The following is a 44,464-nucleotide window of genomic DNA, read 5'->3' as shown; positions in this document are numbered from 1 at the left end:
CGCGTGGGGCGGGCGCTGTCCGGGGCGGCGGTGGCCATCGGCTGCGTGATGCTGCTGGGCGGATTCGTGCTGGCCGCCGTTCTGTACCAGCCTTATACGGTGCCGACCGACTCGATGGCACCGTCCGTCACCTCGGGTGACCGGGTGCTGGCGCAGCGGATCCAGGGTGGCGAGGTGCGTCGGGGGGACGTCGTCGTCTTCGAGGACGCGGCGTGGGGCGAGTCGCTGATGATCAAGCGGGTCGTCGGGATCGGCGGCGACACCGTGGCCTGCTGCGATGCGGACGGACAGCTCACCGTGAACGGCCGGCCCGTGGTGGAGCCGTATCTGCTGGACCGGGAGCACCCGGCCTCGCTCACCGGGTTCGAGGCGGAGGTGCCGGAGGGGGAGCTGTTCCTGCTGGGGGACGACCGGGCGGACTCGCTCGACTCCCGCTCCCTGCTGACCGACGCGAGCGCCGGGAGCGTCCCGACGGACGCCGTCTCGGGGCGGGTCGAGGCGGTGGTGTGGCCATTGGGCCGGTTCGGGCAGCTCACCCAGGCCATGGGCTTCTCCGACCTTCCCGGCGGCATCTCGGGGGCCGGGCCGCTGAGGCCCCTGTTCTCCGTCATCACGGGGGGAGCCGTGCTGATCCTCGTGGGGGCGGTCTACCCGCCGCTCGCCCGCCGGATGTCCGGGTCCGGTCCGCCACGGCGTGCGGATGTCTCCGGTGACGCACAATGAGGGGACGCACGGCTGAAGGGGATCACGCCATGAGTGCCGAAGACCTCGAAAAGTACGAGACCGAGATGGAGCTCAAGCTCTACCGGGAGTACCGGGATGTGGTCGGCCTCTTCACGTATGTGATCGAGACCGAGCGGCGCTTCTACCTCACCAATGACTATGAGATGCAGGTGCACTCGGTGCAGGGGGAGGTGTTCTTCGAGGTCTCCATGGCTGATGCCTGGGTGTGGGACATGTACAGGCCGGCGCGGTTCGTCAAGCAGGTGCGGGTGCTGACGTTCAAGGACGTGAACATCGAGGAGCTGAACCGCAGCGAACTCGACCTCCCCGAGGACTCCGGCTTCGGCGGCGGACAGAACGGTTGATCGACTTCTTTCACCCGATCGGGGGGCGAGTCTGTCCACAGATCGGAAGTTGTCCACAGATTCGGGCGCGGCCCGCCAGGGGGCCTCTCGATGGGCCACCCTGCCGGTATGACGGTTGTGTCTGCCTTGCTCTCCGTGATCTTGATCACCGTTCCCCTCGGCCTCTCCGGTTCCCCGGACTCCGCTCGGGACTCCTCTCGTCCCGCTGACCGCTCCGGCCCGGACGGGCCGCCCGCGGTGGCCGTCCCCGCTCCGGCCGACGTGGGCGCCGCCTGGCCCGTGCCGGGGGCGGGCGGGGCCTCCCGGCCGCTGGTGGCCCGCGCGTTCGAGCCGCCGCCCGAGCCCTGGGCGGCGGGGCACCGGGGCGTGGACCTGGCCACGGACGCGGGGGCGCCGGTGCGCTCGGCGGTCACGGGCCGGGTGACCTTCGCGGGCCAGGTGGCCGGGCGCGAGGTGGTCACCATCGAACTCGCCGGCCCGGGGGACGGCTCCCCGCCGCCGCGCGTCACCTATGAGCCGGTGCTGCCGTCGGTCGCGGTGGGGGACCGGGTGGCGGCGGGCGCGGTCGTCGGCGAGCTGGCCGCGGGGCCCTTCCACTGCCCCGGGCCCTGCCTGCACTGGGGACTGCTGCGCGGCGAGACCTATCTCGACCCGCTCTCGCTGCTCCCCGCGCGGCTGCTACGCGGCGGACCCTCCCGGCTGCTGCCGACCACCGGCGTGCCCGTCCCCGGGGACGGCGAGCCCGTTCCCGGGGAGACAGGCGACGCCGTCCAGGGCGGTGTGGACCGCGAGGTCGGCGATCACGTCGGCGGACCAGGGCAGGGGGGAGGCGGCGCAGCGGACGGCCGCGTCCACGACGCCCTGAAGCAGCGCGGCCACGACCCGCGGCTCCGCATGGCCGAGCTCCGCGAGCACGTCGACCACCATGTCCATCAGCCCGCCGTGCGCGGCGCGCACCCGTTCGCGGGCGGCCTCGTCCAGCTCCCCCGCGGAGAAGGCCATGACCGCCCGGTGGCGCTCGTCCGACGCCAGGGCGAGCTGGGTCCGTACATACGCCTCGACCTTCGCCCGAGGGGTCTCGGCCGCGTCCATGGCGCCCGCCACCTCGGCCGCCCACAGCGGCAGGTCGACGGCGCACAGCTCCTCGACCAGGGCGGCGCGGGATCTGAAGTACTCGTAGACCGAGGAACGGGCGAGCCCGGTGCGCTCGGCCAGCGCGGGGAAGGTGAGCGCCTGCACGCCGCCCTCCGTCAGCAGCGACCTCGCGGCGTCCAGCAGTGCGCCGCGCTGCATTCTGCGGTGCTCGGCCACGGTGGCCGCTCGAATCCTGGGCACGCCTTCACTGTAGAGCGTGGCACGCGGGCCGCCAGCGGGTTCACCCGCGAGGGGCGCGCACACCCTAGCCCGTGACGTCGGCGAGCTTGGCGCGCAGCTGGAGCACGGACTTGGTGTGGATCTGGCTGACCCGGCTCTCGGTCACGCCGAGCACCTCGCCGATCTCGGCCAGCGTCAGCCCTTCGTAGTAGTACAGCGTCACTACGGTCTTCTCCCGCTCGGGCAGCGTGTTGACGGCGCGGGCCAGCAGGCGGCGCAGCTCGCGGTCCTCGGCCACCTCCACGGGGTTGTCCGCGGCGGTGTCCTCCAGGGTGTCCATCAGGCTCAGCCGGTCGCCGCCCTCCCCGCCGGCGTGCAGCAGCTCCTCCAGGGCCACCACGTTCGCCAGGGACAACTGGCTGAAGACCGCGTGCAGTTCGTCGAGGGTGACGCCCATCTCCGAGGCGACCTCGGACTCCGAGGGGGTGCGCCGCAACGACGCCTCCAGGGTGGCGTAGGCGCGCTCGATCGCCCGCGCCTTCTGCCGCACGGACCGGGGGATCCAGTCCAGCGCCCGCAGCTCGTCGATCATGGCGCCGCGGATGCGGGTGATGGCGTACGTCTCGAACTTGATGGAGCGGTCGGGGTCGAACTTCTCGATGGCGTCGATGAGTCCGAACACCCCGGAGGAGACGAAGTCGGCCTGCTCCACATTGGGAGGAAGCCCCACGCTGACCCGGCCGGCCACGTATTTCACCAGTGGGGAGTAGTGGAGGATCAGCTGCTCCCGCAGTCGCTCGTCGCCGGTGGACTTGTAGGCGCGCCACAGCTCGTCGAGCGCGGTGGCCGGGGCGGAAGGAGCGTTGCCCTCCGCCGCGGCCGGCGCTGCCGGAGCCGCGTGCTGAGGCCCCAAGGAGTGCTGTGCCATGCGGTGTCTCGAGCCGATCTGCAAGGGGTACGGGTGGGGGGTCTGAGAAGTACCGGCGGAACTCTGTGAGCGTAGCGTGACTACGGGGTCGCTTTGCGCATGTGCCGGTCGCCGGGCATGCGCAGATACGTTCCGCTGCGTGCACCGTGGGGTTACGCGCCGATGCGGGGCCGGTCCTCGGTCCGCCGCCCGGGCGCGGGACCGGCCCGGGTCAACTGCCAACGGTCACCGATGCGTTCGACGAAGCCGAGGGTGTTCAGCTCCCGGAGCCTGGCCTCGGCCGTCGCCACGGCGGTGCACGCGCCCTCGGCCACCTCGGCCACGGGGACGGCGCGGGCCGGGGGCAGCGCGTCGAGCACCCGGGCCGTCTGCGGCGCCAGCAGGTCGCGCGGCACCGCCGGGCCCGACTCGTCGGCGGCCAGCTCTCCTATGTCGCCGACGAGCTCGACGATTTCGCCCGCGTCGCCGACCAGCGTCGCCTCCTCGCGGATCAGCCGGTGCGCCCCGGTGGACAGACCCGAGGTGACCGGGCCGGGCACGGCCATCAGATGGCGGCCGAGCCGGCTCGCGTGCCGGGCGGTGATCAGCGAGCCGCTGCGCCCGGCCGCCTCGACCACCACCGTGCCGCGGGTCAGTGCGGCGATCACCCGGTTCCGCTGGATGAAGCGGCCGCGCGTGGGGTGGTCGCCGGGCGGCAGCTCGCCGACCAGCAGGCCGCGCTCGGCGATGCACCGCAGCAACTCCCGGTGGGCCGCCGGATAGCTGACATCCACCCCGCACGCCAGCACCCCCACCGTGGGCCCCCCGCCCGCCAGCGCGCCGCGGTGCGCGGCGCCGTCGATCCCGTAGGCCGCGCCCGAGACCACCGTCCAGCCGCGCCCGGCGAGCGTGGTGGCCAGCTCCGCCGCCACATGGGCCCCGTAGTCCGTGCAGGCCCGCGCCCCGACCAGCGCGACGGACCGCAGCGCGAGCAGCCGCAGGGAGGAGGTGCCGCGCACCCACAGGCCGATCGGCCGCGCGAGGCCCAGGTCGTTCAGCTGGGTGGGCCACTCGCGGTCCGCCGGGCAGACGAAGCGCCCGCCGGAGCGGGCCATCTGTTCCAGGTCGCGCGCCGGTGCCGCCCGGCCGGCGCGCGAGCGCAGCCCCGCCCAGCGGTCGGCCGAGGCGCCGGGCAGCCGCCCCGAGCCCTCGCGGATCGCCCGCCAGGTCTCCTCGGGCCCCAGATCCGTCAGCCACCTCCCGGTCAGCGGGTCCCCCGGCTCGGCGATCCTGGCCAGCGCCGCCCGCGCCATCCGGCTCCCCTCCGGCTCCCCGGCGCCGCGGGGCCCCGTCACGGCAGGCTGCCCGCGACGCCGGCGCCGCGCCGCACACCGGTGCGCAGCTCAAGGGCCGCGTCGACGTCCTCCGCGGTGGGACGGTCGTGCCCGGCCAGGTCGGCCACCGTCCAGGCCACCCGCAGCACCCGGTCCAGACCACGGGCGGTGAGCAGCCCGCGGTCCATGTCGAGCTCCGCCCGGGCCAGCGCGCAGGGCAGCGGCGCCCAGCGGCTGCGCAGTTCGTGTCCCGGCACCTCGGCGTTGGTCCGCCAGGGCGTGCCGGCGAGGCGGGCCGCGGCCCGCTCCCGCGCGGCCAGCACGCGCCGCGCGACCACGGCCGTCGACTCGCCGCCCCCCGTGGCCACCAGCTCGGCGCGGCTCACCGGCTCCACCGGCACCCGCAGGTCGATCCGGTCGAGCAGCGGGCCCGAGAGCCGGGCCCGGTACCGCCTGACGGTGCTGGGCAGGCAGTCGCAGTCCCCGTTCGGCGAGCCGTGGCGGCCGCAGGGACAGGGGTTGGTGGCCAGGACCAGGAGCACCCGCGCGGGCATCCTGACCACCCCGGCGGACCGGGCCACCACCACGTGCCCCGACTCCAGCGGCTGCCGCAGCGCGTCGAGCACCTGGCTGCTCATCTCCGCCGCCTCGTCCAGGAAGAGGACGCCGTGGTGGGCCAGCGAGATCGCGCCGGGGCGCGGCACCCCGCTGCCGCCACCGACCAGGGAGGCCATGGAGGCGGAGTGGTGCGGCGCGCAGTACGGGGGGCGGTCGATCAGCGGGCGGCCGGTGGGCAGCGAGCCGCCCACCGAGTGCACCGCGGTCACCTCCAGGGCCTCCTGCCGCGTGAGCGGCGGCAGAAGCCCCGGCAGCCGCTCGGCGAGCATGGTCTTCCCCGCGCCCGGGGCCCCCTTGAGCAGCAGGTGGTGGCGGCCCGCCGCCGCCACTTCGAGGGCGCGCCGGGCGACGCGCTGGCCCGAGACCTCACCGAGGTCGGGCGGCGGCTCCCCGCCGGACGGCAGGAACAGCCCGCCGGGCGGTGGATATCCCCAGCCGGGGCCGAGGACCGGGGCGGGGCCGCCCGCCTCGTCCGGCGAGGGCTCCTCCGGCACCGGCTCGTCGGCCAGCACCGCGATCAGCTGGCGCAGGCTGCGCACCCCGAGCACGGCGACATCGGGGACGAGCGCCGCCTCGGCCGCCGCCTGCTCGGGGACCACCACCTGCCGGTACCCGGCGTCGGCCGCCGTGAGCACCGCGGGCAGCACCCCGCGGACCGGGCGGACCCGCCCGTCCAGGCCCAGCTCGCCGACCATCATCACGTCCTCGATCACGCGCGGGTCGATCCGCTCCGCCGCGGCGAGCACGCTGCACGCCACGGCGAGGTCGAAGCCGCTGCCGCACTTGGGCACCGCCGCGGGGCTCAGCCCCACGGTCAGCTTCTTCTGCGGCCACTGGGCACCGGAGTTGATCACGGCGGCCCTGACCCGGTCCCGGCTCTCGTTCAGCGACTTGTCCGCGAGGCCGACCAGCGAGAACGCGGCGACCCCCGGCTCCAGATCGGCCTGGACCTCGACCACCAGGCCCTCGACGCCGATCAGCGCCACCGCGCAGGTGCGGGCGAACGCCATCACGCCACCCCCTTCACATGCTCGACCTCGGGCCTTCCGCGTCCGGGCAGCAGCACCCCGACCATGTCGATGCGCACGCCGCCCGGCGGCGGAACGCCGTGCACCGCGAGCCATCGCTCGCTCATCCACCGGTGCGCCAGCCACCGGAGCCGCGCCATCTTCCGTGGCGTGACCGCCTCCATCGGATGCTGGAACGCGCCGCCCCTGCGGGTCTTCACCTCGCACACCACCAGCGCGCCACCCGCGCGCGGCGGATCCTGCGCCACGATGTCGATCTCCCCGTCCCGGCAGCGCCAGTTGCGCTCGAGGACCGTCATTCCCGTCTCGCGAAGCCTTCGGACCGCCAGGTCCTCCCCGTAGCGGCCGAGCCATCCACGTCTGTTCACCACGCGTCACCTCCGATCACCCACTGTGGCGGCAACCGCCGGACGGATGTGGATCTTGGTGGACAACCAAGGCGTTGTGGATAACTCCGTCACCCCCCCGGGAGGCGGACGATGACCTGTCGCCCGGGGATGTTCCGGTCCCGTACACTTCTGGTGGCGATCCGGGGTCCCGGATCGACCTCGCATGCCCCGCCACTTCGGCGCTTCCGGTCCGGCCGTGGCGTTTCGGTGGCCGCGTCTCTCGGTCTGCGGAGCGGCCTGATCCCAGGCGGTTCCTCAGCGGGCGCGCAGGGGTGTCAGGGGCGCCGGCCAGCCGGGCGGCGCCGACAACCGAGCGTCACAAGGAGAACGGCCATGGCCGTCGTCACGATGCGGGAGCTGCTGGAGAGCGGTGTCCACTTCGGGCACCAGACCCGCCGCTGGAACCCGAAGATGAAGCGGTTCATCTTCACCGAGCGCAATGGCATCTACATCATCGACCTGCTCCAGTCGCTGTCGTACATCGACCGCGCCTACGAGTTCGTCAGGGAGACCGTCGCGCACGGCGGGACCGTCATGTTCGTCGGCACCAAGAAGCAGGCTCAGCAGGCCATCGCCGAGCAGGCGGCCCGGGTCGGCATGCCCTATGTCAACCAGCGCTGGCTCGGCGGCATGCTCACCAACTTCTCGACGGTGCACAAGAGGCTCCAGCGTCTCAAGGAGCTGGAGCAGATCGACTTCGACGACGTGGCGGCCTCGGGCCTCACGAAGAAGGAGCTGCTCGTCCTCTCCCGCGAGAAGGCCAAGCTGGAGAAGACCCTGGGCGGTATCCGCGACATGCAGAAGGTGCCGAGCGCCGTCTGGATCGTGGACACCAAGAAGGAGCACATCGCCGTCGGCGAGGCCCGCAAGCTCAACATCCCGGTCGTCGCGATCCTCGACACCAACTGCGACCCGGACGAGGTCGACTACAAGATCCCGGGCAACGACGACGCGATCCGCTCGGTCACGCTGCTCACCCGCGTGATCGCCGACGGCGTCGCCGAGGGCCTCATCGCCCGCTCCGGTGCCGCCGAGGCCAAGGGCGGCGAGAAGCCGGCCGGCGAGCCGCTGCCGGAGTGGGAGCGCGAGCTGCTCCAGGGCGCGGAGGCCAAGGCCGAGGAGAAGCCCGCCGAGGAGCAGGAGCCCCAGGCCCCCGCCGCCGAGGCGCCCGCCGCCGAAGCCCCCGCCGAGGCGCCTGCTGCCGAGACCCCCGCCGCCGAAGCTCCCGCCGAGGCGCCCGCCGAAGCTCCCGCTGCCGAGGCCCCCGCCGCCGAGGTCCCGGCCGCGCCTGCCGCCGAGACGCCCGCCGAGCAGAGCTGAGCCAGCCGTCCCCGAACGACGACATCCGGAAGAGAATCACGTAACCATGGCGAACTTCACCGCCGCCGACGTCAAGAAGCTCAGGGAGCTGACCGGCGCCGGCATGATGGACTGCAAGAAGGCGCTCGACGAGTCCGAGGGGGACGTGGGCAAGGCCGTCGAGCTTCTCCGCGTCAAGGGCCAGAAGGGCGTGGCCAAGCGGGAGAGCCGCACCGCGGAGAACGGCGCCGTCATCTCGCTGATCGCCGACGACCGTGCCTCGGGCGCGCTGGTCGAGCTGAAGTGCGAGACGGACTTCGTGGCCAAGGGCGACACGTTCCAGGCGGTCGCCCAGACCATCGCCGACCACGTCTTCGCGACCGCGCCCGGCGACCTCGCCGCGTTGCTGGCCTCGGAGATCCAGCCCGGCAAGTCCGTGAAGGACTACGTGGACGAGGCCAACGCGAGCCTGGGCGAGAAGATCGTCCTGGACCGCTACGCCCACTACTCCGGTGCCTTCGTGGCCTCCTACCTGCACCGCACGAGCCCCGACCTGCCTCCGCAGGTCGGCGTTCTGGTGGAGCTGGCCGAGGAGAACGCGACGGTGGCCAAGGACGTGGCGCAGCACATCGCGGCGTTCGCGCCGAAGTTCCTCACCCGTGAGGACGTCCCGGCCGACGTGGTGGAGAGCGAGCGCCGTATCGCCGAGGCGACCGCGCGCGAGGAGGGCAAGCCGGAGGCCGCGCTCTCCAGGATCGTGGAGGGCCGGGTCACCGGCTTCTACAAGGAGAACGTCCTTCTCGACCAGCCCTTCGCCAAGGACAACAAGAAGACCGTGCAGAAGGTGCTCACCGAGGCCGGCGTCACGCTGAAGCGCTTCGCCCGCTTCCGCGTGGGAGCCTGACCACGGCGGGTGCACCGCGCCGTCGCGCCTTCGGCGGCGGAACGGACGTTACCCGGCTATTGTCGGGCGGAAGGCCGTCCGGCCTGAGCAGCACACGGCCGGAGCGACCGCAGTTGTGACGAGGAGGCCATTGCCCAGCAGGGGAACCGCATGGATCCACTGGCAGTGGCCTCCTTGGTGTGTGTGCACGAGGAGAGTTCCATGAACCAGGACGACAAACCCCGGCGTTTCCTGCTGAAGCTGTCGGGAGAAGCCTTCGCGGGCGGCGGCGGGCTCGGTGTCGATCCCGATGTCGTGCACAAGATGGCGCGCGAGATCGCCGCGGTGGTGCGGGACGGCGCCCAGATCGCCGTGGTGATCGGCGGAGGGAACTTCTTCCGCGGCGCCGAACTGCAGCAGCGCGGCATGGACCGGGCCCGCTCCGACTACATGGGCATGCTGGGCACCGTCATGAACTGCCTTGCCCTTCAGGACTTCATGGAGAAGGAGGGCATCGACTCCCGGGTCCAGACCGCCATCACCATGGGCCAGGTCGCCGAGCCCTACATTCCGCTGCGGGCGGTGCGCCACTTGGAGAAGGGCCGCGTCGTCATCTTCGGCGCGGGCATGGGCATGCCCTACTTCTCCACCGACACCACCGCCGCGCAGCGGGCCCTGGAGATCGACGCGGAGGCGTTGCTGATGGGCAAGAACGGGGTCGACGGCGTCTACGACTCCGACCCCAAGAAGAACGCCGACGCGGTGAAGTTCGATGCGCTGGACTACGGCGAGGTCATCACGCGCGACCTCAAGGTGGCCGATTCCACCGCGATCACCCTGTGCCGGGACAACAAACTGCCGATCCTCGTCTTCGAACTGCTCGCGGAGGGCAATATCGCCCGCGCGGTAAAGGGTGAGAAGATCGGCACACTCGTCAACAGCCAGGGACGGCGGGCCTGAAGCCGCGGGCGCCCCGCACCATTCCCCTCACCCCTATCCGACCAGGAGCACATGGTGATCGAAGAAGCCCTCCTCGAAGCTGAGGAGAAGATGGAGAAGGCGGTCGTGGTCGCCAAGGACGATCTGGCGGCGATCAGGACCGGCCGTGCGCACCCGGCGATGTTCAACAAGATCGTCGCCGAGTACTACGGCACCATGACCCCGATCAACCAGCTGGCCTCGTTCTCCGTGCCCGAGGCCCGCATGGCCGTGGTGACCCCCTTCGACAAGAGTTCGCTGCGCAACATCGAGCAGGCCATCCGCGACTCCGACCTCGGGGTCAACCCGACCAACGACGGCCACATCATCCGCGTGGTCTTCCCGGAGCTCACCGAGGAGCGCCGCCGCGAGTTCATCAAGGTGGCCAAGACCAAGGGCGAGGACGCCAAGATCTCGATCCGCGGCGTCCGCAGGAAGGCCAAGGAGATCATGGACAAGGCCATCAAGGACGGCGATGTCGGCGAGGACGAGGGCCGGCGCGGCGAGAAGGAGCTCGACGACACCACCTCCAAGTACGTTGCCCAGGTGGACGAGCTGCTGAAGCACAAGGAAGCCGAGCTGCTCGAAGTCTGATGCGGAGAGACCGGAAAGACGCCTTCACCTGTGAATGACTCATCCTGGGGGCTGCCCCCGGTCGCCGGGTATGTCGGGTCGTCCGAGCGGCCACCCGCCGGCCCGGCGGGTCCCGTACGCGATTCCGGGCCGGCGGCGCAGACTCGCCCTATGTCGATCGTGCCCGCCCCCGGCGGCGGGGAGCCGGAGCGCCGCCAGGAGAGCGCGGGGCGGCAGCCCAGGAAGCGTGCCGGCCGGAACCTGCGCGCCGCCGTGGGGGTCGGCCTCGGCCTCGGGGCCGTGGTCCTGGCCTCGTTGTTCGTCTACAAGCCGGCGTTCCTCGGCGTCATAATGGTGGCCGTCGTCGTGGGGGTGTGGGAGCTCTCCGCGCGGCTGGCGGAGCGCAAGCGGATCCGGGTGCCGCTGCCGCCGCTCGTGGTGGGCGGCGTCGCCACGGTGCTGGCCGGCTATCTGGACGGGCCCGAGGGCGTGTGGGTGGCCATGGCGTTCACCGCCCTGGCCGTGCTGGTCTGGCGCATGGCCCGCCCTCCGGAGAACTACCTGCGGGACATCACGGCCGGCGTCTTCGCCGCCTTCTACGTCCCCTTCCTCGCGACCTTCGTGGCGCTGATGCTCGCCGCCGACGACGGCCACTGGCGGGTGCTCACCTTCCTGGTGCTGACCGTGGTCAGCGACACCGGCGCCTACGCGGTCGGCTGGCGGCTCGGCCGCCGCAAGCTGGCCCCCCGCATCAGCCCTGGCAAGACCCGCGAAGGGCTCGCGGGGGCCGTGCTGTTCGCCATGGTCGCGGGCGCGCTGTGCATGCAGTTCCTCATCGACGGCGGCACCTGGTGGGAGGGGCTCGTGCTGGGCCTCGGCGTGGCCGTCAGCGCGACCCTGGGCGACCTGGGCGAGTCCATGATCAAACGGGACCTGGGCATCAAGGACATGGGCACGCTGCTGCCGGGACACGGCGGGGTCATGGACCGGCTGGACTCGCTGCTGCCCACCGCCCCCGTCGTGTGGCTGCTGCTGCTCGCCTTCGTGGGCGCGGGCTAGCCACGGGATCTGCGACACTGGCTGCACCATGCCTGCACCAGGAGAGCTGACCTTCGTCGCGCCGCGCGGGGCCGTCAAGCCCCCGCGGCACCTTGCCGACCTCACCCCCGCCGAGCGCCGCGACGCGGTGGCCGAGCTCGGCGAGAAGCCGTTCCGCGCCCGGCAGCTGTCGCGCCACTACTTCACCCGCCTGACGGACGACCCGGCCGACTGGACGGACGTCCCCGCCGCCGCCCGCGAGCGGCTGGCGGGCGCGCTGCTGCCCCGGCTGATGACGGTCGTCCGGCATCTGAGCTGTGACGACGGCGCGACGCGCAAGACGCTGTGGCGCCTCGGCGACGGGACGCTGGTCGAGTCGGTGCTGATGCGGTACCCGGACCGGGTGACGATGTGCGTCTCCTCACAGGCCGGCTGCGGGATGAACTGCCCGTTCTGCGCCACGGGGCAGGCCGGGCTCGACCGCAATCTCTCCACCGCCGAGATCGTGCACCAGATCGTGGACGGCATGCGCGCCCTGCGCGACGGCGAGGTGCCCGGGGGCGCTTCCCCCGAGGGCGGCCCGGCGCGGCTGTCCAACATCGTCTTCATGGGCATGGGCGAGCCGCTGGCCAACTACCGGCGCGTCACGGGCGCCATCCGCCGGCTCACCGACGGGGACCCCGACGGGGCGGGGCTCTCCCAGCGCGGCATCACCGTCTCCACCGTGGGTCTCGTGCCCGCGATGCTCCGGTTCGCCGACGAGGGGTTCACCTGCCGCCTCGCGGTCTCCCTCCACGCGCCCGACGACGAGCTGCGTGACACCCTGGTGCCCGTCAACACCCGGTGGAAGGTGCGGGAGGTGCTGGACGCGGCGTGGGCGTACGCGGAGAAGTCCGGCCGCCGGATCTCCATCGAGTACGCGCTGATCAGGGACATCAACGACCAGGCGTGGCGCGCCGATCTGCTCGGCCGCCTCCTCAAGGGCCGTGGCGCGCACGTGAACCTGATCCCGCTCAACCCGACCCCGGGCTCGCGGTGGACCGCCTCGCGCCCCGAGGACGAACGGGCCTTCGTCGCCGGTCTCCAGGCGCACGGCGTGCCGGTGACCGTTCGGGACACCAGGGGCCAGGAGATCGACGGCGCCTGCGGTCAACTCGCGGCCGCGGAGCGCGTGTAGGGGACGTCGTGGCTCCCCTGCTAGGGTGTGCGGTACAACCGTCACACATTCCGACAGGGGAGCGCTCGCAGCGCTGAGAGTGCGGCACCGGCCGCAGACCCTCGAACCTCGCCCAGGTCATGCTGGGTAGGAAGTTCGGATCTCTCTGGTGCTGCCCGTGTGCGTCCATGTCACGAAAGCGACACGATGAAGCGCACCGTCATACTCACCCTGCCCCTCTGCCTCGCCCTCTCCACGCTGGCCGCCTGCGGTAACGGCGACGACGGCGACGCGGAGTCCGGCGGGGGCGACACGGTCACCGTGGTCACCCACGACTCGTTCCTGGTCTCGGACGACGTGCTCGCGCGCTTCACCGAGGAGACCGGCTACACGGTCGAGGTGCTGCGCGCGGGCGACGCCGGGGTGGTGGTCAACCAGGCGGTGCTCTCGAAGGACAACCCGCAGGGCGACGTGCTGTTCGGCGTGGACAACACCCTGCTCTCGCGCGCCCTGGACGCGGGGATCTTCGTCCCGCACCCCGCCGAGGGGCTCGACCAGGTGCCGGAGGCGTACCACCTGGACGCGGGCGAGGACCGGGTGACCCCGGTGGACACCGGCGACATCTGCGTCAACTACGACCGGGCGTACTTCGCCGAACGGGACCTGGAGCCGCCCCGGACGTTCGAGGAACTGGCCGATCCCGCCTACCGGGACCTGCTGGTCGTGGAGAACGCGGCCACCTCCTCGCCCGGCCTCGGCTTCCTCCTCGGCACCGTCGCCGCCTACGGCGAGGACGGCTGGCGGGACTACTGGGAGCGGCTCGCGGACAACGGCGTCGAGGTCGTGGACGGCTGGGAGCAGGCGTACAACGAGCGCTTCTCCGGAGCGGGCGACGGCGACAGGCCGCTGGTCGTCTCCTACGCGTCGAGCCCGCCCGCCGGCGTGGTGTACGGCGGCGAGGAGCGGCCCGAGGAGGCGCCGACGGGCGTGTCCACCGGCACCTGCTTCCGGCAGATCGAGTTCGCCGGGCTGCTGGACGGGGCGGCCAACCCCGAGGGCGGCAAGGCGTTCCTCGACTTCCTGCTGTCCGCCGCGTTCCAGGAGGACCTGCCGCTCCAGATGTTCGTGAACCCGGTGCGGGAGGGCGTCGAACTGCCCGAGGAGTTCACCCGGTACGGGGAGACGATCGACGAGCCGCTGACCATGGACCCGGAGGCGATCGCCGAGGGCAGGGAGCGGTGGATCGACGAGTGGACCTCGCTGGTCGTCAGATGAGGCGCGCGGCCCTCGGCCGACTGGCGCTGCTGGCGGTGCCGCTGGCGTTCTTCGCGGTCTTCTTCGCCTATCCGGTGGCCGCGATCACCGGGCGCGGCCTGCGCGAGGACGGCGTGTGGCAGCTCTCGCGCGCCTGGGAGGCGCTGACGGGGCCCGGCACCGGGGAGGTGCTCTGGTTCACGGTGTGGCAGGCGGCCGCCTCCACCGCTCTGACGCTGACCTTCGCGCTGCCGGGCGCCTATGTCTTCGCGCGGCTCGACTTCCCGGGCAAACGGGTCCTGCACGCCGTTGTGACCGTTCCGTTCGTGCTGCCGACCGTGGTGACGGGCGCCGCGTTCCTCGCGCTGGTGGGGCGCGGCGGCGTGCTGGACGAGCTGTGGGGCGTGCGCCTCGACACCGGCGTGTGGGCCATCCTGCTGGCGCATGTCTTCTTCAACTACGCCATCGTGGTGCGCACCGTCGGCGGGCTGTGGGCCCAGCTCGACCCGCGGCAGGAGCAGGCCGCCCGGGTGCTGGGCGCGGGCCGGTTCGCCGCGTGGCGGCGGGTGACGCTGCCCGCGCTCACGCCCTCGGTGGCCGCCGCCGCGCTGCTGGTGTTCCTCTTCACCTTCACCTCGTTCGGCGTGATCCAGATCCTGGGCGGCCCGCGGTACGCCACGCTGGAGGCCGAGATATACCGGCAGACGGCCCAGCTCCTCGACCTGCCGACCGCCGCCGTTCTCACGCTGCTCCAACTGGTCGCGGTGGCCGCCCTCCTGGGGGCGCACGCGGTGATCACGCGCCGCCGCGAGGGGGCGCTCGCGCTGGTCGATCCGGCGTCCACCGCGCACCCGCCGCGCGGGCGCGCGCAGTGGGCGCTGCTCGCGCTCACGCTCGCGGTGATCGCGCTGCTGCTCCTGCTGCCGCTCGCCGTCCTGGTCGAACGCTCCCTGTCCGGGCCCGGCGGCTACGGCCTGGGCAACTACCGGGCGCTGGCCACCGCGGAGGGCGGCACCTTCCTGGTGGCGCCCTGGGAGGCCATCGCCAACTCGCTGCGCTACGCCGCAGCCGCGACCGCGATCGCCCTGGCCGTCGGCGGCCTCGCGGCGGCGGCGCTGACCCGGCGCGCGGGGCGGTTCACGCGCGGCTTCGACGCGATGCTGATGCTGCCGCTCGGCACCTCCGCGGTCACCGTGGGCTTCGGTTTCCTCATCGCCCTGGACGAGCCGCCGCTGGACCTGCGGTCCTCGTGGATCCTGGTGCCGCTGGCCCAGGCCCTGGTGGGTGTCCCGTTCGTGGTGCGGATCCTGCTGCCCGTGCTGCGGGCGGTGGACCACCGGCTGCGGGAGGCCGCGGCGGTGCTCGGCGCCTCGCCGCTGCGCGCATGGCGCGAGGTCGACCTGCCGCTGGTCCGCCGGGCGCTGCTGGTCGCGGCGGGCTTCGCGTTCGCCGTCTCGCTCGGCGAGTTCGGCGCGACCGTCTTCATCGCCAGGCCCGACTCCCCGACGCTGCCGGTGGCCGTGGCCCGGCTGCTGGGCCGGGCGGGGGAGCTCAACTACGGGCAGGCGATGGCGTTGAGCACGATCCTCATGCTGGTGTGCGCGCTCACCCTGCTCCTGCTGGAGAGCGTCCGCCCGGCCCGCGTCAGTGAGTGGGTGGCCTGATGTCCCTGCTGGAGCTGACCGGCGTGACCGTGCGCTACGGCGACCGCACCGCGCTGGACGCCGTCGGCCTCGGCGTGGCCGAGCACGAGACCGTCTGCCTGCTCGGCCCGAGCGGCAGCGGCAAGTCCACGCTGCTGCGCGTGGTCGCCGGGCTCACCCCCCTCGACGCGGGAACGGTCCTGCTGGGCGGGGCCGACCAGGCGGGCGTGCCGGTGCACCGCAGGGGTCTGGGGCTGATGTTCCAGGACCACCAGCTCTTCCCGCAGCGGGACGTCGGCGGGAACGTCGCGTTCGGCCTGCGGATGCGCCGGGTGGGCCGCGAGGAGACCGGGCGGCGCGTGGCCGAGTCCCTCGACCTGGTGGGGCTGCCGGGCGCCCAGCGCCGGGCCGTCGCCGAGCTGTCGGGTGGGGAGCAGCAACGGGTCGCGCTCGCACGGGCGTTGGCCCCGCGGCCGCGGCTGCTGATGCTGGACGAGCCGCTGGGTCAGCTCGACCGCGATCTGCGCGAGCGGCTGGCGGTGGAGCTGCGCCGCCTCTTCCGCTCGCTGGGCACCACCGTGCTGGCCGTCACCCACGACCAGGGGGAGGCGTTCGCGCTCGCCGACCGGGTGGTGGTGATGCGCGAGGGCCGCGTGGCGCAGGTGGGCAGCCCGGTGGAGGTGTGGAGGCGGCCCGCCGACGCGTTCGTGGCCCGTTTCCTCGGCTTCCGCAACCTGGCCGAGGCCACGGTCCGCGGCGGCGAGCCCCTCGCCGACACCCCCTGGGGCGAGGTGCCGGTGGCGCCGGGGACCCCGCCGGGGCCGTGCCACCTGCTGATCCGCCCCTCGGGGGTGCGGACCGGCGGCGCTCTGGCGGCGCGGGTCACCGCGCGGACCTTCCGGGGGGACCATGTCCTGCTGCTGCTCGACCCGGAGCGCGGCCCGGCGCTGGAGGCGGCCTGCCCGCTGCGCGAGGCCCCGGCCGAGGGGGAGACGGTCGGCGTCGCGTTCGCGGCGGACGAGGTCGTCGCGCTGCCCTGAACGCGACCGTGACCGGCTCGCGGCGGCGGAGAACGCCAGAGGCACGGTGCCCGCGGCGAGGCGCCCGCGCCATGAGAAGCCGCGCGGGGCGGGCGAACGACGGAGGGCGCCGGCATGGCGGGACGTCGCGAAGCGGGGCGGGCGGGGGCGGAGAGACCACCGGCCCCGGCGGATTGTGGAAGTGATGAAAGTTTTCATCTAGGCGGGGGGACGGCGGCGAAGTAAATTGTCGGCTCGCACACCAACTCCCCGGGAGAAGCCCGTATGAGACGGATCCTGCCCGCCCTCCTCGCCTGCCTCGGCCTGCTCGGCGGCAGCCTCGTGGCCGCCGGGCCCGCCGCGGCACAGGACGCAGGCAACCCGCCCGAGCAGTGGCGCAGTTACTGGGTCGACGCCTTCAACGAGGGCATATACACGCCGGATCAGGTCACCGCGCTGATAGACGACGCGCTCGCCGTCAACGCCAACGCCCTGATCGTGCAGACGGCCCGCCGTTACGACTGCTTCTGCAACCGGGCCCTCTACCCCCGCACCGACGCGGCCATCGACCCGGCGCCCTACGACCCGCTGGACGAGGTCATCGCCCAGGCCCACGCCGCGGGTCTGGAGGTGCACGCCTGGGTCAACGTCAACACCATGTGGAACAGCGCCACCGCGCCCACCTCGCCCGAGCACGTCTTCAACCAGCACGGCCCCTCCGCCCAGGGCGCCGAGCGCTGGCTGAACCGGAAGGCGGACGGCACCGAGCTCGTCGGCGCCAACGCCTACATCGACCCCGGCCACCCCGCCGCCGTGGAGTACATCGTCGCGGGGATCCAGAGCATCGCCCGCGAGTACGACGTGGACGGCATCAACCTGGACTACATCCGCTACCCCGACGGCAGCGCCCAGACCACGCACAGCGACTGGGGGTACAACGAGGTCTCCCTGGCCCGTTTCCAGCGGGCCACCGGCCGCACCGACGTGCCCGCGCCCGCCGACGGGCAGTGGGGCGACTGGCGCCGCGACCAGGTGACCAACCTGGTCCGCCGCGTCTACCTGGGCCTGTGGGAGGTCGACCCGACGGCCCGGCTCTCCATGGACGCCATCACCTACGGCTTCGGGCCGCAGTCCGTCGGCGGCTGGGAGTCCACCCGCACCTACGCCGAGGTCCTCCAGGACTGGGCGGGCTGGCTGGACGAGGGGATCATGGACACCGTCGTCACCATGAACTACAAGCGGGAATGGCAGCCCGACCAGGCGCGGATGTTCGCGGAGTGGTCCGAGTTCCTCGCCGACGCCCAGGGCGACCGCCAGGCGGTCAACGGTCCCGCTCTCTACCTCAACTCGGTCGACGACAGCCTCCGCCAGGTGGACCGGGCGCTCGCCGAGACCCCGGCGGGGAACACCGCGACGGGCTGGAGCGGCTACTCCTACGCCAGCCCGAGCCTGGACTCCGCCGCCAACGGGGCCGACGCCGAACGTCGGCGGCTCGCCGAGGCGCTGACCACCGGCCCCGACGCCCCGTTCGCCGAGGAGGCCGAGGTCCCGGCCATGGGCTGGAAGGCGCGCCCCGGCGAGGGCCATGTCACCGGTGAGCTGGCCCTGCGGGACGGCACGGCGCTCGACGGCGCCGAGGTCACCCTGACGCCGCTGCGGCCCGGCGGCGAGGAGGTCACCCAACGCGCCGACGGCACGGGGTGGTTCGGCTTCGCTCACGTCGACCCCGGCGTCTACCTGGTCCGCGCCGACCTGCCGCGCGGCGTGGTCGGCGCGCCGCTGACGGTGGTGAGGGTGGAGCGCGGCGCGATCGCGGAGGCGGACTTCCCGCCGTTGATCGGCCTGCCCTGACCGGCCGCGCCGCCCCACGCGCCGTTCCCCCGACCGCCTGACGCACCGCGGCCCGGCCCCCGTGCCTCCCCGCCGGGGCCGGGCCGCGCTGTGCGCGTCGCGGGCGGGCGCCGCGCGGCGCGTTCGCTCAGTGGCCGGCCGGCAGGGTGAACAGGAACGCCGTCAGCCAGGTCAGCGGCAGCACCAGCGCCAGCAGCGTGGCCGCCCTCAGGGCCGCCGCGCCGCGCAGCAGTCCCCTTGGGGCGCCGAGGCGCAGCAGCGTGGCGATCGCCGACCTGCGCTCGGCCCGCGCCTCGACGGCCACGGTCGCCACCGTGCCCACCGCGCAGACCAGCACCACACCCGTGCCCAGGGTGCCGAGGGGGCCGAACTCCCGCAGCCCGTCCAGCTCCACCGCGCCCAGCAGGCCCGCGCCCGAGGCGGCCAGCGCCCCGAGCGGCCGTCCGAGGCGGCGCGCCTCGTCCTGGAGCGTCCGCCCGGCGAGCAGCCGCATCACGCCGGGGCGCCCGCCGCACAGCAGCAGCCCGCAGACGTGCACGAGCCCGGGGCCCGCCAGCACGATCCCGGCGGCGATCAGCAGCCAGCCGCCCACCACGCCCGCGGCCACACCCCCCAGCACGCCGTGCAGCGGCAGCCAGCCGTCCGCGGCCGCGGGCGGCGCCTCGTCGCCGCCGTAGGCGGCGAGCGCGATGCCCGCCGTGGCCAGGGCGGTGCCCCAGGGCAGCCCGGCCGGGGCCGGGGTCGGGGCTCCGGCGCGGGCGATGGCGAGGGCGGCGGTGGCGTCGCCGGGCGGTACCAGGTCCCGCCGGGGCGGCGGCATCGGGCGCCGGACCGCGAGCGCGCTGGCCAGGGCCGCCACCCCGGGCACCACCGTCAGCAGGGTCAGCGCGGCGCCCAGCGGCAGCGGCCGCCCTCCGGCCAGGGGCCCGGCCGCCGCGCCGTCGAAGGGCAGCCCCGAGATGTCGCCGCGCAGATGGAGGAAGACGGCCAGCGCCAGCGCGCTGCCGAGCAGCCCCGCCACCGCCGCCGATGTGGCCGCGAGCGTCGGCAGCCTGGCCGGGCCCATCCCGGCGGCGGACAGCCCCGAGCGGGGCCGGGCGGCGGGGTCGGCTCTGGCCACCGCCACGGCCAGCTGAACGGTCGCGGCCAGCGGCACCGCGCACCAGGCCAGGCGCAGCACCGCGGCCCGGCCGCCCGAGGGGTCGGCGGAGGCGTGGGCGAGCGCGGCGAGCAGCAGGAACCCCACGCAGCCGGCGGCCCCGGCCAGCAGCAGCCGCCGGAGCAGGGCCAGGGGCGCCGACCCGCGGGCTAGACGGAGAGCGAGCATGCGGCCGGGTCCGTCGCGCCGGACTCCCGGCCGTCGACGATCGTGACGGTGCGGTCCGCGAGCGTGGCCACCTCGGCGTCGTGGGTGGCCAGCACCACGGTGATGCTGTGCGAGCGGCCCGCGGTGGTCAGGGTGCGCAGCACCTGCGCGCGGTCGGCGCAGTGCAGCGGCGCGGTCGGCTCGTCGGCGAAGAGCACGTCGGGCTGGTGCACCAGGGCGCGGGCGATCGCGACGCGCTGGCGCTGGGACTGGAGCAGCGCGGCGGGCCGCTTGCGCGCGCACTCGCCGACGTCGAGCCGCTCCAGCCACTCCAGGGCGGTGCGCCGCGCCTTGCGGGGGACGGCGCCGCCCAGCAGCAGCGGGAGCGCCGCGTTCTCCCAGGCGGTCAGCTCGGGCACCAGCTGGGGGCTGTCACCGACCCAGCCGAAACGGTCCCGGCGCAGCCGCTCGCGGGAGTTGGGGGTGAGGGTGTGCACCGGCATGCTGTTGAACCAGACCTCGCCGCTGGCGGGCACCAGCTGGCCGGAGAGGCAGCCGAGCAGGGTGGTCTTGCCGCAGCCGCGCGGTCCCGTCACGGCGAGGATCTCGCCCTGCCGGATGCCGACGGTGACTCCGAGGAGGGCGGGAGAGCCGTTGTGGGCGTAGTGCACATCGCGTGTCCACAGCACGTCGTTGTCGGGTGGGGCCATGGTCTGCGGCACCTCCGCTCGTATCGCTTCGATTCCCCCGGCCGGGTGGACGGGTGGCCGGGGAGACGGTCACAGCCACCTCGGCACGCTGACACAGTGCCGCCAACCGCCCACGGCGACTCGGCGAGTAGTCCGAAGAATCCTCCGGACGGTGCACTCGCGGCGCCGGGCGGCGGAAAATATCCCTTGCGACGGGACTTCCGGCGCGGTTTTTGCGTGTCGATCCCGCGTCGGGAGGCGGATCTGTGGTCCGTGCCGGTGTTGTGTGACCGAGGTGGGGGCATAGGCTGCATAGCCGTAGGGGGGCCCGGACAGGACAGGGAAGGCAGGAGGGTGCCGTGACGGCCGAGCCACGCCGCTGGCGGAATTACATCGACGGAGAGTTCAGGGATGCCGCGGACGGGCGGACGATGGAGGTGGTGGACCCCACCACCTCCGCCGCGTACGCCACCGCGCCGCTGTCCGGCGCCGCCGACGTCGACGCCGCGATGGCCGCCGCGGCGGCCGCGTTCCCCGCCTGGCGCGACACCACGCCGGCGGCCAGGCAGCTGGCGCTGCTGAGGATCGCGGACGCCTTCGAACGCCACGCGGACGAGCTGCTGGCCGTCGAGTGCGAGAACACCGGCAAGCCGCTGGAGCTGACCCGGCAGGAGGAGCTGCCGATGATGCTGGAGCAGATCCGGTTCTTCGCCGGCGCCGCCCGCATGCTGGAGGGCAAGTCGGCGGGCGAGTACATGGCCGGGATGACCTCGTTCGTGCGGCGCGAGCCCATCGGTGTCTGCGCCCAGGTCACCCCGTGGAACTACCCGGTGATGATGGCGGTCTGGAAGTTCGCCCCGGCGCTCGCGGCGGGGAACACGGTGGTGCTCAAGCCGTCCGACACCACGCCCGCCTCCACCGCGTTCATCGCGGGACTGCTCGGCGAGATCCTGCCCGCGGGCGTCTTCAACGTGGTCTGCGGCGACCGGGACACCGGCCGCCTGATGGTCGAGCACCCGGTCCCCGCCATGGCCTCCATCACCGGCTCGGTGCGCGCGGGCCTGGAGGTGGCCGCCAGCGCGGCCAAGGACCTCAAGCGGGTCCACCTGGAGCTGGGCGGCAAGGCGCCCTGCGTGGTCTTCGAGGACGCCGACATCCCGGCGGCGGCCGAGGCGATCAGGGACGCGGGCTTCTTCAACGCGGGCCAGGACTGCACGGCCGCGACCCGCGTGCTGGTGCACGAGTCCGTCCACGACGAGTTCGTCGCGGCCCTCGCCAAGGCCACCGAGGAGGTCAAGACCGGCGACCTCGCCGATCCCGACTGCTTCTACGGCCCGTTGAACAACGCGACCCACTTCGCCAAGGTCTCCGGCTTCGTCGAGCGCCTGCCCGCCCACGCCACCGTCGTCACCGGCGGCCACCGGGTGGGCGAGCGCGGCTGGTTCTACGCGCCCACCCTGGTCACCGGCTGCCGCCAGGACGACGAGATCGTCCAGCAGGAGGTCTTCGGCCCGGTGATCACCGTCCAGAGGTTCGCCGACGAGGCCGAGGCCACCGCCTGGGCCAACGGCACGGACTACGGGCTCGCCTCCTCGGTGTGGACCAGGGACCACTCCCGCGCGATGCGGATGTCCAAGGCCCTGGACTTCGGCTGTGTCTGGCTCAACACCCACATCCCGCTGGTCGGCGAGATGCCGCACGGCGGCTTCAAGAAGTCCGGCTACGGCAAGGACCTCTCCGCCTACGGCCTGGAGGACTACACGCGCGTCAAGCACGTGATGACGGCGCTCTAGCCGGGCCGGCCCGGGATCGCCGCCTCCCGGCGGTCGAGCTCCTTGCGGAGGGCGGCGATCCGGTTGGTGGTGACGGCGGTGACGCCCAGGCCGATCAGCCGCCGCATGGAGCGGCGGCTGTCGGCCGTCCAGGCCGCCACCCGGTAGCCCTCGGCCTCGGCGCTCACCACCGTGGCCCGGGTGACCAGGCCGAAGCGGTAGTTGAGCCACCGGGGCCTCACCTCGGCCAGCAGCGAGGCGCGGGGGCGGGACGCCCTCTTCCACGTCAGCGCGATCTCCGCGTCGGCGTCGGCGGCGCGGACCGCGCGCAGCGCGCCCGGGTCCCCGCTGTAGTACACCCGCCCCTCGGCGCCCGTGGCGTGGACCGTCGCGACCGCGGCCCGCGCCGTGACCGGCAGCCGCTCCGGCAGGTCGATCAGCGTGCGGACGGGCGCGGTGACGGCCAGCGCCTCGGCGAGCGTCGGCACGCCGCCGCCCGTCAGCTCCGCGACCCGCGCCGCGGTCACCTCGGCGACCGCCTCCTCGCTGCCCCAGAGCCGTTTGAGCGTGGCGTCGTGGATCACCACCGGCACGCCGTCCGCCGTGGCGCGCACGTCGAGTTCGACGGCGTCGGCGCCGGACGCGATGGCCGAGACGAACGAGGCGAGGGTGTTCTCCCGCGCCACATAGGGGTCGCCGCGGTGGGCGACCGCGATCACCCCCGCCACGCGGCCAGGTAGCCGTCGATCTCGCCCCGCAGGCGCGCCCTGCCCGGCGCGTCGAGGGACGAGGCGTCCACCGCGTTCTTCGCCAGCGCCGCCACCCCGGCCGCGTCCAGGCCGAGCAGCCGCGCGGCGACGGCGTACTCGTTGTTGAGGTCGGTGGAGAACATCGGCGGGTCGTCGGTGTTGACCGTGACCTTCACGCCGGCGGCGGCCATCTCGCGGATGGGGTGCTCGTCCAGCGAGGGAACGGCCTTGGTGGCGACGTTCGAGGTCGGGCAGACCTCCAGCGGGATGCCGTGTTCGGCCAGGTGTGCCAGCAGCTCGGGGTCCTCGGCCGCGCTGGTGCCGTGCCCGATCCGCTCGGCCCGCAGGTCCCGCAGCGCGTCCCACACCGTGCCGGGGCCCGTGGTCTCCCCGGCGTGCGGAACGCTGTGCAGCCCGGCCGCGATGGCGCGGTCGAAGTACGGCTTGAACTGCGGGCGCGGCCAGCCGATCTCGGGCCCGCCGAGGCCGAACGAGACCAGCCCGTCGGGCCGCAGGTCGCAGGCCATCCGCGCGGTCTCCTCGGCCGCCGGGAGGCCCAGCTCGCCGGGGATGTCGAAGCACCAGCGCAGCACGACGCCCAGCTCGCGCTCGGCGGCGGTCCTGGCGTCCTCGATGGCCTCCATGAACGCGACGTCCGGGATGCCGCGCTTGACCGAGGTGTGCGGCGTGACGGTCAGCTCGGCGTAGCGGATGTTCTGCCGGGCCATGTCGCGGGCCACCTCGTAGGTGAGCAGCCGGACGTCCTCGGCGTCGCGGATCAGCTCGACGACGGAGATGTAGACCTCGATGAAGTGGGCGAAGTCCCGGAAGGTGAAGAACTCGGCCAGTGCTTCCTCGTCCTTGGGCACCGGGGAGTCGGGGTGCCGGGCGGCCAGCTCCGCGACGATGCGCGGGGAGGCGGAGCCCACGTGGTGCACGTGCAGCTCGGCCTTGGGCAGTCCGGCGATGAAGGCGGTGAGGTCGGTCCGAGCGGTGGAAGCGGTCGGAGCGGGCGGATTGGTCAACGGGCCCTCCGGAGGCAGTCGGTGCGGACTCATCGTAGGCAGGCGGCCGGAGGCCGCCGCAGCGGCCGTAAGGTATGGCCAACGATTGGGGAGGGCATGTGACCGCTGACCCGCACGCCGGCTGGCCGGCACCGCCGCAGGCCGCGCCGCCGGGACCCGTTCCGCCGCCCTGGGGGCCCGGCCCGCTGGCGCCGGTGCAGGTGCCGGTGCCGGTGGTGCCGCGGAACGGGCAGGGCATGGCGTCGCTGGTGCTGGCGGGCGCGGCGGCGGCGTTCTGCTGGACGTTCGCGCTCAGCGTCGTCGGGTTGGTGCTCGGGCTGCTCGCGATGCTCTTCGGCATCGCCGGTCTGGTCAGGGCCGGTCAGGGCCTGGCGACCAACCGCGGCGTGGCGCTGGGCGGGCTGTGGACGGGCGCGGGCGCGACGGCCGTCTCCGCGGTGCTCACGGTGGTCTTCTTCGTCTGGACGGCCGCGCTCACCCCGGTGGTGTCGGAGGCGGGCGCCGACTATCTGGCGGCGGTGGGCGAGGAGGTCACCTACGAGGACGGGATCTCCGTCACCATCGAGGAGCCCTCCCCGATGGCCGGGGAGGGCGCCGCTTCGGTGACCGTCCGGGTCGTCAACGGGGGCGAGGACACCGTGGGGCTGGGCTCCCCGGGGATCGTCGCCGCCGTGGACGGCGAGGAGATCGAGGGCCGGGACGTGCTGCGCGAGACCGACGACGTGGGCGAGCTGGCTCCGGGCGACTCCCGCGAGATCAGGTATCGGGTCGCCCTGCCCGAGGCCCGGCCCGCGTACCTCTCCGTGGACTTCTCGCCGGGCGAGGACCACGCGTTCGCCTACTGGGACCTCGCCCTGGAGGACGCGGGCGAGGAGGGCGGGCCCTCCCCCGAGGAGCCCGGCGGGCCCGGTGGCCCCGGCGAGGAGGACACCCCCGGCGGCCCGGGGGACATCCCCGCCTGACCGTCCGGACGGCCGCCGGGACCCCGTCGCGCGCAACGCGCGGAAATCCCGGCGAAGCGGTGTAAGGATCCGCGCCGTCCGCCCTCTCTCCTTCCGACCCGACCGGCACCGCGCGGGGGCCGGGGTCTGAGGAGGAGCGCGATGAGCGCACGTGGCCCGATGAGATCGGCGATCGAGTGGCTGGCGTCGGCGGCACCGGAACCGGACGCCTGCCGCTGGGAGTGGGAGCGGCACCCGATGGGGGTGGCCCTGCTTCCGGCAGGCCGCATATGGGATGTGCTGATCCTGCCCGGGACGCTCGGCTACCTGACGTTCGACGTGCTGACGCGCGTCATCGACCGGCCGGGGCCGGTGCTCGCGGACCACGGGAACTCCAGGGTCGGCTTCTTCGTGCCGCCGGGCACCGCGGGCCGCTGGCTGGGGACCGGGGTCCGTGCGGCGGGCCGCGGCAGCTGGGTCGTGGTGCCGCACCCGCAGCGCACGGCCAACGGCGTGCGCTGGCTGGTCGCGCCCGACGGCTCGGGCGTGCTCACCGACACGGCGGTGCTGGAGCTGGCGATGCACGAGGCGGCGGCGATCGTCGGAAGGGAGCCGGGCCCGGGGCGCGCCTGCGGGCCCTGAGCGCACGACCGCCCCGGAGCCAGGGGGGGAGAGCTCCGGGGCCGTGTCGTTCCTGCGCTGCCTGCCATGCGGACGGCCGCACGCCCCGGGGGGTGTGGGGCGGGCGGTACCGGTCCGAAGGAGTGCGGGAGTCTGGCTGCTCTCGCGACGAACTCGACGGTACGGCAGGTCAGGTCCGCCGGTCCCCGCCCGCCGCCGGATCCGCATCACATCCGCGCAGCTTCTCCATGGTGGTCACAGGCGCGTTCGTCCGCACGCCGGGCGCCCGCCCGGACCCCCGTTCAGACCTTCGCCAGCGCCTCACCGACGATGTCCAGGCCCTCGCCCAGCAGGTCCTCGCCGATCACCAGCGGCGGCAGGAAACGCAGCACGTTCCCGTAGGTGCCGGTGGTCAGCACGATCAGGCCCGCGCTGTGGCAGGCCGCGGCGACGGCGGCCGTGGCCCGGGGGTCGGGGTCCTTGGTGCCCGGCGTGACGATCTCGACGGCGAGCATCGCGCCGCGCCCGCGCACGTCGCCGATCAGCGGGTGCTCCGCGGCCAGGGCCTCCAGGCGCGGGCGCATGACCTCCTCGATGCGCCGGGCCCTGGCCGCGAGGTCGAGCTCGCGCATGGTCTCGATCGACCCGAGCGCGGCGGCGCAGGCCACCGGGTTCCCGCCGTAGGTGCCGCCCAGGCCGCCCACGTGCGTCGCGTCCATGATCTCCGCGCGCCCGGTGACCGCCGCGAGCGGCAGCCCGCCCGCGATGCCCTTGGCCGTGGTGATCAGGTCGGGCACGATGCCCTCGTCCTCGCAGGCGAACCACTGGCCGGTGCGGCAGAAGCCCGACTGGATCTCGTCGGCGACCAGGACGATGCCGTGCTCGGCGGCGAACGCGGCGATGCGCGGCAGGAAGCCCCGCGCCGGCACGATGAACCCGCCCTCGCCCAGCACCGGTTCGACCACGATCGCCGCGGTCTCGGTGGCGCCCACCTGCTTGCTGATCTGGTCGATCACCTGCGCCGCCGCCTCCTCGGCGCACCGCTCGGGGCCGGTGGGCCAGCGGTACGGGTAGGCCATCGGCACCCGGTAGATCTCCGGCGCGAACGGGCCGAAGCCGTGCTTGTAGGGCATGCTCTTGGCGGTCAGCGCCATGGTGAGGTTGGTGCGGCCGTGGTAGCCGTGCTCGAAGACGACGACCGCCTGCCGCTTGGTGTGGTAGCGGGCGATCTTCACCGCGTTCTCCACGGCCTCGGCGCCGGAGTTCAGCAGGATCGACTTCTTGGCGTGGTCGCCGGGGGTGAGCCTGGCCAGCTCCTCGCAGACCTCGACATAGCTCTCGTACGGTGTGACCATCGCGCAGGTGTGGGTGAGCCGCGCGAGCTGGGCCGAGGCGCGGCGCACGACCGCCTCCGCGCTGTTGCCCACGGAGGTGACGGCGATGCCGGAGCCGAAGTCGATGAGGCTGTTGCCGTCGACGTCCTCCACGATCCCGCCGCCGGCGCGCGCCGCGAAGACGGGCATCACGGTCCCGATGCCGTCGGCGACGGCGGCCCGCTTGCGCGCCATCAGCTCCCTGGAGGCGGGTCCGGGGATCTCGGTGACGAGCTTGCGCTGCTGGGGGAGGGAGGGGCCGCCGGACAGTTCGGTCATGGTGCTCATGCGTGCACTCCTCGTCGCGAAGGGGCTGTGTACGTCGCTCCTGCGGTCAGGCTAGGGGCGTGCCGCGCCCGCGGGCATGCTCCACCCCGGAGTGGTCCCGGCGCCCGTTTGTCCGTGGTGTAGCCGTGTTGTCCGCGCTGGAGCCGTGCTCGGGGCGCGCCCCGAGCGGCCCCGGCGGTCCCGCTCAGTGGTCGAGCGAGGGGACCCGGCCCTGCGCCGGGCAGATCCGGCGGCCGTCGCTGTCGAAGACGTACAGCTGGTCGAGGTCGAGCAGCAGCGGCACCCGCTCGCCGATGCGCGGCTGCACATCCATGCCGGCCCGCACCACGAGGCCGTCGCTGACCCGGCCCGAGGGCATGGGCGAGGGCGGCTCGGCCGCCTCGGCGGCGCCCGGGGCCGGGGAGCCCCTGCCGGGGGCGGCCCCGAACGCCCGGTTCAGCAGCCGCCCCATCCGGCTCCGGGTGGCGCGCCTGGTCCTGCTGCCCGCGGAGGGCGGCCGGGGCGCCTCCAGGCCGTCCACCTCCGCCGGCCGCGCCCCGGTGCTGACATAGATCAGCGACTCGTGACCCTGGAACTCGACGTGCTGCACCACCCCGTTGAGCAGGGCCTCGCTGGGCCGCATCTCCTCGGGCGAGGCGATGCGCACCGCCTCGGAGCGCACCCCCACGGTGATGTCGCGGCCCATCTGCACCCGCAGCAGCTGGTGGTCGAGGCTCAGCGGCTGCGGCAACTGCATCCGCTGGGTGCCGAAGTCGATCGACATCCGGCCGTCGAGCGGCGCGTACACGGTGGCGCGCAGGAGGTTGATGCGCGGGGTGCCGACGAACGCGGCCACGAACACGTTGTCCGGCAGCCGGTAGACGTCGCGCGCCGAGCCGATCTGCTGGAGCAGGCCGTCGCGCATCACCGCGACCGTGTCGCCCAGCGACATCGCCTCCGACTGGTCGTGGGTGACATACACCGTCGTCACCCCCAAGTGGCGGGTGAGCGTGGCGATCTCGGCGCGCAGCCGGTTGCGGAGCTTGGCGTCGAGGTTGGAGAGCGGCTCGTCGAGCAGGAACGCCGTCGGGCGGCGCACGATGGCCCGCCCCATGGCGACGCGCTGCCGCTCGCCGCCGGAGAGCTGTCCCGGGTAGCGGTCGAGCAGGTCCTGGATGCCCAGCAGCCGCGCCGCCTCGTTCACCCGGGGCGAGCCGTCCTCGTGCGGCGCCTCGATGCGCAGGGGGAAGGAGATGTTCTGGCGGCTCGTCATGTTCGGGTAGAGCGCGTAGTCCTGGAAGACCATCGCGAGCTGACGCTGGCCCGGCGGCAGGTGGTTGGCGTAGGCGCCGTCCAGCAGCAGCTGACCCGAGGTGATGTCCTCAAGACCCGCGATCATCCGCAGTACCGTCGACTTGCCGCATCCCGAGGGGCCGAGCAGCACGACGAACTCGCCCGGCGCGATGTCGAGCGAGAGCCGGTCTACGGCGACGACGTTCTTCGGGAACGTCTTGGTGACGTCTCGAAGCGAGATGGCGCGTGTCATGAAAGGGTCCGCCCAGGGTCCTCTTTGAGCCAGCGGTGATCCAGGAACGTAGCGCACCAGTTGTCCCAGCGGAACGGGTATGGACAGGTTGGCCCTCCGCATATTCGACAGGCCGCTCTGCACTAGATTTGAACGGCGACGCTCAGTCAGCCGATGGCGTGATCAGGGGGCTTGGCACGGATGAACACCAACGGCCCGCGGAACGCGCGGCAGACACCCGGGGACGGCCGCCAGACCGTCCCCTTCGTCCAGGGCGCGCCGCCCGCTCCCCGGCGCCCGCCGGACCCCGAGGCCCCGCCGCTGGTCCGCTGGCTGCACCTCCCGCGCCCGGCGGCCAGGCCCGGCGTGTGGCGGGCGGGCCACGAGCCGAAGCCGCCCGAGGACCCGAACCGCCTCAGCGACCGCGAGCTGCTCGGCACCGCGACGCTGGCGCTGCTCGCGGGCTGGCTGCTGTACTCGCTGTGCCTGGAGATCCCGCTGCGGCCCTACCGCTGGCCGCTGCTGTGGGTGACCCCCGACCACTGGCGCGTGCTGCCCGACCCGCTGCCGCCCGGCGCGACCGACGCCGACCTGCTGGTCGCGTTCAAGCGGGCGCTGCGGATCTACGACTGGGTGTTCGCCGCCGCCCTGATCCTGGTCTTCGGCACGCTGGGCCACGCGACCGAGGTGTGGCGCCGGTACGCCCCGCGGCCCGCGCGCCGGGTCGTGCGCCCGCTCACCGCCCCGTTCCGCCTGATCGGCCGCTGGGGCAGGCAGCTGGGCGCGCTGCTGGCCGGGGCCGTGGTCTGGACGGCGTGCTTCAACGGCAACTGGGGGCTGTGGCTCGAACCGCTCTTCCTCGTCGTCCCCGACTCCTGGTGGAACGACGGGGACATCACGGTCTACAAGGTCGTCTACAACGCCTACTACGTGCTGTTCACGGCCCTGCTGGCGGCCCTGGTCTGGGCGTTCGGCGACTGGCGCGCCCTGGTGAAGCGGCTGCGCGGGGGCCACGACGAGGACCGGGACCGCTGGGGGGCCGCGGCGCCCACCGGCGTCTCGGACGGCGCCCTGGCGCCGCAGGCGGGGCTGTCCGACTGGTCCGAGCTGCGGGGGGCGGGCGGCGCGACGGCGGCCGACCGGCTCACCGGCGACATGGACTCCGGGGCCATGAGCGACCTCGACTACACCCGCATCGAGCACGCCTGGCGCGGGGTGCGGGCCAGGCCCACCGCGCTGCCCACGTTCGCCGACGCGGCCGGCGCCGACGGCGCCGCCGCCTTCGCGCACCCCTCGGGCCGCCGCGACCTGACCGTGCGCACCGCCACCCACGACCTGATCACGCGCCAGGTCCGCGTCGGCCGCGCGGTGGACGAGGAGCGGAACCCGTACGACTACCGCGGCGAGGACGTGGCGCTCGACCCGGCGGTCCTGGGCACCTCCCTGCTCGCGGTGGGGCCGCCGGGGTCGGGCAAGACGGGACGGGTCATCCGGCCGGTGACCGAGGCGCTGTGCCTGCACGCGCTCACCAACCAGGCCACCGTCGTCGCCGTGGGCAGCGCCAGCAGCTCGCTCGGCCCGGACGACGCGTTCGACGTCATCCTGCGCGTGGGCGACCCGGCCAGCACCCACCAGCTCGACCCCTACGGCGGCGCCACCGACACCGACGAGGCCGCGACGCTGCTGGCCGAGGCGCTGGTGGGCGGCTCCCGGGTGGAGACGCGGGAGGCCGCGGCCGTGCTGGTCCAGCTGATCGGCCCGTACCACGCGGCGTTCGGCGGGCTGCCGGGCGTGCCCGAGCTGCGCGCCATGCTGGACGGCGCCCCCGCCCTGCTGGCCACGCTGCGCGAGCGTCTGGGCGGCGCCCCCGACCAGCTGCGCGACCTGGACGCCAGGGCCAGGCAGGCCCAGCGCCCCGACGACCTCGGCCCGCACCTCGCCGACCGCCTCGCGCTGCTGGACCGCGCCGGGTTCTCGCCGGGCGGCGGGCGCGGCGGGCCCGCGGTGTTCTCGCTCAGCGCCCTGGTGCACCCGCTGCGGGTGCGGGTCGACCTGCCCGCGACCGGGCACGCGGAGGCGGGGCGGATCATCACCCGGCTGCTGCTGGCCCAGTTCACCGCCGCGGTCACGGCACGCCCCGACCGTTCCCTCTTCGCCTGCCTGGTCCTCGACGACGCCACCGCCGCCGTGACGGCGGGCACCGTGCGCGGGCTGACGCACCTGCGACCGGCCAACGCGGGCGTGGTGCTGGCGCTGCGGACCCTGGACGACGTCCCGTCCTCGCTGCGGGCCGGACTGCTGGGCGCGGTCGGCTGCCGGATGGCGTTCTCCGGTATCACCACCTGGGACGCCGAGCACTTCGCGCGGGCGTGGGGGACGGAGTGGAAGGAGGACCAGGAGACCACCCGCACCCCCGACCGCGCCGGCGGCGGGCTGCGCAAGGCGGTGCGCGGGGTGCGGAAGGTGTTCACCGGGCGCGACACCACCACGGAGTCCGTCACGGTGCGCCGCGTGGAGCGGGAGCGCTGGTCCGCCTCCGAGCTGGCGCACCGCGTGCCGCCCCGGCACGCGGTCCTCTCCCTGACCAGCGTCTCGGGGGAGCCGGGCCCGCCGACCCTCATCCAGCTGGGCTGACGTGCGGCCGGGCTGACGTCCCGCGGGGCCGACGGCCGGGCCTACCTGGCCGGTTGCCGGCGCATATGCCACGGGCGCCGACCGGCCGGACATGTCCGCGCTGTACCGTGAGGGCACGTGTCGCTTCAGGCCCTCCAAGGGGATCCATGTACCCGACGCTTGCCACGCTCGTTCAGCACACCGGGCTGAAGCTCGGCGTCCTCACGGGCGAGGAGCGGCTGGACGCCGGGGTGCGCTGGGCGCACGCCAGCGAGCTGGCCGACCCGACGCCCTGGCTCGACGGCGGCGAGCTGCTGCTGACCACCGGGCTGCACCTGGCCGTGTCCGACGAGGCGGAGATGCGGAGCTACGTGACCCGGCTGGCGGAGGCGGGCGTCGTCGGGCTTGCCTTCGGCGTCGGTGTCAACCATCCCGAGGTGCCGCCCGCGCTGCTCGCCGCGGTCAGGGAGGCGGGGCTGCCGCTGCTCGAAGTCCCGCGCCGCACCCCGTTCCTCGCCATCGGCAAGGTCGTCTCGGCGGCGATAGCGTCCGAGCAGTACCGGGCGGTCACGGCCGGGTTCGCCGCCCAGCGCGAGCTGACCCGGGCCGCGCTCGCCACCGACCGGCCCGAGGCGCTGCTCGCCAAGCTGGCCTCCCTGGTCGGCGGCTGGGCCGCGCTCTACGACCTCTCGGGCGCCGTCACCGCCGTCGCCCCCGGCTGGGCCGCGCGCCGCGCCGCCCGGCTCACCGCCGAGGTGCGGCGGCTCGGTGACCGCCCCGCGCCCGCCAGCGTCGTGTGCGCCCAGGAGCCGGACGACGACCGCGTCGAACTCCAGTCCATCGGCACGGCGCAGGTGCCCCGCGCCGTTCTGGCCATCGGCACCGGCGACCCGCTCGGCACCGCGGAGCGGTACGCCGTCCAGTCCGCCGTCGCGGTGCTCACGCTGCTCACCGAGCGGTCCCGGGCCTACCGCGCCGCCGAGGCGCGCCTCGGCGGCGCCGTGCTGCGCATGCTGCTGAGCGGTGAGCCCGACCACGCCAGGGCCGTCGCGGGACAGCTCTACGGCGGGTTGCTCGACGCCCCGCTGCGCGTGCTGGTCGGGGCCTCGGGGGAGCCGAAGGCGCTCGACGCCCTGCGCGCCGCCGTCGAGGCCGCCGCGGCGCGCGGCGGGGAGTCGGTGCTGACCGCGCCCGACGGCGACGGCCTGGTGCTGCTGGCCGCGGACGGCGGCGCGGCGCTGGCCGCCTGCCGCGCGCATGTCGCCCGCGAGGAGACCGCGGGCCCGGCGGTCGGGATGTCGGGGCCGACCGGGCCCGCCTCGGCCGACGCGGCGTACCAGCAGGCCAGGGAGGCGCTGCTGGTGGCCCGCAGGCGCGGGCGGACTTTGGTCGAGCACGAGGACGTGGCCACCGGCTCCGTCCTGCCGCTGCTGAACGACGACGCGGTGCGGGCGTTCGCCGACGGGATGCTGCGCGCGCTCCGCGCGCACGACGAGCACGGCCGCGGCGATCTGATGGCCTCGCTGCGCGCCTGGCTGGCCCGGCACGGCCAGTGGGACGCGGCGGCGGCCGACCTCGGCGTGCACCGGCACACCCTGCGGTACCGGATGCGGCGGGTCGAGGAGATCCTGGACCGCTCCCTCGACGACCCGGACGTCAGGATGGAGCTGTGGCTGGCGCTGAAGGCCACCACCCGGCCCCCGGCAGGGCCCTGACGTCGCCTCGTCCCGGTGCCGAAGAGGCGCGGGGGAGCCGGGTTTTCCGACACGCCGGACAAGAACCCGCGGGCGCCCGTGCGCCTACGGTGGAGGGCGGGAAGCGCACGCGACAACCCGGAAGGCGGCACCCGTGATGACCACAGACGCAGCCCCGCACCCGTTCTGGCTCGCCGGCCGCGCGGTGAGGGGCGAGGAGACCGTGGAGGTCACCTCGCCGTGGGACGGCTCGACCGTCGGCTCGGTGAGCCTGCCCACGCCGCGGCAGACCGAGGAGGCGGTCGCCGCCGCGGCGGCCGTGGCCGCCGAGTTCGCGGCCTCGCCCGCCCATGTGCGCGCCACCGCGCTCGACCTGGTGGTCCGGCGGCTCGGGGAACGCGCCGACGAGGTCGCGCGGCTGATCTCCTCGGAGAACGGCAAGCCCCTGAAGTGGGCGCGCATCGAGGTCGCCCGCTGCGTCTCGGTGTTCCGCTGGGCGGCGGACGAGGCGCGGCGGTTCAACGGCGGCACCGCGCAGCGGCTCGACGCGGACGCCGGGGGCACCGGCCGCCTCGCGCTGACCCGGCGCGTTCCCTACGGCCCCGTCCTCGGCATCGCGCCGTTCAACTTCCCGCTGAACCTCTGCGCGCACAAGGTCGCCCCCGCGCTGGCCGCCGGGGTGCCGATCATCCTCAAGCCCGCCCCGGCCACCCCGCTCTCCGGGCTGCTGCTCGGCGAGCTGCTGGCCGGGACGGACCTGCCGGCCGGGTCCTGGAGCGTGCTTCCGGTGCCCAACGACGCGATGCCCTCGCTGGTGCGGGACGAGCGGCTGCCGATCATCTCGTTCACCGGCTCGGTGCCGGTCGGCTGGTCCATCCGCGACGCGGTGCCGCGCAAGCGCGTCACGCTGGAGCTCGGCGGGAACGGCGCGGCCGTCGTGCTCGCCGACTGGGCCTCGGACGCGGACCTGGACTGGGCGGCCCAGCGGATCGCGACCTTCTCCAACTACCAGGCGGGGCAGTCCTGCATCTCGGTGCAGCGCGTCATCGCCGACACGGCCGTGTACGACCGGCTGGTGCCCCGGGTGATCGCCGCCGTCGAGGCGCTGGTCACCGGCGACCCGGGCGACGAGGCCACCGACGTGGGCCCGCTGATCAGCGAGGACGCGGCCCGGCGCGTCGAGAGCTGGGTGAACGAGGCGACCGCGGCCGGCGCCAAGGTGCTCACCGGGGGCGCTCGGGTGGGCGCGAGCTACCTGCCGACCGTGCTGGAGGGCGTGCCCGCCGACGCGAAGATCACCTGCGAGGAGGTCTTCGGCCCGGTCATGTCGGTGACCAGGGTCGAGGGCGAGGAGGCGGCCTACGCGGCGGCCAACGACTCGCGGTTCGGCCTCCAGGCGGGCCTGTTCACGCACGATCTCCAGGCCGCCTTCCGCGCCCACCGCGCCCTGGAGGTCGGCGGCGTCATCGTCGGCGACGTGCCGTCCTACCGCGCCGACCAGATGCCCTACGGCGGCGCGAAGCAGTCGGGCGTGGGCCGTGAGGGCGTGCGGTTCGCCATGGAGGACTACACCTACGAGCGCGTGATGGTGCTCACCGGTCTCGACCTGTAGCGGCCAGGCGGGCCACGACGAGGTCGCGGACGATCGCCTGGTCCACCCGGTGCCGGAAGCCGTGGTGGGGCTCGCTGTCCGCGACCTCGAAGCCGTGGTCGGCGAGCAGTTCGGCGAGCTCGGAGCGGCGGGCGACATGGGTGTTCCAGGCGATGCCGATGGCGCCGCCCGGTCGCAGCAGCCGCGCCCAGGCGGGCAGCGCCGCGGTGAGCAGCGGCATCGGGCTCCGCGAGACCTCCGTCCGCGCGGTGGCGCCGTGCTGCACGCCGTAGGGCGCGTCGGTGACGATCAGGTCGAAGGAGGCGGGGCCGAAGAAGGCGTCGCTCGCGGCGGTGTCGGCGTTGATCACCGTGACCTCGATGGCCTCGCCCCTCTTGTACCGCTCCTTGTCCTCGCCCAGTTCGGCGTGGAAGCGGCGCCCCAGGGTCTTGCGGTCGCGGCGGACCCTGGTGATCTCGGCGCGGTGCTTGAGGCGGCTGTTCTTCATCCACTGGCGCAGGAAGTTCGCGTAGGCGTCGAAGCTCTTGGTGTCCCGCTCCACGCCCGCGGCGTCGAAGCCGTACATCACCGCCTGGTTGAGCGTGGTGCCCCGGCCGCAGAGCGGGTCGAGCACGCGCAGGTCGCCGGTGAGCAGCCGCCGCGGGTCGTCGCAGGCCATCGCCGTGACGTTGAGCAGCAGCTTGGTGAAGTCCTCGTTCGTCTTGCCCGCGTACTTCTGGATGGTGATCAGGTCGCTGCCGAACCGGTCGAGCCGGGTCAGCTCCAGCGGCGCGAGCCGCCCGTCCTCGATCTCGAAGAGGGCGTAGAGGGACGAGAGGTTCGACAGGGCGCCGATGTCGCTCTCGGTGAGGTCGCCGTCCACCTCGAAGGTCAGGTAGGGAACGCCGCCGAGCACGGTCTCCCTCACCGAGCCGATCCGGCCGTCGAGCAACGCGTCCCCGACCACCAGCAGTTCGGATTGGGCCAGGTGCACTGAGGCGTGCGCGTAGACGCGGTTGTGCGAGGGGAACAGCAGGATTCCGTACGTTTTCATCGCGCCGGAGTGTAGCCGTTCCCGCCTCAGCGGAAATCCAGCCGGTCCACCCGGACCGGGCCGGTGAGCGTCAGGCGGAGGTCGTGGACCCCCTCCGGCGCGTCCGGCGACTCGGCGGTCACGGTCGTGTACGCGTACCGGTCGCCGGTGGACTCCACGCGCAGCGTGGCGTGCCAGCCGGTGCCGGGGACGCGCAGCTCGACCGTGGCCGATCCCGGCTCGGCGCGGGCGGCGCGCAGCCGCACCCGCGCCGGGCCCGTTCCGAAGTCACAGCGGCGGAAGAGCAGTTCGCCGACGGTGGCGGCCCCGGCCGCCACGGCGTCGCCCGACTCCCGGGTGGTGTCGACCAGTTCCGTGCCGGTGCTCTCGTCGTAGTCCGCGGCGGCGAGCCCGGCCCGGACCACCGGCCGCGGCGCCAGGGGCTCACCGGCCACGGTCAGCCCGGCCGTGACCCTGATGTCCCGGCTCGACGCCCCCGCGCCGAGGGTGTACGCGCCCGGCTCGACCGCCCAGCGGGAGTGCGCGACATCCCAGAAGCCGAGCGCCTCCGCGGCGTCGACGGCGAAGGTCACCCGCTCCGAGGCGCCGGGCGCCAGGTGGATCCGGCGGTGGGCGATCAGCCACCGGTGGGGGCGGGGCACGCTCGGCGCCACCGCCGAGGCGTAGAGCTGGACCACCTCGTCGCCCGCGCTCCCCCCGGCGTTGGTCACGGTCACCGCGGCGGTCAGCTCGCCCCCCTCGGCCCGCCGCACCGCGAGGTCGCCATAGGCGAAGGCCGTGTAGGACAGGCCGTGGCCGAACGGGTAGAGCGGCGCGCCGTCGTGGTAGAGGTAGGTGGCGCGCGAGCCGATCAGGTCGTAGTCCAGCAGGTCCGGCAGCTCCGCGTCGTCCGCGTACCAGGTCTGCGGCAGCCGCCCGGCGGGCGAGACGTCCCCGCACAGCACCCGGGCCAGCGCCGTGCCCGACGCCTGCCCGCCGTGCGCGGTCCACAGCAGCGCGGGCAGCGCGGCGTCGGCCTCCGGCACGGCATAGGGGTAGGACGAGACCAGCGCCAGCACGGTCCGTTCGTTGGCGGCGTGCGCGGTCCGCCACAGCGCGTCCTGGCGCGGTGGCAGCGCCAGCGTCGAACGGTCCTCCGTCTCGCGGCCGTTGATGTGCGGGTCGTTGCCCGCGACCACCAGGACCACGTCGGCGGAGCGCGCCACCGCCCGCACCGCGTCCTCGCCGCGCTCGACGGTCTCCACGGTGAAGACGTCGCCGGTCCCGGCAACCTTCAGCCCCTCGGCGGCGACAGAGACGTGGTTGCCGGTGCCCCGATGCCGAAGGAGGTGGCCCTCGCCGTGCGGTTCCAGCGTGAACGTCTCCTGGACCACCCAGCCGCCGGGCCGGTCGGCCGACGCGCGCACCAGGCCGTCGTCCGCGACGGACAGATAGCGCCCGTCGGGCGCCCGCAGGGTCACCACCCCGTCGCCCCAGTCGGTGAGCGTGAACGTGGTGGCGCCCGCCAGGGGGCCGACGGCGAGCGGCGGCAGGTCCGTCCGGCTGGCGACCAGCGCCGGGTCGAGCGAGGCGCCGGCCGCACCGTCCCGGGCCGCGGCCCCCGCCCCCGCCTCGGGCACCGTCACCCAGCCGCGTCCGGTCCGCAGCCGCACCCGGTCGGCGCCCTCGGCGAACGCGGCCGAGGCGACGCCGGGGTGGGCGAGCAGCCCGACCAGCGGGCTGGTGCGGCGCAGCAGCGCCCCGCTGTACCAGTCGAGCTTCACCTCGTCGGCCAGCGGCCCCACCACGGCGACCCGGGTGCCGGGGCGCAGCGGCAGCAGCCCGTCGTTCTTCAGCAGGACCACGGCCTGTTCGGCCGCGGTCGAGGCCAGCTCCCGGTGCTCCTCGGTGTCGAAGGCGGCCTCGGCGTCGAAGGGGTCGGGCCCCGGGTCGAACGCGCCCAGCCGCACCCGCATGCCCAGCAGGCGCGCGGCCGCGGCGTCGATCCGGTCCTGGGTGATCAGGCCCTTCTCCAGCGCCGCGGTCAGGCGCGCCACGGTCGGGGCGGAGTCCTCGCCGTGGTCGGTGAAGCTGTCCACCCCGGCCGTCAGCGCGGCGGCCAGACCCGCCTCGTGGCTGGGCAGATAGCCCTGCGAGCCCGCGATGTTGCCGGGCGCGTAGGCGTCGGAGCAGACCACCAGCGGCAGGCCGGTCCAGGTGCGCAGCTCGGTGGCGATCAGCGGGGAGAGGTGGTTCGGGCGGCCGTTGACCAGGTTGTAGGCGGGCATCACGCCCGCGACGGCCCCGGCGCGGACCGGGCCGCGGAAGGCGGGCAGCTCGTACTCGTGCAGCACCCGGGGGCGCACCGAGGTGGAGGCGGTGTCGCGGTCGCGCTCGTGGTTGTGCGCCAGCCAGTGCTTCAGCACCGGGGCGGTGCGCCAGCGCCCGGGGCGGTCGCCGCGCAGGCCGCGGGTGTAGGCGGTGGCGAGGGCGGCGGTCAGCCGCGGGTCCTCGGCGTAGCCCTCCTCGTTCCTGCCCCACAGCGGGTGGCGCAGGAGATTGACGGTGGGGGACCACACGTTGAGGCCCACCCGCGGGTCCGCGGCCCGCATCGCGCGCACCTCGCGGCCCACCGCCTCGCCGACGCGGCGCACGAGGTCGTCGTTCCAGGTCGCGCCGAGCCCCACCGCCTGCGGGAAGACGGTGGCCGGTCCCATCCAGGCCACCCCGTGCAGCGCCTCCTGCCCGGTGCGGAACGGCGGGAGGCCCAGGCGCTCGACGGCGGGGGCGAACTGGTGGAGCATCGCGAGGCGTTCGGCGGGCGTCAACCGGCCCAGCAGGTCGGCGACGCGTTCCTCGACGCTCAGCCGGGGGTCGCGGAAGGGCAGCGGTTCTGCGGTCACATGCGGTCCCGGAGTCGTCGGTTTTCGAAGCGCTTCGATGCTGGATTCCGCCGCCTCGCCTGTCAAGACGCCGGGCATCCACGGCTCACGCTCCCCGTCGATCTCCGGGAAACCCCGGACAGAAGGGCGATGGGAGCGCGCCCATTTTTCTCGGGAGCAGGGCTTGTGCGGCCCGCTGACGGGTCTTAGCCTCAGCCCAACATCGAAGCGCTTCGATCCTCGGACGACGGGTCCCGCGCTGTCGCGACGTCACGAAGGGTTGCCGTCATGCCGAACGCACGCCCCGCACCGAGCCGCAGACGCTTCCTCGCCTCATCCGCGGCGGTCGCGGCGGCGGTCACCGGAGGGGTTCCCCTGCTGGCCGCCTGCGGTGGGGACGGAGGCGGCGGTGGCTCGGAGGGCAGGGCGTCCGACGACCAACTGCGGGACCTGCTCCCCACGTTCCGGGCATCCGACGTCGCCGTCGAGCCCGACATCCCCGGCGGGGACGGCGTCAGCCCCGGCTACACCAGCTACATCCCCAGCGGCGACCTCGGCGTCTCCGTGCCCGAACCCCGCGGCGCCGGCGGTGAGTTCTCCGCGATGACGCCGCTGTGGGGCACGCCGCCGGGCGCGGGCAACGCGTTCTGGACGGCCATGGACGAGGCCATCGGCGTCAGGCTCGACTGGCAGACGCAGGACGGCAACACCTACGGCGAGAAGCTCGGTGCCGTGCTGGCCGGCAGCGACATCCCCGACCTGGTGTGCGTGCCCGGCTGGGAGCTGACCGGGCAGATACCGCAGGCCGTCAGCAGCCGGTTCGCGGACCTGGGACCGTTCCTCTCCGGCGACGCCGTGCTCGACTACCCGAATCTGGCCGCCATCCCCACCGCCGCCTGGGAGGCGTCGGTCTTCGGCGGGGCGCTGCGCGGCCTGCCCATGCCGGCGGCCACCATCGGCGGCGTCGTCCCCTACTACCGCCAGGACGTCTTCGAGGCCAACGGCTGGGAGGCCCCCACCACGCCCGAGGACTTCCTCGCCTTCTGCCGGGACATCACCTCCGCCCGCAACCGGGTCTGGGCCTGCGAGGACATGAAGTGGTCCGCGTTCGTCATCTTCGGCGTCCTGCCCGAGAAGCCCCGGTACTGGATGCGCGGCGACGGCGACACGCTGGTCAACCGCTACGAGACCGACGCCTACCTCGAAGCCCTGGAGTGGACCCGCACGCTCTACGGGGCCGAGGTCGTCCACCCCGACGCGGTCGCCGTCTCGGGCGACGCGGCCCAGCGCTTCACGGCGGGCGAGTCGCTGATCTGGAACACCGGCGACGGCGCCTGGCACAACACCACCGTCGAACAGCGCACCTCCAACCCGGACTTCCATATGAACGCGTTCGACTACTTCGGAGCCGGCGGCAACGACCCCGTCCTCTACGCGGGCAACGGCTCGGGGATCTGGACGTTCGTCAACAAGAACCTCTCCGAGGACCGCATCCGCGAGGCCCTGGAGATCGCCAACTTCACCGCCGCCCCCTACGGCACCCGCGAACAGCGCCTGCGCGCCTACGGCGTCGAGGGCACCCACTACACGGTCGAGGACGGCCTGCCGGTGCGCACGCCCCAGGGCGAGGAGGAAGTGGTCCCCGAGACCTACCCGTTCATCGCCACCGCCGGGCACGTGGTCGCCCACCCCGACACCCCGCGGGTCGTCGAGGACTGGACCGGCTGGCAGGCGCGGCAGATGCCCTATGTCCAGGAGGGCCTCTTCCACGGCCGCCAGATCCAGGAGCCCGTCCGCCTCACCAACATCAACGACGGCTTCGAGGACCTGGAGGACGACGTGGTCCGCGGACGCCAGTCGATCCGCGACATGCAGAACGCCGTGGCCGAGTGGCGGCGCAACGGCGGCGACGAACTGCGCGACTTCTACCAGGGGTTGCTCGACGAGGAAGGCGCCTGAGCGTGTCCCCGAGCACGGCCCCGCGGCGGGGGCGCGCCCCGGGGGACGCCTCCGTCCCCTTCCGCCACCGGCTCCGCCGCGACGGCGTCCTGATCCTGATGACCCTGCCGGCCGTCGCCCTGCTGATGGTCTTCGCCTACATCCCCATCGCGGGCAACGTCATCGCGTTCCAGTTCTACAGCCCCTACGCGGGCGACGGCTTCCTCGACTCCATGGCCAACAGCGCGTGGACCGGCCTGGAGAACTTCCAGCGGATGCTGGACGACAGGGACTTCTGGAACGCGGCGCGGAACACGCTGCTGTTCTCCTCGCTCCAGCTGCTCTTCTACTTCCCGGTCCCGATCGCGCTCGCCCTGCTCATCAACAGCGTGCTGCACAGCAAGGTCAGGGCGTGGACGCAGGCGGTGCTCTACCTGCCGCACTTCTTCTCCTGGGTGCTGGTCATCACCGTCTTCCAGCAGATGTTCGGCGGCGCGGGGCTGGTCGCCCAGCTGCTGCGCGACTGGGGCTGGGCCGAGAGCTTCGACCTGATGACCGACCCCGGCTTCTTCAAGTGGCTCATCACCGCGCAGGTCATGTGGAAGGACGCGGGCTGGGGCATCATCGTCTTCCTCGCCGCCCTGTCCACCGTCAACCAGGAGCTCTACGAGTCGGCCGCGGTCGACGGCGCGGGCCGCTGGCGGCGCATGTGGCATGTCACGCTCCCCGCCCTGCGCCCCGTCATCGCCCTGCTGCTGGTCCTCCAGGTCGGCGCCATGCTGACGGTCGGCGGCGAGCAGTTCCTCATCCAGCGCACGGCCGTGGGCCCCGGCACGTCCGAGGTCCTCGACACCTATGTCTGGCACAACGGGATCGAGGGCGGCGACTTCAGCTACGCCGCGGCCATCGGGATCGTCAAGGGCGTCTTCAGTCTCCTGCTGGTCCTGACCGCCAACCGAGTCGCCCACACGATGGGCGAACAGGGGGTGTACGCGCGGAGATGAGCGAAGCGAAGGGCGGACGGGTGGGCGAGGGCGCCCACCGGACGTGGCGGTGCGCGGGACGAGAAGGGAGAGGGCAGCGATGAGTACGGATGTCTCCGTCCCGGCCGAGGCGGACAGGGACGCGGGGCGGCGCCGGCGCCCGGCCTGGGAGGAGCCCCCGACCCGCACGGGTCTCACGGCCAAGGGCGCCATCCTGGGCATCGCCGTGCTGGCCATCCTCTTCCCGCTGTGGATCGTCGTCGTCACCAGCGTCTCCGACGCGCGGACCATCGCCGAGACCGGCGGCCTCGTCGTCTGGCCCGACGGCATCACCTTCGCCGCCTACCGCGAACTGCTCAGCGGCGGCGCGGTCTCCCGCGCCATGGTGGTCTCCATCGGCATCACCGTCGTGGGCACCGCGTTCAGCATGGCGGTCTCCGTGCTCGCCGCCTACGGCCTCTCCCGCCTCGGCTCGCTGTGGCACCGGCCGCTCCTGTTCACCCTGCTGGCCACCATGTTCTTCGGCGGCGCCGGCATCATCCCCACCTACCTGCTGATCCAGAGCCTGGGGCTGATGAACACCTATGCCGCGCTGATCCTGCCCATGGCGGTCAACGTCTTCAACATCCTGGTGCTCCGGGCGTTCTTCATGAACGTCGGCCAGGAGATCATCGACAGCGCCCGCATCGACGGCGCCGGCGAGTTCCGCATCCTGTGGCAGCTGGTCCTGCCCCTCTCCCGCGCGGTGCTCGCCGTGATCTCCCTCTTCTACGCCGTCGCCTACTGGGGCAACTGGTTCGCCGGATTCATCTACATCACCGACCAGGAGAAGCTGCCCCTCCAGAACGTCCTCCAGCAGATCGTCATCGGCAACCAGCGCCCCGCCGGGATGGCGCAGATCATCGGCACCGGCCAGATCCCGAGCATCGCCGTGCAGACCGCCGTCATGGTCCTGGCGCTGCTCCCCGTCGCCGTTCTCTCGCCGTTCGTCCAGCGGCACTTCAAGAAGGGCATGCTCATCGGCGCCGTCAAGGGATGACGGCCGCACCGGCGGGGGGACGCACCGGCGGGGGACGAGAGGAGAACACCGTGGTCGGACTGCACGACGCCACCCGGGGACGGCTGCTCTTCGGCGGCGACTACAACCCGGAGCAGTGGCCCGAGTCCGTCTGGCAGGAGGACATCCGGCTGATGCGCGAGGCGGGTGTCACCCTCGCCACCGTCGGCGTCTTCTCCTGGGCCGCCATCGAGCCGCGGCCCGGCGCGAGGAACACCGGCTGGCTCGACCGCGTCCTCGACCTGCTCCACGGCGCCGGCATCGGCGTCTGCCTGGCCACCCCCACCGCCGCGCCGCCGCCCTGGCTCGGAGCCCTGCACCCCGAGACCCTGCCGCGCGACGAGAGCGGCACCGTCCTGTGGTACGGCTCGCGCAACCAGTTCTGCGCCTCCTCACCCGTGTACCGCGAGCACGCCGCCCGCATCACCGAGGACCTGGCCCGCCGCTACGGCGCCCACCCCGCGCTGCGGCTGTGGCACATCAACAACGAGTACGGCACCGCCTGCTGGTGCGACACGACGGCCGCCCACTTCCGCGCCTGGCTGCGCGCCCGCCACGGGACGCTCCAGGCGCTCAACACCGACTGGGGGACGGCGTTCTGGAGCCAGCGCTACGGGGACTGGAACGAGATCCTCCCGCCCCGCCGCGCCCCCTACCTCGTCAACCCGGCCCAGGTGCTGGACTTCCGCCGCTTCACCAGCGACGCGCTCCTCGAATGCTTCACGGCGGAACGGGACATCGTCGCCGCCCACAGCCCCGGCGTCCCGGTCACGACCAACTTCATGCCCCTGTTCGCCGGGCAGGACGGCTGGCGCTGGGCCGCCGAGGAGGACGTCGTGTCGGTCGACGTCTACCCCGACCCGGCCGCCGCCCACGACGACCCCGCGGGGCCCGCGCACGGCGCCCTCGTCCACGACCTCACCCGTTCCCAGGCGGGCGGCCCCTGGGCGCTGATGGAACAGGCGGCCTCCGCCGTCAACTGGCGCCCGGTCAACCAGCCCAAGCCCGCCGGCACGATGCGCCTGTGGTCCCTCCAGGCGGTGGCCCGGGGCGCCGACGCCATCTGCTTCTTCCAGTGGCGCGCCTCCCGCCAGGGCAGCGAGAAGTTCCACTCCGCGATGCTCCCGCACGCGGGCGAACACTCCCGCTCCTTCCGCGAGATACGCGACCTCGGCGCCGAACTCGCCCGCCTCGCCCCGGCGCACGGCACCCAGGTCGCCGCCGGCATCGCCGTCCTCCACGACTGGCCCGCCTGGTGGGCCGCCGACCAGCCGGGCCGCCCCTCCGCCGAGGCGCGGTACCCCGAGCTGCTGGCCGCCTGGCACCACGCCCTGTGGCAGCGGAACCTCACCTGCGACCTCGCCCACCCCGAGGCCCGCCTCACCGGCTACCGGATGGTCGTCATCCCGCAGCTCTACCTGCTCACCGACGCCGCCCTGGACGGCATCGCCGCCTACGTGCGCGGCGGCGGCACCCTGGTCTGCGGCTTCTTCACCGGCGTCGCCGACGCCGACGACCGCGTCCGCGAGGGCGGCACGGACGCCAGGCTGCGCCGCGTGCTCGGCCTGGAGACCGTCCACGAGTGGTGGCCCCTGGCGCCGGGCGCCACCGTCGCGATGAGCGACGGCACCGCGGGCCGGATCTGGAGCGAAGACCTGGAGCCCGCGGGGGCCCGGACCGTGGCCACCTACGCCGAGGGCGAGCTGTCGGGCCGCCCCGCGATCACCCGCCACACCTACGGCCGCGGCACCGCCTGGTACGTCTCGACGCTGCCCGAACCGGCCGCGCTCGCCGCGCTGCTCGCGGGCGCCGCCGAGGAAGCGGGAGTGGTGCCCGCGCTGCCCGGCCTGCCCGCCGGGGTCGAGGCGGTCAGGCGCGGCACGCTGCTCTTCCTGCTCAACCACACACGTGCACCGGTCACCGTCCGCCTGCCCTCCCCGCACACGGACACCCTCACCGGCCACACCCACCCGGCCGAGCTCACGCTCGACCGCCACGGCGTGGCGGCACTCACCCCCCACACCCCCCACACC

At 73.8% G+C, this 44,464-nt stretch carries 35 protein-coding genes, 1 pseudogene and 1 riboswitch; of the genes and pseudogenes, 23 read left to right on the top strand and 13 right to left on the bottom strand.

Annotated elements, in window-relative coordinates; translation table 11 throughout:
- The 3 genes and pseudogenes from lepB to ADY01_RS36565 all read left to right on the top strand — a co-directional run.
- A partial coding sequence (lepB, locus tag ADY01_RS04210; RefSeq protein ID WP_234320052.1) for a signal peptidase I occupies nucleotides 1–723 on the top strand: 723 nt, incomplete at its 5' end.
- A gap of 29 nt (nucleotides 724–752) precedes the next feature.
- A complete protein-coding gene (locus ADY01_RS04205) occupies nucleotides 753–1,088 on the top strand; it encodes a DUF2469 domain-containing protein (RefSeq protein WP_049565533.1) in 336 nt (111 codons plus the stop codon).
- Nucleotides 1,089–1,178: 90 nt separating this feature from the next.
- Nucleotides 1,179–1,682: pseudogene (locus ADY01_RS36565) on the top strand (peptidoglycan DD-metalloendopeptidase family protein); the annotation flags it as partial.
- A gap of 84 nt (nucleotides 1,683–1,766) precedes the next feature.
- Here the strand turns inward: ADY01_RS36565 and ADY01_RS04200 are convergent.
- The 5 genes from ADY01_RS04200 to ADY01_RS04180 form a co-directional block, all read right to left on the bottom strand.
- Nucleotides 1,767–2,399 carry a TetR/AcrR family transcriptional regulator gene (locus ADY01_RS04200; protein WP_049565531.1) on the bottom strand — a complete coding sequence of 211 codons (633 nt, stop codon included), beginning with the start codon at nucleotides 2,397–2,399 and terminating at the stop codon, nucleotides 1,767–1,769.
- An 88-nt stretch (nucleotides 2,400–2,487) separates the two neighbouring features.
- The gene (gene whiG, locus ADY01_RS04195) at nucleotides 2,488–3,330 is read right to left on the bottom strand and encodes an RNA polymerase sigma factor WhiG (RefSeq protein ID WP_049565528.1); all 843 of its coding nucleotides are present in this window, start codon (nucleotides 3,328–3,330) and stop codon (nucleotides 2,488–2,490) included.
- 152 nt (nucleotides 3,331–3,482) lie between these two features.
- A complete protein-coding gene (gene dprA / locus ADY01_RS04190) occupies nucleotides 3,483–4,622 on the bottom strand; it encodes a DNA-processing protein DprA (protein ID WP_049565525.1) in 1,140 nt (379 codons plus the stop codon).
- Between the two features lie 38 nt (nucleotides 4,623–4,660).
- Entirely contained in the window at nucleotides 4,661–6,271 is a 1,611-nt protein-coding gene (locus tag ADY01_RS04185) for a YifB family Mg chelatase-like AAA ATPase (protein ID WP_049565522.1), read from the bottom strand.
- A complete protein-coding gene (locus ADY01_RS04180) occupies nucleotides 6,271–6,657 on the bottom strand; it encodes a YraN family protein (RefSeq protein ID WP_049565550.1) in 387 nt (128 codons plus the stop codon). The genes ADY01_RS04185 and ADY01_RS04180 overlap by 1 nt, the downstream gene beginning before the upstream one ends.
- A 354-nt stretch (nucleotides 6,658–7,011) precedes the next feature.
- On the opposite strand from ADY01_RS04180, the gene rpsB reads away from it, so the two are divergent.
- The 10 genes from rpsB to ADY01_RS04130 all read left to right on the top strand — a co-directional run bounded on the left by rpsB (nucleotide 7,012) and on the right by ADY01_RS04130 (nucleotide 18,372).
- On the top strand, nucleotides 7,012–7,998 hold the full coding sequence (gene rpsB / locus ADY01_RS04175; RefSeq protein ID WP_049565520.1) for a 30S ribosomal protein S2: 987 nt from the start codon (nucleotides 7,012–7,014) through the stop codon (nucleotides 7,996–7,998).
- A gap of 46 nt (nucleotides 7,999–8,044) precedes the next feature.
- The gene (tsf, locus tag ADY01_RS04170; RefSeq protein ID WP_049565518.1) at nucleotides 8,045–8,881 is read left to right on the top strand and encodes a translation elongation factor Ts; all 837 of its coding nucleotides are present in this window, start codon (nucleotides 8,045–8,047) and stop codon (nucleotides 8,879–8,881) included.
- A gap of 201 nt (nucleotides 8,882–9,082) precedes the next feature.
- Nucleotides 9,083–9,820 carry a UMP kinase gene (pyrH, locus tag ADY01_RS04165; RefSeq protein WP_049565516.1) on the top strand — a complete coding sequence of 246 codons (738 nt, stop codon included), beginning with the start codon at nucleotides 9,083–9,085 and terminating at the stop codon, nucleotides 9,818–9,820.
- Nucleotides 9,821–9,874: 54 nt separating this feature from the next.
- Entirely contained in the window at nucleotides 9,875–10,432 is a 558-nt protein-coding gene (gene frr / locus ADY01_RS04160; RefSeq protein ID WP_049565547.1) for a ribosome recycling factor, read from the top strand.
- Between the two features lie 30 nt (nucleotides 10,433–10,462).
- A complete protein-coding gene (locus ADY01_RS04155) occupies nucleotides 10,463–11,470 on the top strand; it encodes a phosphatidate cytidylyltransferase (RefSeq protein ID WP_078899977.1) in 1,008 nt (335 codons plus the stop codon).
- 28 nt (nucleotides 11,471–11,498) lie between these two features.
- Nucleotides 11,499–12,626 (top strand): 23S rRNA (adenine(2503)-C(2))-methyltransferase RlmN, encoded by a 1,128-nt coding sequence (gene rlmN, locus ADY01_RS04150; RefSeq protein WP_049565514.1) that lies wholly within the window; start codon nucleotides 11,499–11,501, stop codon nucleotides 12,624–12,626.
- Between the two features lie 45 nt (nucleotides 12,627–12,671).
- A riboswitch (TPP riboswitch) is annotated at nucleotides 12,672–12,777 on the top strand.
- Between the two features lie 35 nt (nucleotides 12,778–12,812).
- On the top strand, nucleotides 12,813–13,880 hold the full coding sequence (locus ADY01_RS04145; protein WP_049565510.1) for a thiamine ABC transporter substrate-binding protein: 1,068 nt from the start codon (nucleotides 12,813–12,815) through the stop codon (nucleotides 13,878–13,880).
- The gene (locus ADY01_RS04140) at nucleotides 13,877–15,523 is read left to right on the top strand and encodes an ABC transporter permease (RefSeq protein ID WP_049565507.1); all 1,647 of its coding nucleotides are present in this window, start codon (nucleotides 13,877–13,879) and stop codon (nucleotides 15,521–15,523) included. Before ADY01_RS04145 ends, ADY01_RS04140 begins: the two co-directional genes overlap by 4 nt.
- Nucleotides 15,523–16,542, top strand: a complete 1,020-nt coding sequence (locus ADY01_RS04135; protein WP_107081627.1) for an ABC transporter ATP-binding protein — start codon at nucleotides 15,523–15,525, stop codon at nucleotides 16,540–16,542. The genes ADY01_RS04140 and ADY01_RS04135 overlap by 1 nt, the downstream gene beginning before the upstream one ends.
- Before the next feature lie 264 nt (nucleotides 16,543–16,806).
- A complete protein-coding gene (locus ADY01_RS04130) occupies nucleotides 16,807–18,372 on the top strand; it encodes a family 10 glycosylhydrolase (RefSeq protein WP_049565505.1) in 1,566 nt (521 codons plus the stop codon).
- 127 nt (nucleotides 18,373–18,499) lie between these two features.
- On the opposite strand, the gene ADY01_RS04125 is transcribed toward ADY01_RS04130, so the two are convergent.
- Together ADY01_RS04125 and ADY01_RS04120 are read right to left on the bottom strand one after the other, a co-directional pair.
- Nucleotides 18,500–19,699 (bottom strand): hypothetical protein, encoded by a 1,200-nt coding sequence (locus tag ADY01_RS04125; protein WP_049565501.1) that lies wholly within the window; start codon nucleotides 19,697–19,699, stop codon nucleotides 18,500–18,502.
- On the bottom strand, nucleotides 19,681–20,388 hold the full coding sequence (locus ADY01_RS04120) for an ABC transporter ATP-binding protein (protein WP_049565538.1): 708 nt from the start codon (nucleotides 20,386–20,388) through the stop codon (nucleotides 19,681–19,683). Before ADY01_RS04120 ends, ADY01_RS04125 begins: the two co-directional genes overlap by 19 nt.
- Nucleotides 20,389–20,726: 338 nt before the next feature.
- Here ADY01_RS04120 and ADY01_RS04115 point away from each other — a divergent pair, with 338 nt between their 5' ends.
- Nucleotides 20,727–22,160: a gamma-aminobutyraldehyde dehydrogenase gene (locus ADY01_RS04115; protein ID WP_049565499.1), complete on the top strand. Its 1,434-nt coding sequence runs from the start codon at nucleotides 20,727–20,729 to the stop codon at nucleotides 22,158–22,160.
- On the opposite strand, the gene ADY01_RS04110 is transcribed toward ADY01_RS04115, so the two are convergent.
- Entirely contained in the window at nucleotides 22,157–22,867 is a 711-nt protein-coding gene (locus ADY01_RS04110) for a glycerophosphodiester phosphodiesterase (protein WP_049565497.1), read from the bottom strand. The two genes, ADY01_RS04115 and ADY01_RS04110, sit on opposite strands and share 4 nt — an antisense overlap.
- Nucleotides 22,855–23,946, bottom strand: a complete 1,092-nt coding sequence (locus ADY01_RS04105; protein WP_078899976.1) for an adenosine deaminase — start codon at nucleotides 23,944–23,946, stop codon at nucleotides 22,855–22,857. Before ADY01_RS04105 ends, ADY01_RS04110 begins: the two co-directional genes overlap by 13 nt.
- A 65-nt stretch (nucleotides 23,947–24,011) precedes the next feature.
- Between ADY01_RS04105 and ADY01_RS04100 the strand changes: the two genes are divergently transcribed.
- Together ADY01_RS04100 and ADY01_RS04095 are read left to right on the top strand one after the other, a co-directional pair.
- Nucleotides 24,012–24,875 (top strand): hypothetical protein, encoded by an 864-nt coding sequence (locus tag ADY01_RS04100; RefSeq protein WP_049565493.1) that lies wholly within the window; start codon nucleotides 24,012–24,014, stop codon nucleotides 24,873–24,875.
- 141 nt (nucleotides 24,876–25,016) lie between these two features.
- Nucleotides 25,017–25,496, top strand: coding sequence for a hypothetical protein (locus ADY01_RS04095; protein WP_049565491.1), 480 nt, complete (start codon nucleotides 25,017–25,019; stop codon nucleotides 25,494–25,496).
- Between the two features lie 281 nt (nucleotides 25,497–25,777).
- On the opposite strand, the gene gabT is transcribed toward ADY01_RS04095, so the two are convergent.
- Together gabT and ADY01_RS04085 are read right to left on the bottom strand one after the other, a co-directional pair.
- Nucleotides 25,778–27,136, bottom strand: a complete 1,359-nt coding sequence (gabT, locus tag ADY01_RS04090; protein WP_049565483.1) for a 4-aminobutyrate--2-oxoglutarate transaminase — start codon at nucleotides 27,134–27,136, stop codon at nucleotides 25,778–25,780.
- A gap of 184 nt (nucleotides 27,137–27,320) precedes the next feature.
- The gene (locus ADY01_RS04085) at nucleotides 27,321–28,661 is read right to left on the bottom strand and encodes an ABC transporter ATP-binding protein (RefSeq protein WP_049565479.1); all 1,341 of its coding nucleotides are present in this window, start codon (nucleotides 28,659–28,661) and stop codon (nucleotides 27,321–27,323) included.
- 180 nt (nucleotides 28,662–28,841) lie between these two features.
- On the opposite strand from ADY01_RS04085, the gene ADY01_RS04080 reads away from it, so the two are divergent.
- The 3 genes from ADY01_RS04080 to ADY01_RS04070 all read left to right on the top strand — a co-directional run bounded on the left by ADY01_RS04080 (nucleotide 28,842) and on the right by ADY01_RS04070 (nucleotide 34,559).
- A complete protein-coding gene (locus ADY01_RS04080) occupies nucleotides 28,842–31,274 on the top strand; it encodes a hypothetical protein (protein WP_063784109.1) in 2,433 nt (810 codons plus the stop codon).
- A 146-nt stretch (nucleotides 31,275–31,420) separates the two neighbouring features.
- Nucleotides 31,421–32,968 (top strand): PucR family transcriptional regulator, encoded by a 1,548-nt coding sequence (locus ADY01_RS04075; RefSeq protein WP_049565477.1) that lies wholly within the window; start codon nucleotides 31,421–31,423, stop codon nucleotides 32,966–32,968.
- A gap of 136 nt (nucleotides 32,969–33,104) precedes the next feature.
- The gene (locus ADY01_RS04070) at nucleotides 33,105–34,559 is read left to right on the top strand and encodes an aldehyde dehydrogenase family protein (RefSeq protein WP_049565475.1); all 1,455 of its coding nucleotides are present in this window, start codon (nucleotides 33,105–33,107) and stop codon (nucleotides 34,557–34,559) included.
- On the opposite strand, the gene ADY01_RS04065 is transcribed toward ADY01_RS04070, so the two are convergent.
- Nucleotides 34,540–35,592: a TRM11 family SAM-dependent methyltransferase gene (locus ADY01_RS04065; RefSeq protein ID WP_049565473.1), complete on the bottom strand. Its 1,053-nt coding sequence runs from the start codon at nucleotides 35,590–35,592 to the stop codon at nucleotides 34,540–34,542. The genes ADY01_RS04070 and ADY01_RS04065 overlap by 20 nt on opposite strands.
- A gap of 26 nt (nucleotides 35,593–35,618) precedes the next feature.
- A complete protein-coding gene (locus ADY01_RS04060) occupies nucleotides 35,619–38,474 on the bottom strand; it encodes a glycoside hydrolase family 3 C-terminal domain-containing protein (RefSeq protein ID WP_049565471.1) in 2,856 nt (951 codons plus the stop codon).
- 267 nt (nucleotides 38,475–38,741) lie between these two features.
- Here ADY01_RS04060 and ADY01_RS04055 point away from each other — a divergent pair, with 267 nt between their 5' ends.
- From ADY01_RS04055 to ADY01_RS04040, 4 genes are all read left to right on the top strand, one after another.
- The gene (locus tag ADY01_RS04055; RefSeq protein WP_049565469.1) at nucleotides 38,742–40,412 is read left to right on the top strand and encodes an extracellular solute-binding protein; all 1,671 of its coding nucleotides are present in this window, start codon (nucleotides 38,742–38,744) and stop codon (nucleotides 40,410–40,412) included.
- A gap of 2 nt (nucleotides 40,413–40,414) precedes the next feature.
- The gene (locus ADY01_RS04050; RefSeq protein ID WP_049565467.1) at nucleotides 40,415–41,395 is read left to right on the top strand and encodes an ABC transporter permease; all 981 of its coding nucleotides are present in this window, start codon (nucleotides 40,415–40,417) and stop codon (nucleotides 41,393–41,395) included.
- A gap of 79 nt (nucleotides 41,396–41,474) precedes the next feature.
- Entirely contained in the window at nucleotides 41,475–42,413 is a 939-nt protein-coding gene (locus ADY01_RS04045; protein WP_049565466.1) for a carbohydrate ABC transporter permease, read from the top strand.
- 50 nt (nucleotides 42,414–42,463) lie between these two features.
- Nucleotides 42,464–44,464: beta-galactosidase (locus tag ADY01_RS04040; RefSeq protein WP_049565463.1), on the top strand; the 2,001-nt coding region annotated here is incomplete at its 3' end.

The organism is Streptomyces sp. SBT349 (assembly GCF_001083795.1).
Classification (GTDB): domain Bacteria; phylum Actinomycetota; class Actinomycetes; order Streptomycetales; family Streptomycetaceae; genus Streptomyces.
Note: the sequence above shows the minus strand (reverse complement) of the source record. Positions and strands in the feature narration are given on the sequence as shown.

Coding starts and splice junctions, on each gene's coding strand:
- ADY01_RS04205 (WP_049565533.1), top strand. CDS start 753: ATGAGTGCCGAAGACCTCGAAAAGTACGAGACCGAGATGGAGCTCAAG.
- whiG (WP_049565528.1), bottom strand. CDS start 3,330: ATGGCACAGCACTCCTTGGGGCCTCAGCACGCGGCTCCGGCAGCGCCG.
- dprA (WP_049565525.1), bottom strand. CDS start 4,622: ATGGCGCGGGCGGCGCTGGCCAGGATCGCCGAGCCGGGGGACCCGCTG.
- ADY01_RS04185 (WP_049565522.1), bottom strand. CDS start 6,271: ATGGCGTTCGCCCGCACCTGCGCGGTGGCGCTGATCGGCGTCGAGGGC.
- rpsB (WP_049565520.1), top strand. CDS start 7,012: ATGGCCGTCGTCACGATGCGGGAGCTGCTGGAGAGCGGTGTCCACTTC.
- tsf (WP_049565518.1), top strand. CDS start 8,045: ATGGCGAACTTCACCGCCGCCGACGTCAAGAAGCTCAGGGAGCTGACC.
- pyrH (WP_049565516.1), top strand. CDS start 9,083: ATGAACCAGGACGACAAACCCCGGCGTTTCCTGCTGAAGCTGTCGGGA.
- rlmN (WP_049565514.1), top strand. CDS start 11,499: ATGCCTGCACCAGGAGAGCTGACCTTCGTCGCGCCGCGCGGGGCCGTC.
- ADY01_RS04145 (WP_049565510.1), top strand. CDS start 12,813: ATGAAGCGCACCGTCATACTCACCCTGCCCCTCTGCCTCGCCCTCTCC.
- ADY01_RS04140 (WP_049565507.1), top strand. CDS start 13,877: ATGAGGCGCGCGGCCCTCGGCCGACTGGCGCTGCTGGCGGTGCCGCTG.
- ADY01_RS04135 (WP_107081627.1), top strand. CDS start 15,523: ATGTCCCTGCTGGAGCTGACCGGCGTGACCGTGCGCTACGGCGACCGC.
- ADY01_RS04130 (WP_049565505.1), top strand. CDS start 16,807: ATGAGACGGATCCTGCCCGCCCTCCTCGCCTGCCTCGGCCTGCTCGGC.
- ADY01_RS04125 (WP_049565501.1), bottom strand. CDS start 19,699: ATGCTCGCTCTCCGTCTAGCCCGCGGGTCGGCGCCCCTGGCCCTGCTC.
- ADY01_RS04120 (WP_049565538.1), bottom strand. CDS start 20,388: ATGGCCCCACCCGACAACGACGTGCTGTGGACACGCGATGTGCACTAC.
- ADY01_RS04105 (WP_078899976.1), bottom strand. CDS start 23,946: ATGAGTCCGCACCGACTGCCTCCGGAGGGCCCGTTGACCAATCCGCCC.
- ADY01_RS04095 (WP_049565491.1), top strand. CDS start 25,017: ATGAGCGCACGTGGCCCGATGAGATCGGCGATCGAGTGGCTGGCGTCG.
- gabT (WP_049565483.1), bottom strand. CDS start 27,136: ATGAGCACCATGACCGAACTGTCCGGCGGCCCCTCCCTCCCCCAGCAG.
- ADY01_RS04085 (WP_049565479.1), bottom strand. CDS start 28,661: ATGACACGCGCCATCTCGCTTCGAGACGTCACCAAGACGTTCCCGAAG.
- ADY01_RS04080 (WP_063784109.1), top strand. CDS start 28,842: ATGAACACCAACGGCCCGCGGAACGCGCGGCAGACACCCGGGGACGGC.
- ADY01_RS04075 (WP_049565477.1), top strand. CDS start 31,421: ATGTACCCGACGCTTGCCACGCTCGTTCAGCACACCGGGCTGAAGCTC.
- ADY01_RS04070 (WP_049565475.1), top strand. CDS start 33,105: ATGACCACAGACGCAGCCCCGCACCCGTTCTGGCTCGCCGGCCGCGCG.
- ADY01_RS04065 (WP_049565473.1), bottom strand. CDS start 35,592: ATGAAAACGTACGGAATCCTGCTGTTCCCCTCGCACAACCGCGTCTAC.
- ADY01_RS04055 (WP_049565469.1), top strand. CDS start 38,742: ATGCCGAACGCACGCCCCGCACCGAGCCGCAGACGCTTCCTCGCCTCA.
- ADY01_RS04045 (WP_049565466.1), top strand. CDS start 41,475: ATGAGTACGGATGTCTCCGTCCCGGCCGAGGCGGACAGGGACGCGGGG.